55 protein-coding genes and 1 pseudogene (1 of these 56 running past the window's edge) are annotated in these 57,671 nt (G+C 33.1%); 10 read left to right on the top strand and 46 right to left on the bottom strand.

Going from position 1 to position 57,671, the window contains the following annotated elements; translation table 11 throughout:
- The 5 genes in view from NEH75_RS05105 to NEH75_RS05085 are tightly spaced (at most 29 nt apart) and all read right to left on the bottom strand, a layout consistent with a single transcriptional unit that may run on beyond the window.
- On the bottom strand, positions 1-918 hold the 5' portion of the coding sequence (locus NEH75_RS05105; RefSeq protein ID WP_055305418.1) for a nitrogenase component 1. It extends 372 nt beyond the left edge of the window; 918 of the gene's 1,290 nt are visible here — the first part of the coding sequence; the start codon lies at positions 916-918; its stop codon lies beyond the left edge, outside the window.
- Positions 919-928: 10 nt separating this feature from the next.
- Positions 929-1,714, bottom strand: a complete 786-nt coding sequence (locus NEH75_RS05100) for an ABC transporter ATP-binding protein (protein WP_055305419.1) — start codon at positions 1,712-1,714, stop codon at positions 929-931.
- 2 nt (positions 1,715-1,716) lie between these two features.
- Positions 1,717-2,697, bottom strand: a complete 981-nt coding sequence (locus tag NEH75_RS05095; protein ID WP_055305420.1) for a FecCD family ABC transporter permease — start codon at positions 2,695-2,697, stop codon at positions 1,717-1,719.
- Between the two features lie 2 nt (positions 2,698-2,699).
- Entirely contained in the window at positions 2,700-3,623 is a 924-nt protein-coding gene (locus NEH75_RS05090; RefSeq protein ID WP_055305421.1) for an ABC transporter substrate-binding protein, read from the bottom strand.
- Positions 3,624-3,652: 29 nt separating this feature from the next.
- Complete coding sequence (locus tag NEH75_RS05085) at positions 3,653-4,396, bottom strand: AAA family ATPase (RefSeq protein ID WP_055305422.1); 744 nt, start codon at positions 4,394-4,396, stop codon at positions 3,653-3,655.
- Between the two features lie 166 nt (positions 4,397-4,562).
- Between NEH75_RS05085 and NEH75_RS05080 the strand changes: the two genes are divergently transcribed.
- Positions 4,563-5,288 (top strand): helix-turn-helix transcriptional regulator, encoded by a 726-nt coding sequence (locus tag NEH75_RS05080; protein ID WP_055305423.1) that lies wholly within the window; start codon positions 4,563-4,565, stop codon positions 5,286-5,288.
- Positions 5,289-5,314: 26 nt separating this feature from the next.
- Here NEH75_RS05080 and NEH75_RS05075 read toward each other — a convergent pair whose 3' ends face one another.
- A complete protein-coding gene (locus NEH75_RS05075; RefSeq protein WP_055277405.1) occupies positions 5,315-6,127 on the bottom strand; it encodes a DUF4037 domain-containing protein in 813 nt (270 codons plus the stop codon).
- 73 nt (positions 6,128-6,200) lie between these two features.
- Between NEH75_RS05075 and NEH75_RS05070 the strand changes: the two genes are divergently transcribed.
- Complete coding sequence (locus NEH75_RS05070) at positions 6,201-6,761, top strand: 5-formyltetrahydrofolate cyclo-ligase (protein ID WP_055241810.1); 561 nt, start codon at positions 6,201-6,203, stop codon at positions 6,759-6,761.
- A 26-nt stretch (positions 6,762-6,787) separates the two neighbouring features.
- Here the strand turns inward: NEH75_RS05070 and NEH75_RS05065 are convergent, their stop codons facing one another.
- From NEH75_RS05065 to NEH75_RS05040, 6 genes are all read right to left on the bottom strand, one after another.
- Positions 6,788-7,582 carry an aminoglycoside N(3)-acetyltransferase gene (locus NEH75_RS05065; protein ID WP_238581287.1) on the bottom strand — a complete coding sequence of 265 codons (795 nt, stop codon included), beginning with the start codon at positions 7,580-7,582 and terminating at the stop codon, positions 6,788-6,790.
- A gap of 164 nt (positions 7,583-7,746) precedes the next feature.
- A complete protein-coding gene (locus NEH75_RS05060; RefSeq protein ID WP_070099786.1) occupies positions 7,747-8,229 on the bottom strand; it encodes a HugZ family protein in 483 nt (160 codons plus the stop codon).
- 155 nt (positions 8,230-8,384) lie between these two features.
- Positions 8,385-8,723, bottom strand: coding sequence for an RpiB/LacA/LacB family sugar-phosphate isomerase (locus tag NEH75_RS05055; protein ID WP_237252623.1), 339 nt, complete (start codon positions 8,721-8,723; stop codon positions 8,385-8,387).
- A gap of 101 nt (positions 8,724-8,824) precedes the next feature.
- Complete coding sequence (locus NEH75_RS05050; protein ID WP_055241815.1) at positions 8,825-9,205, bottom strand: desulfoferrodoxin family protein; 381 nt, start codon at positions 9,203-9,205, stop codon at positions 8,825-8,827.
- Between the two features lie 286 nt (positions 9,206-9,491).
- Complete coding sequence (locus NEH75_RS05045; RefSeq protein WP_055305425.1) at positions 9,492-10,871, bottom strand: MATE family efflux transporter; 1,380 nt, start codon at positions 10,869-10,871, stop codon at positions 9,492-9,494.
- A 157-nt stretch (positions 10,872-11,028) separates the two neighbouring features.
- Positions 11,029-12,357 (bottom strand): FAD-binding oxidoreductase, encoded by a 1,329-nt coding sequence (locus tag NEH75_RS05040; protein ID WP_262941416.1) that lies wholly within the window; start codon positions 12,355-12,357, stop codon positions 11,029-11,031.
- Between the two features lie 353 nt (positions 12,358-12,710).
- On the opposite strand from NEH75_RS05040, the gene NEH75_RS05035 reads away from it, so the two are divergent.
- Positions 12,711-13,586, top strand: a complete 876-nt coding sequence (locus NEH75_RS05035; RefSeq protein ID WP_262948602.1) for an AraC family transcriptional regulator — start codon at positions 12,711-12,713, stop codon at positions 13,584-13,586.
- 26 nt (positions 13,587-13,612) lie between these two features.
- Here NEH75_RS05035 and NEH75_RS05030 read toward each other — a convergent pair whose 3' ends face one another.
- From NEH75_RS05030 to NEH75_RS04985, 10 genes are all read right to left on the bottom strand, one after another.
- Complete coding sequence (locus NEH75_RS05030) at positions 13,613-15,844, bottom strand: alpha-galactosidase (RefSeq protein ID WP_055277393.1); 2,232 nt, start codon at positions 15,842-15,844, stop codon at positions 13,613-13,615.
- A 390-nt stretch (positions 15,845-16,234) separates the two neighbouring features.
- Positions 16,235-17,026 (bottom strand): HAD family hydrolase, encoded by a 792-nt coding sequence (locus NEH75_RS05025; protein WP_070099787.1) that lies wholly within the window; start codon positions 17,024-17,026, stop codon positions 16,235-16,237.
- A 224-nt stretch (positions 17,027-17,250) separates the two neighbouring features.
- Entirely contained in the window at positions 17,251-19,680 is a 2,430-nt protein-coding gene (locus NEH75_RS05020; protein ID WP_055305428.1) for a glycoside hydrolase family 31 protein, read from the bottom strand.
- Between the two features lie 616 nt (positions 19,681-20,296).
- Positions 20,297-20,743 (bottom strand): Dps family protein, encoded by a 447-nt coding sequence (locus tag NEH75_RS05015; protein WP_055241829.1) that lies wholly within the window; start codon positions 20,741-20,743, stop codon positions 20,297-20,299.
- Positions 20,744-20,927: 184 nt separating this feature from the next.
- Complete coding sequence (locus NEH75_RS05010) at positions 20,928-21,515, bottom strand: hypothetical protein (RefSeq protein ID WP_055241831.1); 588 nt, start codon at positions 21,513-21,515, stop codon at positions 20,928-20,930.
- A 279-nt stretch (positions 21,516-21,794) separates the two neighbouring features.
- Complete coding sequence (locus NEH75_RS05005; protein ID WP_055305429.1) at positions 21,795-22,172, bottom strand: VOC family protein; 378 nt, start codon at positions 22,170-22,172, stop codon at positions 21,795-21,797.
- 71 nt (positions 22,173-22,243) lie between these two features.
- Positions 22,244-23,167: a ribonuclease Z gene (locus NEH75_RS05000; protein WP_055305430.1), complete on the bottom strand. Its 924-nt coding sequence runs from the start codon at positions 23,165-23,167 to the stop codon at positions 22,244-22,246.
- A 352-nt stretch (positions 23,168-23,519) separates the two neighbouring features.
- Positions 23,520-24,782, bottom strand: coding sequence for a tetratricopeptide repeat protein (locus NEH75_RS04995; protein WP_055305431.1), 1,263 nt, complete (start codon positions 24,780-24,782; stop codon positions 23,520-23,522).
- Positions 24,783-24,985: 203 nt separating this feature from the next.
- A complete protein-coding gene (locus NEH75_RS04990) occupies positions 24,986-25,249 on the bottom strand; it encodes a spore coat protein (protein ID WP_055241839.1) in 264 nt (87 codons plus the stop codon).
- Positions 25,250-25,261: 12 nt separating this feature from the next.
- Positions 25,262-25,441, bottom strand: coding sequence for a hypothetical protein (locus NEH75_RS04985; protein ID WP_055277181.1), 180 nt, complete (start codon positions 25,439-25,441; stop codon positions 25,262-25,264).
- 158 nt (positions 25,442-25,599) lie between these two features.
- Between NEH75_RS04985 and NEH75_RS04980 the strand changes: the two genes are divergently transcribed.
- A complete protein-coding gene (locus NEH75_RS04980) occupies positions 25,600-25,860 on the top strand; it encodes a hypothetical protein (RefSeq protein ID WP_055277182.1) in 261 nt (86 codons plus the stop codon).
- A 26-nt stretch (positions 25,861-25,886) separates the two neighbouring features.
- Here NEH75_RS04980 and NEH75_RS04975 read toward each other — a convergent pair whose 3' ends face one another.
- The 5 genes from NEH75_RS04975 to NEH75_RS04955 all read right to left on the bottom strand — a co-directional run bounded on the left by NEH75_RS04975 (position 25,887) and on the right by NEH75_RS04955 (position 29,847).
- A complete protein-coding gene (locus NEH75_RS04975) occupies positions 25,887-26,687 on the bottom strand; it encodes a sugar phosphate isomerase/epimerase family protein (protein WP_055305432.1) in 801 nt (266 codons plus the stop codon).
- Between the two features lie 27 nt (positions 26,688-26,714).
- The gene (locus NEH75_RS04970) at positions 26,715-27,185 is read right to left on the bottom strand and encodes a nucleoside deaminase (protein ID WP_172676269.1); all 471 of its coding nucleotides are present in this window, start codon (positions 27,183-27,185) and stop codon (positions 26,715-26,717) included.
- Between the two features lie 340 nt (positions 27,186-27,525).
- Positions 27,526-27,726: a cold-shock protein gene (locus NEH75_RS04965; RefSeq protein WP_055241847.1), complete on the bottom strand. Its 201-nt coding sequence runs from the start codon at positions 27,724-27,726 to the stop codon at positions 27,526-27,528.
- Between the two features lie 298 nt (positions 27,727-28,024).
- Positions 28,025-29,386 (bottom strand): MATE family efflux transporter, encoded by a 1,362-nt coding sequence (locus tag NEH75_RS04960; protein ID WP_055305433.1) that lies wholly within the window; start codon positions 29,384-29,386, stop codon positions 28,025-28,027.
- 2 nt (positions 29,387-29,388) lie between these two features.
- Positions 29,389-29,847 carry a MarR family winged helix-turn-helix transcriptional regulator gene (locus NEH75_RS04955; protein ID WP_055305434.1) on the bottom strand — a complete coding sequence of 153 codons (459 nt, stop codon included), beginning with the start codon at positions 29,845-29,847 and terminating at the stop codon, positions 29,389-29,391.
- 139 nt (positions 29,848-29,986) lie between these two features.
- Here NEH75_RS04955 and NEH75_RS04950 point away from each other — a divergent pair, with 139 nt between their 5' ends.
- Both NEH75_RS04950 and NEH75_RS04945 read left to right on the top strand, forming a co-directional pair.
- Positions 29,987-30,742 (top strand): threonine/serine exporter ThrE family protein, encoded by a 756-nt coding sequence (locus NEH75_RS04950; RefSeq protein ID WP_055241852.1) that lies wholly within the window; start codon positions 29,987-29,989, stop codon positions 30,740-30,742.
- A gap of 10 nt (positions 30,743-30,752) precedes the next feature.
- On the top strand, positions 30,753-31,208 hold the full coding sequence (locus tag NEH75_RS04945) for a threonine/serine exporter family protein (RefSeq protein WP_055277194.1): 456 nt from the start codon (positions 30,753-30,755) through the stop codon (positions 31,206-31,208).
- 18 nt (positions 31,209-31,226) lie between these two features.
- Here NEH75_RS04945 and NEH75_RS04940 read toward each other — a convergent pair whose 3' ends face one another.
- The 6 genes from NEH75_RS04940 to NEH75_RS04915 all read right to left on the bottom strand — a co-directional run bounded on the left by NEH75_RS04940 (position 31,227) and on the right by NEH75_RS04915 (position 36,432).
- Positions 31,227-31,817, bottom strand: coding sequence for an HD domain-containing protein (locus NEH75_RS04940; RefSeq protein WP_055305435.1), 591 nt, complete (start codon positions 31,815-31,817; stop codon positions 31,227-31,229).
- A 127-nt stretch (positions 31,818-31,944) separates the two neighbouring features.
- Complete coding sequence (locus NEH75_RS04935) at positions 31,945-33,360, bottom strand: sensor histidine kinase (RefSeq protein ID WP_055305436.1); 1,416 nt, start codon at positions 33,358-33,360, stop codon at positions 31,945-31,947.
- Between the two features lie 2 nt (positions 33,361-33,362).
- Positions 33,363-34,061: a response regulator transcription factor gene (locus NEH75_RS04930; protein ID WP_055305437.1), complete on the bottom strand. Its 699-nt coding sequence runs from the start codon at positions 34,059-34,061 to the stop codon at positions 33,363-33,365.
- Between the two features lie 15 nt (positions 34,062-34,076).
- Positions 34,077-34,850 carry an ABC transporter permease gene (locus NEH75_RS04925; protein ID WP_055305438.1) on the bottom strand — a complete coding sequence of 258 codons (774 nt, stop codon included), beginning with the start codon at positions 34,848-34,850 and terminating at the stop codon, positions 34,077-34,079.
- A gap of 12 nt (positions 34,851-34,862) precedes the next feature.
- Complete coding sequence (locus NEH75_RS04920) at positions 34,863-35,687, bottom strand: ABC transporter permease (protein ID WP_055305439.1); 825 nt, start codon at positions 35,685-35,687, stop codon at positions 34,863-34,865.
- A 13-nt stretch (positions 35,688-35,700) separates the two neighbouring features.
- The gene (locus NEH75_RS04915; RefSeq protein WP_055305440.1) at positions 35,701-36,432 is read right to left on the bottom strand and encodes an ABC transporter ATP-binding protein; all 732 of its coding nucleotides are present in this window, start codon (positions 36,430-36,432) and stop codon (positions 35,701-35,703) included.
- Positions 36,433-36,791: 359 nt separating this feature from the next.
- Between NEH75_RS04915 and NEH75_RS04910 the strand changes: the two genes are divergently transcribed.
- Positions 36,792-37,142: a DUF5658 family protein gene (locus NEH75_RS04910; protein WP_055305441.1), complete on the top strand. Its 351-nt coding sequence runs from the start codon at positions 36,792-36,794 to the stop codon at positions 37,140-37,142.
- 44 nt (positions 37,143-37,186) lie between these two features.
- Here NEH75_RS04910 and NEH75_RS04905 read toward each other — a convergent pair whose 3' ends face one another.
- The 13 genes and pseudogenes from NEH75_RS04905 to NEH75_RS04845 all read right to left on the bottom strand — a co-directional run bounded on the left by NEH75_RS04905 (position 37,187) and on the right by NEH75_RS04845 (position 53,891).
- Positions 37,187-37,390 carry a heavy-metal-associated domain-containing protein gene (locus NEH75_RS04905; protein WP_055305442.1) on the bottom strand — a complete coding sequence of 68 codons (204 nt, stop codon included), beginning with the start codon at positions 37,388-37,390 and terminating at the stop codon, positions 37,187-37,189.
- A gap of 20 nt (positions 37,391-37,410) precedes the next feature.
- A complete protein-coding gene (locus tag NEH75_RS04900; protein WP_055305443.1) occupies positions 37,411-39,843 on the bottom strand; it encodes a heavy metal translocating P-type ATPase in 2,433 nt (810 codons plus the stop codon).
- 16 nt (positions 39,844-39,859) lie between these two features.
- On the bottom strand, positions 39,860-40,126 hold the full coding sequence (locus NEH75_RS04895) for a metal-sensing transcriptional repressor (protein ID WP_055305444.1): 267 nt from the start codon (positions 40,124-40,126) through the stop codon (positions 39,860-39,862).
- Between the two features lie 119 nt (positions 40,127-40,245).
- Positions 40,246-41,034 (bottom strand): annotated as a pseudogene (locus tag NEH75_RS04890) (ZIP family metal transporter).
- A 187-nt stretch (positions 41,035-41,221) separates the two neighbouring features.
- Positions 41,222-43,450 (bottom strand): EAL domain-containing protein, encoded by a 2,229-nt coding sequence (locus tag NEH75_RS04885; RefSeq protein ID WP_055305445.1) that lies wholly within the window; start codon positions 43,448-43,450, stop codon positions 41,222-41,224.
- A gap of 58 nt (positions 43,451-43,508) precedes the next feature.
- A complete protein-coding gene (locus NEH75_RS04880) occupies positions 43,509-44,795 on the bottom strand; it encodes an MATE family efflux transporter (protein WP_055305446.1) in 1,287 nt (428 codons plus the stop codon).
- A 74-nt stretch (positions 44,796-44,869) separates the two neighbouring features.
- The gene (locus tag NEH75_RS04875) at positions 44,870-45,661 is read right to left on the bottom strand and encodes a hypothetical protein (RefSeq protein WP_055305447.1); all 792 of its coding nucleotides are present in this window, start codon (positions 45,659-45,661) and stop codon (positions 44,870-44,872) included.
- A gap of 66 nt (positions 45,662-45,727) precedes the next feature.
- On the bottom strand, positions 45,728-46,168 hold the full coding sequence (locus tag NEH75_RS04870) for a DUF2726 domain-containing protein (protein WP_237257989.1): 441 nt from the start codon (positions 46,166-46,168) through the stop codon (positions 45,728-45,730).
- Between the two features lie 310 nt (positions 46,169-46,478).
- Complete coding sequence (locus NEH75_RS04865) at positions 46,479-47,354, bottom strand: ribokinase (protein ID WP_055306003.1); 876 nt, start codon at positions 47,352-47,354, stop codon at positions 46,479-46,481.
- 156 nt (positions 47,355-47,510) lie between these two features.
- Positions 47,511-49,880 carry a sensor histidine kinase gene (locus NEH75_RS04860; RefSeq protein ID WP_055306002.1) on the bottom strand — a complete coding sequence of 790 codons (2,370 nt, stop codon included), beginning with the start codon at positions 49,878-49,880 and terminating at the stop codon, positions 47,511-47,513.
- Positions 49,855-50,553 carry a response regulator transcription factor gene (locus tag NEH75_RS04855; RefSeq protein ID WP_262948601.1) on the bottom strand — a complete coding sequence of 233 codons (699 nt, stop codon included), beginning with the start codon at positions 50,551-50,553 and terminating at the stop codon, positions 49,855-49,857. The genes NEH75_RS04860 and NEH75_RS04855 overlap by 26 nt, the downstream gene beginning before the upstream one ends.
- 189 nt (positions 50,554-50,742) lie before the next feature.
- Positions 50,743-52,956 carry a heavy metal translocating P-type ATPase gene (locus NEH75_RS04850; RefSeq protein WP_055306000.1) on the bottom strand — a complete coding sequence of 738 codons (2,214 nt, stop codon included), beginning with the start codon at positions 52,954-52,956 and terminating at the stop codon, positions 50,743-50,745.
- A 296-nt stretch (positions 52,957-53,252) separates the two neighbouring features.
- Positions 53,253-53,891, bottom strand: coding sequence for a Crp/Fnr family transcriptional regulator (locus tag NEH75_RS04845; RefSeq protein WP_055305999.1), 639 nt, complete (start codon positions 53,889-53,891; stop codon positions 53,253-53,255).
- Positions 53,892-53,985: 94 nt separating this feature from the next.
- Between NEH75_RS04845 and NEH75_RS04840 the strand changes: the two genes are divergently transcribed.
- The 3 genes from NEH75_RS04840 (at position 53,986) to fba (ending at position 57,596) form a co-directional block, all read left to right on the top strand.
- Complete coding sequence (locus tag NEH75_RS04840) at positions 53,986-55,332, top strand: MATE family efflux transporter (protein ID WP_238581314.1); 1,347 nt, start codon at positions 53,986-53,988, stop codon at positions 55,330-55,332.
- A 15-nt stretch (positions 55,333-55,347) separates the two neighbouring features.
- A complete protein-coding gene (locus tag NEH75_RS04835) occupies positions 55,348-56,508 on the top strand; it encodes an AI-2E family transporter (protein WP_055305997.1) in 1,161 nt (386 codons plus the stop codon).
- A 224-nt stretch (positions 56,509-56,732) separates the two neighbouring features.
- The gene (fba, locus tag NEH75_RS04830) at positions 56,733-57,596 is read left to right on the top strand and encodes a class II fructose-1,6-bisphosphate aldolase (RefSeq protein ID WP_055241894.1); all 864 of its coding nucleotides are present in this window, start codon (positions 56,733-56,735) and stop codon (positions 57,594-57,596) included.
- The last annotated feature ends 75 nt before the right edge of the window (positions 57,597-57,671 follow it).

Below are 57,671 nucleotides of genomic sequence, written 5' to 3'. Positions count from 1 at the left end.
TGGTGTATTCCCATAAATTAATTTCTTCCCTGTTAACAGTGTCTGACATCGATTAAACAATTGATGATATTCTAACTTAACCTGCTCTAGATCTTCTTGTAATGAGATTCCAAATAATCCTTCAATTTGTTTATAATTTTCATCAATAATCTTATGATTTAAGTGTTTATCAAAATAAATATAATCAATATTAAAGCGATGCTTCATTTCTTTTGCTAGGTCAAGAGCAATCATATCAGTCACAATATTTAATTTTGCACGAGGTGCTTCTTTAATTTGTTCAATTGTACATTTTGATGGAATAACTGTATTAATCGTGATTCCATGCTTAGTTAATAACTGCACTAACTCTGTTTCATCTACTTTATCTTGTCGATGTCCTAAAATATTGATACTATCATTTTGAGCACATGGCTGCATTGCTTGTGCAAATGATTTGAGCGTTCGCGACATTCCTGGAATATGAGAATTACATTTAAAATGTTCGGTTTGTACAACAAAAATAGGAATATTACCCTCCTGCTCTAAACTGTACTTAACTCCTGTATAATCTTCTCCAATTAATTCTGGAACACACGTTGTTACTAACATAATCGCATCTGGATTTTCAATTTCAATAATTTCTTTAATTGCTTTTTCAACTTGATTTACTGCACCAAATACAACTTCGTTATCGTCAAGAACTAATGAATAAACACTATCCTTTCCCTTTTGGCGATGATAAGCAAAGTTTTTTGTATAATAAGTGCATTCACTTGTTCCTATAACAACGATTATCATATTTTGAATATATGAGGCAGTTAAAGCAACGCCAAATAGTGGACAATGTGTTCCTGGAAAGATTGCATGTGATAAACTTTTAATATCTTGGTCACTTTGAATCTCACTCAGGCGATTTAAAGTTTCTAATGTATACATACCTTACCCCCTATGCACTTTTAATTGTTTGAATTGGGTGAATACGTGGTTTATTCGAAATAGGATCTAAATCAATCTCACATTGAATTTGATAAACTGATTCAATTGTTTGTTGGTCAATAATTTCATTCGGTGCCCCATCTGAAATAATGGTCCCTTGTTTCATAATAATAAGTCGATTACTGTAGCGACTCGCTTGATTTAATTCATGTAAAACCATCACAACTGTAATATTTAATTTTTTATTAATCTCTTGAATGAGTTCCATTAATTCTAATTGATATGAAATATCTAAATAGGTTGTTGGTTCATCTAGTAATAAAATCGTTGGTTTTTGACATAAAGCTTGTGCAATATAGGCACGTTGTCTCTCTCCACCAGATAATGACCCAATCGGTTTATCTTTATATCGTGTTAACCCTGTTTGTTCAATAGCCCAATCAATAAATAATTTATCCTCTTCACTTTTATGTTCATACCATTTTTTGTGTGGTAGACGTCCATAATAAACAAGTTGTTCAACAGTTAAATCATTTGGTGCCTGATTATGTTGAGATAATAAACAAATTTTTTGAGAAATCAATTTATTTTTTAAATATTTTAATTCAGTTCCTTCTAAATACACCTTACCAGATATCGGACTAATCATACGAGATAATGTTTTTAATAGTGTTGATTTTCCACATCCATTAGGACCAATAATCGAAACAATTTCACCTTGTTTAATTGATAAATTTAAGTTATCAATGATAATTCTATCCTCATATCCTACTTTTAAATCCTTTGCACAAAGCATGACTAGTTCCCTCTCTTTCTTAATAAATATAAGAAAAATGGTCCACCTACAATTGATGTAATAACACCAACTGGGATTTCAATCGATCCCCCAATAGTTCTTGCTAATGTATCTGCAATTAATAAAACAATAGCTCCTAGTACCATACTAAAAGGAATTGTGTATTTATGATCACTTCCCATTAGCAGACGTGCAATGTGAGGAACAATTAATCCAATAAAGCTAATAATTCCAACAACAGCTGTTGAAATAGCTGCTAAAAAAACAGCCACTGCAGAAATAACAAGCCTTGTACGACTTACATTAAATCCTAGATTTTTTGCTGATTCATCACCAAGTTGTAAGACGTTCGCACTACGAATCAAAAATAATGAAAGTCCTAGACCAATTAATGAATAGAGAAACAGCATATCTACGTGTGACCATGTTTTAGTTGCAAGACTTCCGTTTAACCATAAAATCGCACTCTGAATTCTGTCACTAAATAGAGTTGATAATAAAGAAATAAATCCACCTAAAATTGTGTTAATCGCAACACCAGCTAAAACAATGCGCTCTGGTCTTAAACCATTTTTCCACGCCATTATAAATACAAGTGCACATGCAATTGCTCCTCCAACGAAGGCGAATAAGGGTAAAGCGCCTGAAAGTTGAGGCATTAATAACAAAATAATAATTGCTGCCACACTAGCTCCACTTGAAACCCCGGTAATTCCAGGGTCAGCAAGTGGATTTTTCATAACAGATTGTAATAAAACACCAGATACGGCTAAATTAGCGCCAATCAAAACCGCTAAAATATTTCGTGGTAGTCGCATTTTGTAGACAATTGTCATGACCATACTATTATCTTGATGAATTAGCGAACTAATAATTTCACCTAAACTTAAGTTGACACTTCCAATAGTTGAAAATAATACCACTAAAATTACTAAAACAAGTGCTGTTCCTCCAATAATAAGATATTTTCTATCTAAACTCATGATTAGTTACCATAAAAAATTTCTCCAAGTGTTTCAATTGCCGTTGTAATTTCTAAATTTGCTGACACATTGAAAATCGTTGGATCTAAATCATAAACTTTTCCACTCTTTACAGCATCTAATTGTTGATAAGCTTCATTACTGTCAAATGCTGCATCAAACATTTTCGCTGTTTCTTCAATGTTTCCGTGTGCAAAACGTAATACATAGTCAGGATTCTCAGCTAAAATTTGTTCTAAGCTAAATTGAACATAGGCTGAACTCATATCTCCTTCAAGTTTTGATGTAATATTTGTTGCACCTAATGTCTTCACTAAATCTCCTAAATATGAAGTATCTGTAGCTAGCATAAAGTTCTCACCTGCTCCAAAAATTACAGCAACTGTTGGCGAGTTATCCCCTTTTTTCTCTAAAGCTTTTGTAACTGATGCTTCAATTCCACTAACTAGCTTTTTAGCCTCATCCTCACGATTAATCTCTACTCCTAATTGTTTAATGCTATTTGTAAAATCAGAATAACTTCCTGTTTCAAAAAAGAAAGTATTTAATCCATATTGTGATAAACTCTCTTCTACACTAGCTTGAAAATTAGAATCCATAACAAATAAATCCGGCTCTAATGAAGCAACTATTTCTAAATCTGGGCTCATTGCTTGACCGACCTCTGGTAAATCAGCATACTGTGCTGGTAAAGGTTGTGATGTAGTTGGTACCCCTACTACCTCAGCATCTAATTCCGCTAACACATTCGTTGCAGATACAGTTGCAGACACAACTTTTATTGCCTCAGCTGGAGTTTCTTCTTGAACTGCTTGATCTGGTTGTGGATTTTCTGTTGATTGATCAACAGCTTGCCCTCCATTTTGACAACCAACTAACATCATCCCTGCTACTAACATCATACTTAATAAATTTTTAACTTTCATTTTCTCTTCCTCCTGTTTTTTTTTCTTAATTAAGCGATTATTTTCTTTGCTAACTCTAAATACACACTTGCCATCTCACAGCTACTCTCTTTTTCAATAACGGTTTTTCCATCATTTTCCGATAACTGTACAACTTTATCACGTGGAATATAGTGATAAATTGTTGAATTTATTTCAGTAGCTAACTTCTGAACAAGCTCATATTCATTCTCCACATTTTTAGCATTTAAAATTAATCCTTTTAAAGAGGCATAACCTCGATTTTTAAATTGGTTAACTGCTGTTGAAATATTACTTGCAGCATACATCGACATCATTTCCCCCGAGGTCACAATATAAACCTCATCAGCATATCCATTACGAATTGGCATCGAGAATCCACCACAAACAACATCACCTAGCACATCATAAATAACGATATCTGGCTGGTAAACTTCAAATGCATTTAATTCAGCTAATTTTTCAAAGGCAGCAATAATTCCTCTTCCTGCACAACCAACCCCTGGAGTAGGTCCGCCAGCTTCAACACATAACACCCCATTAAATCCTTCAAAAACAATATCTTCTAATGTAATGTTATCCCCTTTTTTATTCATTACTTCTAAAACAGTTGGTATAAAATTTCCTCCCATTAAATTTTTAGTTGAATCTGCTTTGGGATCACATCCAATCTGCATAACTTTGAGCCCCAACATAGATAATGCAGCCGATAAGTTAGATGTCGTTGTTGACTTTCCAATCCCACCTTTTCCGTAAATTGCTAATTTTCTCATTGCTTTTCTCCTTTATTTGTAACATAATAGAGTTATCAATTGATAACCATTATCAATGAATATATTATAGTCAATAATGAAACTGAATGCTTAAACTATATATTGTTTTTCTATAACGATATTCGCTTCCTTCACTAAATCTATTTCAATACAGGAGATGAAATTTATGAAATCAATTGAAAATGTATTACTAGATTTTTATACTTGTGTCCACATCCCCGTACAATTTCTCGATCAAACCTTTAACTCTATTTTTAATATTGATATTCAGGAGTCTATAAAAGATTTTATTAACTCAACTTCTTTGTACCACGATCTCAAACAAGGAATAGATGCTTTAACCACACTGACTTATTTTGAAAATATCCATTTTATTGTTCTTCCTTTGCAAAATTATCGCCAACTAACAGGTTATTTTATTGCGGGTCCTTTTCAATCTATTAATCTAGGTAAGGACAATCAATTCGCTTATAAACCTTTTGATTGCCTCTCTTATCTTGGAAAGCTATTTGAAAATATTATGAGGCAACATTTATTTTCAGCCCCTAAATTTAACACCTATGTTCGAGAAGGAATTTACTATATTCATAAAAATTATGACAAAAACATTACACTGACAGATGTATGTAAAGATTTAAACGTAAATAAAAGTTATTTTTGTTGTATTTTTAAAAACGAGACAGGAATGACCTTCTCAAAATTTTTGAATCGACTACGCATCGAAAAAAGTAAGCAATATCTAATTCAAAATAATGAGTCGATTTTATCAATTGCACTTGCTGTTGGATTTAATAACCACAACTACTATACAATGATGTTTAAAAAATTAACGGGATTTACTCCAATTGAATTTCGTCAACAACATCAAATAAAAAAAGAAGCTCTCTCCTAATAGAAGCTTCTTTTTTTGCATCTTCATTACTGTCTATTATCTAACAATTCATTGGGTAACATGTTTTGTAGTTCATCTACTAACTGATTCATTGTCTTTAATACAACTTCATCATTAATTCCTATATTTCTAATTAATTGCTCAATTTGTTTCTGAGCGTCAGGTGGATAAATAGGACAAGAATGCTCAATAATTGACAGTAATCGTTTCTCACCCGGATGCAGCATTTCATTAATTGCGAATATAATATCATAATAGCTAGCTAAAAATGCAGTCACTCGGTGATTCAGACTATTTAAATCTTGTCGCTTAATCGCCTTTTCGACTTGATGATAGTAAGATGAAAAAGCATCTCTTAAAATCGGATAATTCATGTTAATAATATTTTGTTTGAGTTGATGTGGATAGCGTCGATGATACTCTTTTTGTAACTGTTTGAGTAAGCCATTACGATCATATAAAAGCTTAGCATTAACAACATTATGAACAAAACAAGTTGTATACCCTGTACTAGCATGATACTCATTCATCACCGAATGAAGGTTATTCACAATGTCTTCTAAATTAAATAGACAAATATCTATATCAATGTTAAAATCTCTTAAAATATATTCATCAGAACTTCCAAAAAACTCATTTCCAATTTCCATTTGATCAGCAAATTTTAATGCGATGCTACGACGTTTCTCAATTGAAATTGGGCATGTAATAAATAAATCCAGATCAATATCAGATTGCTGATCATTTCGGCCTGCTGCTCGTGAACCAGCTAATGTAATGGCCTCCACTTCATCAAGTTTCTTATATTCTGAAATAATTTCCTTTATTATCTCTTCCATCCTATCCCTCCTACTTACATTATACGAACTGATTGAACATAAAATGAGCATAATCAATTTTTGAGGTGAGAATATGAAAAGTAAAAAGCAACTACGCCAAGAAATTATCTCTCAACGTCTCCAATTAAGTGCAACTGAAATCTTAGAAAAAAGTAAACAAATCCAACAAAAGGTCTGCCATCATCCTTCTTTTTTGAATGCACCAATCGTTTATACTTACATCGATTATCGTCATGAAGTATCCACAAGATTAATCATCGAAACAGCCTGGAAATTGAATAAAATCATTGCTGTCCCTAAAATTATTGAAGGTGAAATGAAATTTTATCAGATTCACACCTTTGATGATTTAGCAACTGGTACATTTGGAATATTAGAGCCTGTGACGAATGAGTGTATCTCTAATAACGAGGGTCTTATGATTATGCCAGGTGTCGTATTTGATATTAATTGTCATCGAATTGGTTATGGAAAAGGTTTTTATGATCGTTATTTAAATCGTTATCCTACTTTAGATAAAATCGCACTAGCATTTGATTTACAAATCGTTGATCAAATAGAAACCGAATCACACGATGTAAATCCGCAATTTGTCATAACAGAATCACAAATTTATTATAAAAAAAAGGAATAAGACATTTCATGTCCTACTCCCTAATTTTAATTTAATTTTAAATAATCCGTAGCAAAGTCTATCAATGATCGATAATCTAGTAAGAAGCAACTTCCTCCACCAACTGAATACTTTTGTACATTAGTTATTTGTTCATAAGCCGCTCCTAGCTCATTAAATTGACTAGAATCTAACGCTAAATCTTCAAACTCTACTAATGCACGTTTTCCATTTTCAAGAATTACTGCTTCATGAGTTGTTTTTGTACGACAATTAGCTAAATATTCAGCTAAATGAAGTGCTGTTAACTGAGTATAATCTACACCTAAACATAAAATTTTGGCATCTTGTGCATATAATTTTTGTAACGGTGAATTTTCCCCAAACATTGATTGTAATTGATGATTAGCCATAAACCAATCTGCTTTTCTTCCTGACGCTAAATAAGAAGCAATTGGATGTTCACTTCGACAAACGTTTCGATTTCTTGCGAAAGTTTCTGAAACATCTCCTGCTAAAATCGGTGACACTTCCGAATCAAAGGCTGGTGTGTGTTTATAAATAGTCGATTTCCATTTCTTTGGTAATGATTCATCAAAGAAAGTTGGACATGTTTGGTTAATTGAATGAGCCGGCATAATAATCGTTGTATGATAACCTGCCACCTCATAGATTGCTTCGATAATGGTTTGTGCTCCACCAATAACGTAATCAAATGATTTTAAATCTGTATAAACAATTAATAACTCTTCACTAGCAAGATTTAATTGTTTTAAAAGCTTTAACCAATCTGCCTTTGTCACTGGCTTTGTTGTTTTACTAATTACGTCTGTCGATTTCATGATGACTCCATCCTTCCCTTGTGATGATATGATTAAAATACCATCACCTTTAATTCTCTTCTCTTCTAAATCTTAATCCATCGATAAGTTTAGCTAATACCCCACTGCTAACTTATTACTGTTATTTTACATAAAAACTTTTTAATTGAAAAGAGTCTAATTACTCACAATTTTTGGAGATGTACTTGATGAGCGGTCCCTTCTCCACCGACTGGACTTAAACTTGGGATACCATTTGAATAATTAATATCAAAAGCTTGTCCAAATCCTTTGACTAATCGCCCTTTTTTTAATGTTAATTTGAAGAATCCAAAATCCATGGTACGAAGACGCTCAATCATTTTATGATCATGGGCTTCTTTAAACCATTCATAAACTTCCTCCTCCTCTTCTACTAAAGTAGCAGAAGCAACAAAAGAGACGCGTTGTCTTGCAAAAATATTTTTTGCCTCATGTTCATCTTCGATAATCATAATAGCGCAGGCTGGATTAGCCACTAGATTATGATAATGTTCTGCTGTTTGACTAATATAGATGTAGATATCATGGCCTCTCATAATATAGGGCGCATAACTAATGAATGGACTGTGATTACTCGTTAATGTACTTAACATTAATGTCTTTTGACGTGCTAATAATTCTTCCATTTAATTATCACCTTTCTTTAGTTCATCACTTCTTATTAGCCTCGCACATGTTTTTGATTAATCTGGATGACTTTCTCCACACGTGTTGTATATTTTTTGATGTTCGATAAATAGTCAGTAGAGAGCTAGGTCTTAACAATCTCGAGAGCAAGGGCCTAGCTAATAAATTTACCATCAAGGCAAATAACGTTGGGATTTGAATGCGAACGTGCCAAGCTCGTACAAAAGGGATCTTGGCAGACAGCTGCAAAAATTCCAGGAAGTTTATTTACAATCATTGCACTTCCATAGCCTAAGCCGTCTACTAAAATTTTACGCTCTACTTGCCCTTCACTAACAGCCACTGAAGCGGGATAAACGTAATCTGGTAAATCACATGATTCTTCATGATTCGTTTCAAAATCAATAACCTCATGTCCTTCATTTTGTAAATAGATTTTAATCTCTTCTTTTAATTCGATACCTGCATGATCACAGGCCATCCCTATCTTCATAAAAACACCTCACTTTAATTTCTGTCTTAGACTTTGTATTTTACAAACTTTTATACAAAAAAAGAGCCGGATTCAATCCGACTCTCATCTATTCATGAAAATTATAATGTGATTGTAGCTTTCCAGATTCCGTGTAAATTACACCAAGCGTAAACTTCAACTTCTCCTTTGAAATCTCCTAATGGGAAGATTGCTTCTGGTTTTTCAGTTGCGTTGATTGAGCGACGTAATACTAAATCTCCAGCTTTAACAGCTACAAATGGGATCCAGTGTTTTTCGATACTTGGGTGTTCAACTTCACCAACACATACTTTTAATACTCCATTTTCAGCTGATAAAACTGGCATGTGTTTTTCAACAGCAGCATTAGTTGAGTTTGGTACTAACTCTTCCATTGGTTTTCCATCACAAGTTAACGGTGCAGGTTGTCCCGCTACTACTTCAACAACTGTTTGACTTTCAGGGCAAATATAAAATTTCATTGTTATTCCTCCATTCAATTTTGAAACTCTAAATATACTTATATTATAACCATTAACTATCTCTTCTTCAAACATAATGCACTTTATTTTCCAATCTAATAGTCAGGGATTCACGAAAGTTTAAATCATGAATATATAAATCATGGTTTATTATTGGAATCACCTGTTTACTTTTATCCATTTAAATAATAAGTCACATCATATTTAGGTTTCCTTTTTTATTATAAACATTTACCTTAGAAAAAATCCAACTTCGAAATAAGAAGCTGGACTTACATCTATTTTATTAACTGTTCTCTAATTTCAATTCTTTTAATTCTATTGATTGTGCGTCATGTTTAGCTTGCAGCTTTGGCATCGTTTTAAAGTATGACCATAGTAACCAAACAGTGGCTCCTATCCATGCGAATGGACTAGCCAAACAAACCCCTTGATAACCTAATAATCCTGGTAAAGTAAAGGCGACTAATGTACGCATAATTAATTCCATGACCCCTGCAAACATTGGAACAACGGTATTCCCAATTCCTTGTAATGTAAAACGATACAAGAATAATAATCCTAAAATTGGGAAGAAAATCGAAACAGTGTTTAAATATTGTTGTGATAATGGGAGGGCATCCATATTTTCAGATGGGATAAATAATTGGACGATATAGCTACCAAATAAAACAACGATTACCCCAGCTAAAGCATTTGTAATTAAGGTAATCCATGTACATTGGCGAACTCCTTGACGAACACGTTCAATTTGTCGTGCTCCTAAGTTTTGCGCTGAATATGTTGCCATTGTCATTCCCAGTGCAATCCCTGGTTGAACAACTAACTGCTCCACTTTACTTGCTGCCGTAAAAGCTGCTACTGTTGTTGATCCAAAACTATTCACAGCAACTTGTAAAATCATTACTCCAATCGCTGTAATCGAGTATTGAAGTGCCATTGGTAATGATACAAACATTAGCTCTTTGACAAGTAATGGATCATATTTAAAGTGTTCTTTTTTCAATGCCAAAATGTCAAATTTCTTTAACATGTAGAGATAGCATAAAAAGCCGGATAGTCCTTGTGAGACAACAGTCGCAATGGCAGCTCCAGCTACTCCCATCTTAAAATTAATAATTAAGATAAGGTCTAAAACAATATTGGTAATTGATGCTAAGATTAAAAAATAAAGCGGCGTTTTACTATCTCCAAATGCACGTAATAATGAAGCTAGTAAGTTATAAACAATCGTCGCTACTAATCCCCCAAAGAAAATGATGACATATAACGAGGCCTCGTCCATAATATCGGCTGGCGTATTCATCAACTGTAAAATAGACTTAGCCCCAAGTACACAAATAATCGTTAAAACAACAGTTGCAATAGCCGATAAATAAATCGACGTTGCTGTTGCTTTTTTTATTCCTTCTTCATCATTCGCTCCATATCGTTGAGAAACAATCACTGAGAATCCATGGGTTAATCCATTAACAAATCCTTGTACTAAAAAAATTAACCCGCCTGTTGATCCAACAGCTGCTAAAGCCTGCACCCCCACAAACTGCCCAACAATCGCTGTATCAACCATACTATAAAGTTGTTGAAATAAGTTCCCAATTAAAATAGGAACCGTAAAAGCAAGAATTAACTTTGTTGCATTTCCTTTAGTCATATCCGTCATCATGACATTTATCTCTCCTTTTTAGCGTTAAAATGATTAAACTTTACACTTCAAAATTCCTTATCATCTTATCAGTCCAAGGGATGAGTGTCAATGTGATTTTGTCTTATTTTAAAACTGTCATTTTGACTCAAAAAAAGCGGATACTTTATCCGCTTTTTTATGGTTTTATGGCTTGTTCAAAGTGAAAAATCCCTTCAGGATCATACTTTCTTTTAACTGCTTTTAAAGCTTCTAAATTATCTCCATAATAGTTCTTTTCATAATCACCCGGTTGCACAATCGGGAAGTTAATGAATGATCCTCGTGTATAGGTTGCTAATACATTAAAACGTTCTAATACCCATTCATTATTAATAGCTCGGTACTTTGGATCTTCCCATACCGATTGGAAACCAAGAATAAAGGAAGCATCACGATAATAAAAAGCTGTCTCATCTTTTTCTATATCAGCAATGGCACCACCTAATCCATAGAACGTAATTGCTGTATATAATGAACCTTGTGCACGTTCATCAATTAAATCTAACATGGTTAATAATTCATCGGCACTATAATCACGATGAATAAAACGTCCACCTGAACGGTACATTTCAAACTCTGGATGGCTATCTTGAATCTCACGATTCGCTTGTAAAACAGTCATATAGTAAAAATCAAAATCAGTAGCATCTTGGAATAAGGATAGCAAGTCTTGAGCTTCTTCTTTTGAACCATAGAAAAGTCCTGTTAACTTTACGCCTTTTCCTTTCGTTTCAGAATTATACATCGCCATCTTTAAATTCAAACGACGATCTAAATTTTTAAAGAATCGTTGATAACGAAGCGCGACATCAACCACTTTGGCAAATCCAACGTGTTCATAATCAATATTGATTAATGTTGCCATTTCTATTTTTTCTGGTAAGCGATACGTTAATGACGTCACCACTCCAAAGTTTCCGCCACCGCTACCGCGAAGCGCCCAAAATAAATCTTCATGTTGATTAGCATTTGCCACGATTAATTGCCCTTCTGCAGTAATAACCTCAGCTTCAATTAATTGGTCACAGCCTAATCCAAATAATCGGCTAGAATATCCCCAGCCTCCACCAAGTGTATAGCCAGCAACTCCTACCGTTGGACACCCACCACCTGGAAAAGGATAACCCGCTCCACAAACAGCCTCATACAATTCACGATTACGAACGCCACCTTGAACTTTAACGGTTGTTTCATTTAACTCAATGCGGTTCATACAACTAACATCAATGACTAATAATTGATCCCCTGTTGAATAACCTTCATAATGATGAGTTCCTGAACGAATTCGAAATGGAACTCCGTATTGCTTTGCCCACTTGATTGCCTGAATAACATCTTGATTCTCTTGGCAGTACACAATAACTAATGGGTGTTTCTCAATCGCACGATTCCAAGATAAACAACATTCTTCATAATTAGGACTTTCCTTAGTGACAACGACTCCACTCAATGCATTAAAATCCATATTTAATACCTCTCTTTAACTATGTTATAAGATTCTAATAATCATTACTCTAATTAACGTAATTAAACTTAAAATCTATATACAAACAAAAATAAAATCTACTTTTACTACGGCAACCTAAATATTTGATAGTTATGCCGTGGGTCACCTAGCGATTTCTGAAAGAAATCTATTCCTCCACTGCTAGGGGGTTAACTTTTTGCAATGTAAAAAACTTAGATGAACTTATATATCTTTGTTAAGCATATCATAATCATATTTTTTTCTCCAATTTTATTGTTATTTTTTATCTATTTACCATCTTTTACGCTATAATCTTAGTAAAGATGTCTTAGTAATTATGAGGGGATTGTATGTCACTAAGTTATTCATTTTTAAAATTTAAGGATCAAACATTTGAAGATTTCTATTTATTATATTGTGGACATCAAGAGTGTCCATCTTCTTATTCTTTTGGACCGGCAGTTCGACCTAATTATCTCATTCATTATGTATTGAAAGGAAAAGGCTATTACTATGTGAATGAGCGTAAGTATACGATTGAGGCAAATCAAGGATTTTTAATTCGACCAAAGGAGTTAACATTTTATCAAGCGGATGAAGAGGAGCCATGGACTTATTTATGGATTGGATTTGATGGTAGTAAAGCTGAAACGTATCTAAAATATAGTGGATTGGACGAAAAGACTTATACTTTCTCTTGCAATGATTCTGATTTGTTAAAGTCTTATCTCGATCAAATGATGAGGCACGATACATTGAGCCACTATAATGAATTTTCCTTACAAGGATTATTATTTTTATTCTTTGCTGCTCTTGCCAAATCAGCTGAAATTCCATACGAAGAAGATGTAGAAATTGATAATCTCTATATTAGTAAAGCCATTGAATACATTCAAAAAAATTATCAGAACCCTATTTTAGTTGCAGATATCGCAAATTATGTTTCACTTAGTCGAACCTATTTAACAACCATTTTTCAACAAACGATGCATCTGTCACCTCAACAATTTCTACTTAAATTTCGTATTACGAAAGCTTCCGAATTATTAATGAATACGACTCTTTCAATTAATACTATTGCTCATTCTTGTGGATACACAGACCCACTTGCTTTTTCAAAAACTTTAAAAAAAGTGACTGGCTTAACGCCAACTCAATATCGGAAATCTAATACCGAAAACTATTATAAACGAGATACAGATCCTCACCAAAAAGAAAAGATGTAGAAAGTAAATCCTTCTACATCTTTTTATTATTCCGCTGTTAAAACGTAGATACGTGATTGGTAGTCTCCATTTGTCCCATCGTATGGATTTTTATTTTCACCACATGAACCATCTGATGTAATTAAACCAGCATTCATTAACTCATCACCGTAGTGAGTTGTCTCATTAATTGAAACATGGTATTTAAAGTCAGGATTTAATCCTTGTAATTTCACACGACGGAATCCAACATTCACTTCATTTAGTGGACGATAATATCCAACTAATGCTGTTTTTTGGTCTGGTGAAACCATCATCCAGCATGTTTCATTACCTTCAAACGGACTTACTAAGCGATAGAATGTTCCATTGAAGATTGTTTCCCGGTATTCTTTAAAGAATTTAATTTGTTCTTTTACTTCTTCTTTTTCTACATCTGTTAACTTATTTAAGTCTAACTCATATCCGAATGTTCCAAAGTAAGCGACATTTGCACGCGTCGATAATGGTGCATGACGATATAATTGGTGGTTCGGAATAGCTGACACGTGTGATCCCATACTGCTGATTGGGTATACCATTGATGTTCCGTATTGGATTTTTAAACGTTCAATCGCATCTGTGTCATCACTTGTCCAAGTTTGTGGTGCATAGTATAACATACCTGGATCAAAACGTGACCCTCCGCTTGCACATGATTCAAATAAAATTTCAGGGAATTTTGTCGTTAAACGATCATATAAATCATATACTCCTAAAATATATTTGTGGAATACTTTCCCTTGATCGGCAGCATTAGCTACTGCTGAGAAACATTCTGTAATGTTACGGTTCATATCCCATTTTACATACGAAATTGGAGCTTCCCCTAATACCTTTGCCATGGCTTCATAGATATAGTCTACAACTTCTTGACGTGAAAAATCTAAAACGTATTGGTTACGTCCATGACAGGCACGACGGTTTGGTGTTGTTAAAATCCAATCTGGATGGGCACGATATAAGTCACTATCTTTATTTACCATTTCTGGCTCAAACCATAATCCGAATTTGATCCCTAATTCAGTGACACGATTTGCAAGTCCCGTGATTCCGTTAGGTAACTTTTCAAAATTTTTAACGTACCAGTCACCTAATCCTACTGTATCATCTTCACGGTTACCAAACCATCCATCATCTAAGACGAATAATTCAATCCCTAAATCTTTTGCATCTTTGGCAATTGACACAATTTTATCTTCATTGAAATCGAAATATGTGGCTTCCCAGTTATTCACTAGAATTGGACGCACACGATCTCGCCAATATCCACGGCATAAACGTGTACGATATAACTCATGATAAGTTTGACTCATTCCATTTAAACCATTTTCACTATATACCATGACAACTTCTGGTGTTTGAAACTCTTCACCTTGACTTAGTACCCAGTTAAAACGATTTGGATGTAATCCCATCATTACACGAGTTGTGCCATATGTATGAACTTCTGCTTGTGCTAAGAAGTTTCCACTATAAACTAAGCTAAACCCATAAACTTCTCCATCAAATTCAGTTGTATGTGGACGTTTTAAGGCTAGAAATGGATTATAGTTTGAACTACTAGCTCCACGCATACTATACACAGCTTGGATTCCATGTTCTAATTTACGATTTTTAACATAACGCTCTCTTGACCATGCCCCTGTTAATTCAATCATTTCATAATCATAGTCTGGTAAATCAACAGATGCGCTCATCGCACTTGTTAATGTGATTTGCTCTTCTCCTAAATGTTTGAAGCGGGCATTACGAGTAATAACCGGACGTGTTTCGTAAATAGTATAAGTTAATACTAATTTAGTTTGAATTAGTTCATCTTTTAATGTAACTTCTACTGTTGTTGCTTCTTCATCAACTTCAACATATGTTGCAGGTAATTTATCTGAAAGTCTTGGTTTTCCATTATAAATACAGTGTGAAACATATTCAAAGTTTGTAATGTCACTTCCGTTTTGTTGTAAGATTTCATAGGCAGGATATTTGAAATCACCTGTTCCATAGCAAGGATACTCTTGTTTAATATGCTCCATTGAGAAGCTCATATTTCCTTCGAACGCACAGGCTGATAATGGACGTGGACGTTCTTCTAATAAATGTGCAAATGAGTCATTATGACGAATTTTTTTACCGTAGTATAATTGCCCTAATTGGTGATTTGGTAAGATATTCATGATATAGCTTACTTCATCATTGTATAAATGAAACTCTTTCGTTTGCTCGTTAAATAAAATCGGCATGGTTCCCTCTCCTTATTCTTCATTCATCTAATCTTTCAGATTGTCCTGAACATGCCTTCATTATAAACGAGGAACCGTTTTCTTACCATGTTTAGATGTTATAGATATATGGTTAAATGTATGGTCTTTTATAGTAAAATTTACTTTTTTACACAATTCCAAGCCAATATCTTTAAGAACAAAAAAAGATCCAGTTACAAAAGGTAACCGGATCAAGTTTTTGAGGTTATTAATAATTATTTGAGGGGGTAATTATTAAATACTCTTGAGGGGATAAATTACTGTTTAAAAAAAGTCTTGGCAAGGACTTTATTGTATTGTTTTACAGTTGTCTCTCTGAGACATTTTCATTATCTCACACGACTTTTTTTTAGACAAATAATATGCTTTTTATTTTTTTAAAAAATGTTCTATTGTCGTAATCACTCCAAATTCATCATTGGATGGGGCATTGAAATTACAAATAGCTTTTAAATCTTCATGGGCATTTTCCATAGCATAACTATAATAACAAGTTTGCATCATCTCATAATCATTTAAGTAATCTCCAAAAGCCATTGTCTCATCATAAGAGATATTATATTTCTTTTGGATTAGACGCATGGCTTCACCTTTATTAACCGTCGGATTCATAATATCTACCCATTGATGTCCTGATAGCGAAACTTTAAAGCTATCATTCAAATGTTTAACATGCATGTAAGTATTTATTTGCGCATCCTCTGTATCAAAAATAGCTATTTTACAAATTCTATCTCTCTTTGCAGCTTCAAGTAAATCATCCACACGTTCACAACGAGCATAATACATATCTGCATTTTCATTAAATTCTTCATGAGTATCCTCAATATAAGCTGATTCTACTCCACATAGAATTGGATAAGCATTTTTGATTTGACGAATCATTTCAATCAATTTCACAATATCTTCATATGCCATTGCATCACAGAAAATATTTTCTCCTTTATCAAAGACAAGCGCTCCATTCTCACAAATAAATGTTACTTCATCTTTTACAGACTCGAAATCTTTTAATAACGTATAGTATTGACGTCCACTAGCTACCGCAAATTTAATCTCACGTTCATGTAACTGATCAATTATATTAAACATATGTGGAGGAAACTTCTTTTCACTTGTTAATAATGTTCCATCCATGTCTGTCGCAATTAATTTAATCATTCTTATTCTCTCCTTTTTTATGAATCCTTCTCAATCAAACTGTATATCCTTTCTCTTTATACCATTTTTTTATAACGAATTGTCAATATAAATGCGACAGTTTTTACGATATTTATACATGAAATTAAAGTCTCATGCTATTTTAGAGGGAAAAACACCACAATTTAATCGTGAAATCAAAAAACCTTAGAAATGAATTTCACTTCATCTCTAAGGTTTTAATCTTATTTTTCGTCATCCATTTTTGCTTTCAATAAGATAGATAGTACAGCTTGTTTGACTTCTTCATGAATTGGCATAGCTAGTGTACGTATCATTCGTTCATTGATCGTCAAGTTCTCATCTAAAATTCCGTAGAAATATGGTTCAAACTTTTGTTTATCCGTCATTGGGATCGTTGAATCTTGAACTAGCTCAATAATTGCTTCATTCACATCATGATGATAACCATATAAATCTTCACTTGTGATGAAAACTTCAACTACATCCGTATACGAATAATTTGGTAACTCTACACTTAGTGTTGAAGTGACTTTATCGTAAGAGGCTTCTGCCTTGATGATTTCATCATTGATCTTAACGACAATATCTGCCTCTTGACTCACACCTCTAAATTTTAAACAATATTCACGCTGTGTTGGTAAAACGGATACGTCTCCCGCTACCGGTAAGATGTTAAATGTTAAATCATTTCCTTTTGCATCCACAGCAAACGTTGTAATTGCATAAGCCCCTTGTTCGTATTGACGACTTTCTCCATCATCTTCATATAAGTTAAATGAATTTTGAATTTTTCCAAAAATTAAGATATCCATCTTAGCTGGATTTTCAATGGAATTATCATCATGTTTTGCTAAAGGAATAATCGCTCCTGCTTTCGCAAATACAGGCATCTCCTCTAATTTCCCATACATCGGATAAACATTATTTCCTTTATAAGGCTCTCCTGTAAAGAAGTTAAAGTAATCTCCACTTGGTAACCAAACTTCTGTATAACTACGATTTGTCACATTTGAGCGTTTTGTTAAGTGTGGAGCCACTAATAATTCACTACCAAAGTAATACTCATTTTTATAATCATATGCTTTTTGTTCATGTGGGTGATCGTAATAAAGTGGTGTAACTAATGGAAGACCTTCCTGTTCATTTCGCCAAGCCATTGAATAAAGATACGGCACTAATTGATGACGTAGATTTAAATACTGTTTAGCCGTCTTGAATGCTTCATGAGAATGTTTCCATGGTTCACGGCGATTGAAAATCCCACTTGACGTATGCAGGCGATTAATTGGACTAAAGACTCCATATTGAACCCAACGCGCATAAAGTTCAGAATCATCTAACCCTTGCATATGTCCACCAATATCATGACTCCACCAACCGTAACCTACATTAGCAGCGGTTGCTGTAAAGTATGGCTGATATTGAAGAGATTCCCATGTTACAATCGTATCGCCTGAAAATCCAATGGGATAACGGTGTCCACCAAGACCTGGCCAACGTGAAAAAGTAAAGCCACGTTTAGATTGGTCACGTCCTAAGTCAAGATAATGTAAATGATTTAAAAAGAACAGTGGATCTAACCCTTTCATACTTGAATTTTGACCTTGTTGCCAATCTATCCACCAAAAATCTACCCCATCAGCTTCCATTGGTTGATGAACTTTATCAAAGTAAGCTTTCATAAACTTTGGACTTGAAATATCAAACTGAACGGCTTGTTCTTCCTCAACATTCACGCCCATAAATTCAGCCACATCTTTATAACAATCTTCATGGCCTCGAATTCCATCAGCTGGATGTAAATTAAGAGACGTTTTTAACTTTTTATCATGTAATTGTTTTAAAAATTGCGTTGGGTTTTTAAATAAGTCACGATTCCATGAATAACCGGTCCAGCCACTTCCGTATTTCGGATCAATGGCAACTTGATGCCAATCCATGTCAATAATACAAACCGACAATGGAATTTCCTCCGTTTCAAAGCGAGTCATTAATTTTAATAACTCTTCATCAGAATAACGCCAATAACGACTCCACCAGTTTCCAAGTGCAAAACGTGGAATTAAAGGCGTTTTTCCTGAAACTTTGGCATAATCTTTTAGACATCCTTTAAAATCTGTTCCGTATCCAAAGAAATAACAATCAACTCCTGATGCGGTGCGTGGCTGTAGCCAACCTGATTCGTTAAAAACAAGTGATTTTGAATCATCAATAATAACATAACCATCTCTTGACATTAACCCTTTTTCAAGTTGTAACATCCCGTTCACTTCATCTAATGTTCGAGCCGTTCCTTTTAAATTTTGACCTTCTTCCGTTCCATAACGCCAAATTTTACATGAATATTTTAACTCAATTGATAAAGTATCCACGCTAAAAGGTTGATTTTTCACATATCGTAAACGTAAATGTTCAGTTGATGCTTCAATGATATCTTCTGTTTCTTTAATCTTTAATGCTGGTACCTCTTGTTCACGATACCAAAACGCTTGACTGGCATGATCTTCAAAACATCCATTCTCCTCATATTCTAATCGAATTAAACGCGAGGTTAAAAAAGAAATTCGATATCGCTCTCCTTCGATGACCGCCCCTGAATTTGCCATCGGTTTAAACGTCACTTTAAACTGCTCACTAATGTACTGTTCCATTTTTACTCTCCATTCTTCATATTCAATCTCTCTCATTTAACGGCTAATACCGCCATCCCTCAAATAAATCGTTGTAGTAATAAGTCGTCACATCATCTATTTTTTATCGTTCATTAACTAATCGAATTGCAATATTTTTCTTCAATATTCCATAAAGATATTTATCAATGATGATGATTATATCAACGACTTAAGATAATAAATCCTTCTTTAAATCTTAATTTATTTATCCCCTCCGATTTCATCCTAATTAAAGTTTAATACTATACCTAATAATACCAGTTAGATCAACTTTTGAAAATAGCGCTTTCCAAAAAAATTTCCACTTAACATCTAACTTATATTATTGAGTTACAGTAGCTTTAAAAGTATTTTCTAACAATAAAAAGACATGGATGCTCGCCCTCATTCATTATCAACTAAATGAAAGGGGGGAACATCCATGTCTTAACCTCATCTTAACTTATGAAAGATAGATACAATTACTCATAAAAAATAAAATAATAATAAACTGCTTTAGGAAACTATCAACTAAAACAACTGTAAAAAGTAACGCGATGAGATGCTTTGAGTTCAATGAGTTCGTTTACAATAAATTAACATATAAAACTAAAGCTTATTTTTCTAGAGAGCTTCTTAAGAAATATAGAACTTTATCATAGTAAACCACCTGTGCAGTAAAAACATCAACAATATCCCAATATTTATTTTCATCGGCATAAGTAATAATATTATTTGTAAATGCTTTTAAATACTCAAGATTCGAAATTGTAATAGTAATCGCTTCTTGGCTAGAATAAGTACGCTTTGAGTCAATGCTATTTAAACGAGTATGGGAAGTAGCCTCTTGTAATGTTCCTTCGGGCAATGCTTCTTGAAAACGGATTTGTTCAGCGGTAATATCAATATACTCAAAAATTTGATTATAAACATCGCCCAAATAAGGATGTAAATAGATAAAACCTTCAGCAATTAAGTTCCAGTGAAGAATATGAACATTTCGCTCTGCCACAGTTAAATCTTGTAACAGTTGATTCAGTGCACGATAAAGATTTTGATCCATTTTAAATCCCTCCATCTAATCAATTAAATAACCCAATTTATCTTATGTTTAAAAGTAAATTTGGTGATTCTCAATACATTTACCCAGTTAAATGAGGGGGTTTTTTATGTGTTACACTTAATATTACAATCTGTCTTATAAAAAAAGCTATTTTGATTGTTATAATCAAAATAGCTTTCTATTTCTACTGAACTTCACGAAGTAGATGTTCGAATGTAATCTCATCAGATTGATATCCCATAACCGCTTTAAAAAAAGCTTCATTATCCTCTAGTACCCAAATTCCGTCTTGTTTATGAAGTGTTAGCTCAATATCTTGGCTGACATATTCTTTTTTAATCGATGGATCATCAATTAAATTAACTAATAAACTAATCTCAAAGTCGTCAATCTGTGCAGTTGACTGTAAATTTTGATCTTGCACAGGTTTCAATGTTTGTTTAACTAAACTAGCTTGATAATCATTAAGCATATGATCCAAATTAATATTACTTATTTGTAGAGAAACGATTGCTGTATCTCCATCAATATGACTCTCTAAAATTTTATAGTTCATGTTTGGTAACACTTTATTTAAAAGAACTGTTTCGACTGATGAATCAGTAGATAATCTAATCGCAACATTTTCTGAATCATAATGTAATGATTTATAATTATCCAATAACTCCATTACATTTCTTTGTGGAAGATAATTTTGATAAGTAGTAGTAAATAAAACAAACAATACTGCTGGTACAATAATAGCACTAATAAGTCGCACTTTTTTTTCCATATAATCTACCTCCTCAAACGGTACCTTATTAGAATTACCAACTTATCTACTTATATTCCAAATACTAAAAATATGTTATGCTTTTCCCCCTAACAAATTCTAAGAAAAATAAAAAAAGACTAGCACCCTTTAAGATAACTATATACAAACAGAAATGTTTTCTACGTTTAATACAGCAACCGAAATATGGGATGATCATGCCGTTCAAGGCAGACTATAGTCCAGCTAAAAGTTTTTACGATGTAAAAAACTTATCTGGACTTATATAGTCTATATAAATTATTTATCTTCACGAAGTAAATAAGCATTCCCATCTTGATCTTTAAATGAGAACATTTTACCATATGGCATGACTTGTAATTCGCCAACTTCTACTCCATTTTCTTTCATTTGATCATAAGCTTTTTCAATCTCTTGAGTGCTTAAAATAACATTTGGATGTCCTACATTAGCAGTTGGGTTTTGTTTTTGCATTAATTCTTTTTCATAAATAATGAATGATGTAACTGCTCCTTCGTTTGGACGAACTTCCATCCATTTAAAATTAGGTCCCATTGGTTGTTCATGACAAACGAATCCCATTTTCTCTGTCCAAAATTGCTTTGCTTCTTCTTGATTGCTTACATAGATTGTAACTTTTCCAATACAATTAATCATTATACTAACCTCCATCATTTGGAATATCTATTATTTTACCACATCCTTTTTAGAAATCCCAAACATGTGTTCTAGTCTTTGAAATTTAATTGTATCGAGTAGTGATCTTCTCCTATAATGGTTTGTTCAAAAATTGAAGTCGCATTTTCTTTGTAATCCGCCGGATCAGTCATAGCAGCGCCAAAGTGTGTCAGTAATAGTTGATCAACTTCCGCTTTTTTAGCTAAAGTTGCCGCTTCTTCAAAAGTCATATGCTTATTTTTAATGGCTTTATCAATATCTGTTAAACTTCCATATGTTCCTTCACAAATGAATAAGTCACTTTTTTGGATAAAAGGAATAATTTGATTAATTGGACGAGTATCAGTAACTACTGTCACTTGAATGCCTTTTCGTTGTTTACCTAGCACCATCTCTTTAACGTAGGTTACTCCCTCATATTCAATTATATCTTCGCCCTGTTGAAGTCGATTCCATAATAAACGAGGGACTTGATTCATTATTGCTTTCTCCACATCAAACTTTGGCCGTCTTTTAATATGAATTTTATATGCTAAGCATGGGGAAGAATGCTCCACCTCTAACGTTTCAATGACAACTTGTCCCTTCAATTCATCAGTTAATCCTTCAATAAGAGTTCGAGGATTCTCAATCACGATGATTTCATAAGGTAAATATTTAGCAATAACTCTCGCTGCTGCAACAGCTTCTTTAATTCCCTCTGGTCCAATAATATATAATAGTTGTTGACGACCACTATTTCCAATCGTACCCAATATCCCAGGAAGACCAATTATATGATCACCATGAATATGCGTAATACAAATAATATCTATTGATTTAAAACCACTATTAATTTCTCGCATTGATACTTGTGTACCTTCTCCACAGTCAATTAAAATCTTTCTTCCTTTATATTGAAGCAATATTGCTGATAAATATCGAGTTGGTAAAGGCATTCCTCCTCCACAGCCTAACAGTGTCACCTCAAGCATAGTCGCCCTCCAAAATCAATCTAAAAGTTGTTAATCATATATAGTTTCTCCTTTAAAATAAAAAAAATCCGTTTAATTCCCACATTAAACGGATTTTTAGATTCAACCAACGTACCCCTACGATGATTTAAATTTTATAAAAAGAATGAGAACAATCTCTACCCATATATAACTTATTTAAAATTCCCACCTTTTAAATAAGTCTACTTATCTAAGCTATTTACTCCCAAATTAAATAACTCAGAATTAGTCCCTGTGTACATTACCCTTTGTACATGTCTATAATACTATATAACTATAGTAAAAGAAACAAAAAAAATATCACATAAGTATGTGATATTTTGTGATATTTTTAAGAGGCAAAGAAATTATATAAAAAAAGATATTCTTCTCTTCGAAGGGATGATAACCCTTCAAATCTTTTATACATACTTGTCTTTAGCTCATATAACATTGATTCTGGAAACTTATCAATATCTACTAAGGACTTTAACTCAATAAACAATTCTTTAACTTGATGGATTTGATTTAGTTTGCAATATAAATCTAATTGTTCATCTATCCATAATAGCTTCGTACGAAGACTTTCTGACATCAGAATAGTCTCTTTCGTTTCACTATAATATTTTTGTGCTTCTTCATACTGACCTATTTCAAAGTAAATACGACCAATTAATAAAGTTGTTATGGCCTTATCTAATTGTTTAGGCCGCAACGGTAATGCTTTTTGCAAAGCCTCCAATGCTTTCTCATATTTTTGAGACTCAAGATAATTCCATCCTAAACTATGATACACATAATGAGAGAAACTAGGAAATTGATTTAGTATATCAGAATCTAATAACTCATATAAGTATTTTCTTGATTTTTCTGCACCTTCTAAACGTCTCATACATAACTCTTTAACAATCAAAGTTCCTACATATCGACCTTCTTTTAAATTATCTTTATTCTTCAATAACTCATTAACAACTTCAAGTCCTAATCGATACTCTTTCATACGATGATATGTTAGCGCTAAATAAATTTGTGCATCGCAAACTAACAGAGAATCAGGCGATAATTCTTTAGCTACTAAGAAGGCTAAACTTAAGACCAATACAGCTTCGTCATATTTTCCAATCTTTCTTAGACGCCTTCCAAATTCAAAATATAAAGACGATGGATTTAATTTAAACTTCCTCGAATTACCAATGGCACGACGATAATGATATGCCATCATTGAATAATCTTGGGCTTTAAAATAATATTCACCCATTCGCTCATCAATAAATATCATATACTCGCCTAATGAATATTTTTCAACAATTAGCATAAGTTCTTCATACCTTTGGGGTAATGTTTCTGAATTCAATTGTTGATCTAACCAACGGCTAACTTGTAGTTCAATAGGTAAACAAAATTCTTCAAAGGTATAAAAAGATTCTATTTCACCGTTCGTTAAATTGATGAAAGCATCATAGATATCCCTTAGCGTCTGCTCTGGTGCTTGACGCTTATTTGTTTCAATCATGCTCAAATAATGTTGCGTAATCCCAAAATTACGAAAGCTCCCCTGTTTCAAATTAAATTGTTGTCTAGCTTGACGTATTTTTTCTCCAACTGTTAAGAACAACGAATTCACTCCTAAACTATTTAATTTTTCACTAGGTCGTTTCTATATCATTAATAAAAATAACATACTTTCTAAATTTTTACCAACAATTATTCTTATATTTCCCCTTTATTAGACCATATAATCATTAAAATTAAAAACTATAATAATTACTATTTACTCTTTATAAAAAAGATTCATCATTTTAAGATGAATCTTTTTGGTTAGTTTTGACCCTGTCCAGCAGCTTGAGCATATTTTTGTTTAACTTGATCAATTTGTTGTTGCTCAGCAGATTGTGTCGGATACCAACCCTTTTGTGCCATTAAGTTATAAATTTCATTTTGCATACATAATGTATCATTTAAAACTTTTTCGAATGTTGAATGAACATTTAATGTTGATGACTCAATTGTTCCGTGTAAATAAAGGTCAGCTGCACCCTTTACGACTAAAAGTACATCTTCCATTAAATCACGATCGTTCATACTAATCCCTCCTTACTGATTTAATAGTTGATAAAATTGATCAAAGATCATTTTATGTTTATTAGCTAAACGCTCTACTACTACTTTTAACTCTTCATCTTGAATTTGAGTCGCACATTGACGACATTTTTTCTCCATATGCTGAGCATGTCCTAACGCATCTTGAATATATAAAAGTTCTTTTGGACTCATTGTTTCACCTCCTCATGGATTATCTTTAGTATTTATCAAATAACTCTAGTTATACGCGATAAAATCATTGTCTTTCAATAACACCTTAGATTCTCCTCGCATAACATAAAATATAAGTATCTTTAATTTTTAACAATCGTAATAAGGAGGAAATTTATATGTTATCGTCTGATCAATCAAATCACAATCAAGCAATTAATAATTTGATTGCCTCTATCGCTTTACAAGAATCCTTTTTTTCAGATGTCATTTACAATGAATCACAACGATTAAATAATATCGTTAATTCCCAGGGGATAACCCCAGATGAGTTATACAATGCAAAACTTTGCTTAGATGAGATTTCTCAAGCAATTTCGGGACTTGAACGAATTTTACAAGCTAAAATCGAATTTTTTGAATCAGAATTTTCACAATGAAAAAAACCTCCAATATGGAGGTTTTATTATTTAAAAATATGCTTTTCTTTTAACTTCGCCACTGAATGAATTAATGACTCTTTTGTCTTAACCTCGATTAAAACACTTGCCTGATTTTCACTCGCTATTTGTAATTTTTCATTTAAATCAACTTCTCCTGTATAAAGTTCTAAGTGATCATTTCTCTCTTTTGCGTCATGAAGATGAATATGCTTAATAGATGAACGATGATTTAACATAAATTCTCGATCCGCGTGTGATGAAATATAATCATGACCCACATCCCATGTTAAACAAAAACGCCCGCTTTTAAGCAATTGATTGACAGCTGTTTGAATGTGAGGCCGATGTAACAAACCGGTATTCTCAATTGAGATATGAACGCCTGTTCCCCCTAGCCAAATATCAATCAATTCTAGACTAGATTTAATATTTGATAAATATTGCTGTTGATATTTACCGTATAACTCAATTTTTTCTGTTGGAAGTGTAAAATGAACGCCTGGATTCATATGAATATTTAAAATTTTACATCCTAAGCGATCAGCAACCCCAATCGCCTCCTCTAAAACTTTCAAATGGGCTTCACGGACATGACGATTAAAATGTCCTAAGTCTAAATCTTCAGGTAAATGCAAAGTAAACTTGATCCCATACTGATCTTTCAATAAGTTTAGATAATGAACATTCATCGTTTCAGGTTGGCACGATGGTAAATTACAATTTAACTCAATAAAATCAAGCCCCAACTGTGAGCAAAGTCGAACATTTTCTTCAACCGAGTTTAACTCGATGAGTTGGGGCATACCATAACTCACCCTTTGCATAAGATAGCTCCCCTCCTTTATACCTCCTTAATAGGGTACTTTATCTTCTTTTTGATACCAAATTTTAAAAGCTTCTAGCGCTTCATCTCTTAATAATTCTTCAAGAATAATAGGTGGTTCAGTTAGTGATTTATTTTTTAAATAATGATAAATAAATTCATCTGCGAATCCTATTTCTTTCGCGTCATGAACATTACATCCGTAATAGACCTTTTTAATTCCTGCCCACATAATAGCAGATAAACACATCGGACAGGGCTCTGATGAGGTCACTAAAATACAATCACTTAAATCAAATCTTTGTAGTTTTTGTGAAGCTTGACGAATCGCATTGATTTCAGCATGTGCCGTTGGATCATTTGTTGTTATGACCGTATTATGAGCGACTGCTATCAGTTCGCCATCTTTTAAAATAACGGCACCAAATGGACCTCCTTCACCTTTATTAACGCCGTTCACCGCCTCTTGAATACATAATCTCATAATATTTTTCATCATTTTCTCTGTTCCTTTGATACATAGACATCTATATTTATCGAAAGTTGTCACTAGTAGCCCTTTAAAAGTTAACGATTCACTTATTCAGCTCATTTAAAAGAGTTTATTTCCCTTTCGTCAATCATCAAGGAACAGCCCCTCCCCTCTCTTTGTTATCTTATATAATGAAAATAAAGCTCCATTATTTTCAATCCCATCAAATCTTCCAATATCTATCACTGTATTTATTGCCCTATATTAAATATATACACATAACTCCAATTTTAGACTAACCAAATCAAATAAAAAAAGGCTGTGAATAGATTCTCTATTCACAGCCTTTAAGCTAATGAGTTAAAAATTATAATTTAACGATGTTAGCTGCTTGAGGTCCACGGTCACCTTCAACGATTTCGAAAGAAACTTTTTGACCTTCTTCTAAAGTTTTGAATCCTTCACCTTGGATAGCTGAGAAGTGAGCGAATACATCGTTTCCACCTTCAACAGTGATGAATCCGAAACCTTTTTCTGAGTTAAACCATTTTACTGTACCTGTAGTCATAGTCAAGTACCTCCTGAGATATTTTATTTCTTAATGCCATATTTCAAAAAATTTCAATCAATGTTCGAGTTCAACACTACCACAGTGGTTCAAATTTAAATAAAAAAAGACTATTAAGTTAAATTAATTGTATCATACACAGAAAAAATAAGCAATCTAAAAAGATTTCCTCAACAATAAAGCGACCGTCATTTTTCGACAACGGTCGCTTTTAATTAATCTCTTATCCACTTTATATATTCTATATATTATATGTCCATTCAACTGATTGGTACCTATAACACTCACAAGCTTAATCTTAAGATTGCCCTGATTCTTGTTGATCTAACTCTTTAAACGTTGCTCTTAAAAGAATAGTTGACATCAGTAAAGTAATTAGATCACTAATAGGTTGAGCAAAGAAAATCCCTTCTACTCCAAAGAAAATTGGTAATATAATAATAAATGGAACTAAAGCAATCACTTGTCTTACAAGCGTTAAAATAATAGAAGGTTTAGCTTTTCCAATCGCTTGGAAAAAGGTGATGCATAAGAGCACAAATCCCACAATCGGAATCAAACTAAAGTTCACTCTCAAGGCTGTTACCCCTAAAGACATTAAATCTTCATTTTGTCCACCACCAAATAAATAAACAAGCTGAGATGGGAACAGTTGAACCAGTATCCAAATAATCGTTGTAATAACGATGGAAATTAAGCACCCTGTTTTCATCATATATTTGACACGAGGATATAATTTAGCTCCATAACAACATCCTAGAATCGGTTGCATCCCTTGACTTAGTCCACTCGCTGGCATAAGAACGAAAGTCATAATACTTGAGATAATCGCGTAAACAGAAATGGCTAAATCTCCGCCATACTTTCCAAGATACACATTATAAATTAAACTAATGAATCCAAAGGCAAACTGTGCAATGAATAAAGCAACCCCTAATTTCGTAATTTCTTGAATGATTGACGGATCTAATTTAAAATCATTTTTTTTCGGCTTTAAAATCGTCTTTCTTCCAAAGATGACCCATAATCCAATTAAAGTCGAGATAACTTGTCCAATGACCGTTGCTAATGCAGCGCCTTGAACACCCCATCCAAAACCAATAACGAAAATCGCATCTAGAATAATATTAACAATCGCGCCACTTCCAGTAATCAATAAGGCTAAAAAAACTTTTCCTGAAACACGAGTAAAATCATTCAATACAAATGTTAATCCTTGAAAAACAGACCCAAAGACAACAATGTCATAGTATTGTTTAGCCATTGGGTACACAACATCACTTGCACCAAGTAGTCGTAAAAATTTTTGACCTATTAAAAGTAATAAAACAGTCACAACTAATTCTAAGATTAACACATAGCTAAAGGCATTTCCAAATGCTCGATTTGCCCCTTCCATATCTTTTTCTCCAAGTTTTAAAGCAAACAATGTTCCACCACCGGCACTTGCTAAAAGTCCAATTCCAATCATAATAAAAGTTATCGGAAAACAAACTGATAAGGCGGCTAAACCTAAATCTCCAACATAATTTCCAACAAACATTCGATCGACAATGTTATAAATCGCACTAATCAATAATGCAATAATAGCTGGTGTAGAATAAGTCATAATAAGAGGAAATGCTTTACTTTCCTCCATCGGATTATTCATTACCTTCATTTTTATTTCTCCCCAAATTTAATTGAAGCTTGCTTCATTTCTTTTGATATTTCCTTCATGGTTTCAATCGTTAATTGACAACGTTCAGCTCCAACCTTCTCAATCAATTGATCCAAGTGCTGATGATAATTCATCACATAATGTGTCAATGTCTCCTTCCCTCTTTCCGTTAAGTCAACTTGAACAATACGTTTGTCTTTTAGAGATGGACATTTAGTTACCATGTTCATTTCCTGAAGCTCATTCACCAATTTCGTAATATTAGGTGAACTAATCTTTAATCGCTTACTTATATCAGTTACTTTGACTTCCTCCTGAGTGACTTTTAACTTTTCAATCATTTGTAAAACTTGCAAATGACTTTTTCGAAGAGTTCCTGGTAACGTTGGTAAATACTCAACAATTTTTTTAGCTTCGAAAAACATATCAACTAAATCACTGATTAACTGTTCATTTCTCATCAAGTTTCTCCTATTTTATTTAATCTAAATATATATGTAACATATATATTTTATATAATTAATTACTAGATTTGTCAATTTCAAAGATTTTTGTCATTATTTCGTTTGCTTGTGTTATACTTTCCGTGAGGTGTTAAATATGGATTTTAATAAATTATTAAATGTAAGTACTCAATTAGGAAAAATGCTTCTTGAAAATGGAGCTGAAATATATCGCGTCGAAGAATCGATTCAACGGATGGGACTAGCTTACGGTGCTAAAGAGGTCGATGTCTACGCTGTCCCAACGACCATTATTATCACGATTACAACGCCAGAAAATATTAATATTACAAAGACAAAAAGGATTCATGATCGCTCAACTAACTTAGATAAAGTTGAACGATTAAACAATTTATGTCGACAAATCTGTCAAACAACACCAGAGTTGAAATTAGTTAAAGAAGAATTAGAGGTCATTGCAAATCGTCCTATTTATAGCTTCAGAGTTCAATTATTAGCCTACGCCATCACGTGCTCAACTTTTACCCTCTTTTTCGGTGGAACACTTCTGGACGCTTGTTGTGCACTTTTAATTGGACCGCTCATTAAGATTGTTTCATCTCATCTGAGTCGATTCCGAACAAATCCATTTTTCATTACCATCTTGTGTAGTTTAATGTGCGCTTTTTTAACAACATTTGCTTGTGATCTTGGAATAGGACAACAAGTGGATAAGATTATTATCGGTCTTGTCATGACATTAGTTCCGGGAGTAGCGATTACTAATTCAGTTCGTGACGTCATTGCAGGTGACTTTATTGCTGGCCAAACAAAAATGACAGAAGCGTTACTAACAGCTACCTCTATTGCACTCGGAACTGGGATCGCTTTATCTTTAGCATCATACTTCTAGGAGGAATTCGATGAAAATCTTGCTATCTTGTTTATATTCATTCGTAGCTACGATTGGTTTTTGTGTCATCTTTAATATTCGTGGAAAAATGGTCTTCTTTGCCTCATTTGGTGCAGCTTTAGGGTGGCTTGCGTTTGAGCTATCAGCATTTTTTGGAACTGATTTAAGTCAATATTTCATCGCAACCGTTGTAATTGCTCTTTATGCTGAAATTATGGCTCGTCTGCATAAAGTACCTGTCACAGTTTACTTAATTGCTGCTTTAATTCCTCTCGTTCCTGGTAGCGGAATTTATTATACAATGGAACACTTTATTGATGGAAACATTGACGCCTTTTTATCCACATTTGTCCACACGATTGCTATTGCAGGATGTTTAGCCTTTGGTATTCTACTCGTATCATCACTCGTTCGTCTAACTAATCGAATCAAATTAGATAAAAACAAAAGAAAAGTCGCTCGTTAATTTAACGGCGACTTTTTTCTATTTAATATAACCTTTAGCTACACACTCTTCAACAACATGATGAATTAAATCTTTAAAGGCTTGTGGTCCTTTTTCAAGCGTAATTTGATTTCTTTTATAAACTTGCTCCACAGAAATTTCATGCTGTGCCCAAGTTCCACCCTCATTCACATAATTCATAATTAATGGCTGTAGTCGATCAAGCATAGCTGCATATTCAGCTTCAGGTGTTTCACATGCTTCAAACTCTTCCCATAAAATACGCAACTCTTGACCTTGATCAGTTTCTAATAAACCAAAAATTTTATCTGCTGATGCTTGTTCACGTGCTTCTTTATCCTGCATTCCCTCTTCATCGAAGCAAAAGGTATCACCTGCGTAAATTTCAACTAAATCGTGAATTAACACCATCTTTATCACTTTTAAAAGGTCAACATTTTCATCCACATACTCTACAAATAAAAATGCCATGATTGCTAAGCTCCATGAATGTTCTGCGTCATTTTCACGACGAGATCCGTCTGCAATCGAAGTCATACGTAAAATATTTTTAACCTTATCAATCTCCAAAAAGAAATCTAACTGCTTCTTAAAACGGTCGGTCATCATATAAATCCTCCTTTTATTTTAATTATTATAACACAATAATTACTGAAGCTATTGAGAGAATTTACAATCTGTTATTTGCTTTATTGATAAGAACTAAAGCTAAAACAATTGATTCCAATTAAATAATTCAAATAGGTAACGTAATTATAACCCGTGCTCCACCTGTTAGCGTATTAGTTAATTTCATCGATCCATCATGTAAATCAATAATGCGTTTACTAATATATAGTCCTAATCCACTACCTCCATCTTTAGTTCGTGCTTTATTTCCTCGGTAAAACTTGTTGATCCCATATTTTAAATCATAATCAGAGAACCCCTCTCCTTCATCAATTACTTCAACATACAAATTATAATCATCTGAATCAAGATGAATTGTAATAGTAGATGAATGTGGAGCATATCTAAAAGCATTCATCACAAGATTATCAAGGACACGTGCTATTTGATTTCGATCTATTTCTACTTGTAAACAAGGATTAATATCTTTTAAATTGAGCGTTAAATTTATATTCCGCTGTTTAGCTAATCCTTCATATAAGCTTACTTGACTTAAGAAAAAGTCTTTCACTAGGACACCTTCTTTTGTCAATTTAAAGTCAACTTGTTCAACTTGAGATAATAGATTTAAATCTTCCACTAACAGTATCGCCCGAGATGTAGCTCCTTCTAACACATTTAAATATTTAACACATCGATCTTCATAACGATAAGCTCCGTCTTGAAGCATTTCAACATGACCTTTTATGACCGTTAATGGACTTCTTAAATCATGAGCTAAAGAACTAATTAACTCCTTTTGTTGTTGCTCAATCTTCCATTGTTCATTTAATGACTCTTTTAATGTTTGGCGCATTTGTTCAAATGAAACAATAACATCTTGGAATTCATTTCGATAGTCATAAGAAAGCTCAAACTCTAAATTATTATTGTTAATGTTTTTAGCGGCCCATGTAAGCTTTCGTATAGGAACTAAAATATTGATTCTAAGTTTACGACCAAATAACCACATATAAAAGCCTAAGAACAAAAATGGAAGAGATAAGAAACATAAAGAAAAGAAACTATAAATCAATGAGTTATTTTGGATTGAAATCATTCGGATTGGATACGTGATGATGATGCATCCACCTAGCTCGTCCGTACTTGTTAACAATGGAATATAGTGCTTCGTATTATTATAAAAATCAATGTCACGAGTATTTATTTTTAAAAGTAATTGTTGTTTTGTCCATTCCTTAACTTCACTATTTCCATAACTTTCATTCTTTTCAAAATTAATAACCTGATATGTCACATCTTCAAAGTCGAGCAATTGATTTAACTCTTCTTCTCCATGTCCATTTAACAATTCACTCGAATGATGATTTACATAATCAATCCATTTAGGAAGTTGCTGATCATAATAGTTCGCTGGGTAAAGAAAATGAAGTGCAATAACAAAAATAATAAACCAACCAGCAATAGTACTAATAAATGTACAGCTAATAATGGCAAGAAAGCTTAAATTAATTTGTTTTGATAACGAATATTTTTTAAACAATATTAAAACTTCCCTTCTTGATCCTCACTCCACTTATAGCCAATTCCCCATACCGTTTTTAAATAATTAAAGTGTTGGTCTACTTTTAAAAATTTAGCTCTTATTTTTTTAACGTGTTCCGCAATCGTTTGTGAATCCCCTTCTGCCTCTAATCCCCAAATTTTCTCATAAATTTTTTCTTTTGAAAAAACTTGGTTTCGATTAAGTGCTAATAATTCGATAATTTCATATTCTCGCTTTGTAAATGAAATCAACTCTTCCTTATATAAAATTTCTTTACTTTTTAAATTAATTTTAATATCTTGAAACATTAAATAGCTTGGTTCAACTTCTGAACGACGATTCACTTGACGAAGATGAGCAGTAATTCTTGCTTTTAATTCTCTTAAACTAAATGGCTTCTTAATGTAGTCATCTCCTCCTATCGCTAACCCTTCAATCAAATCTGATTCTAAAACTTTAGCCGTTAAAAATAAAATAGGACATGTCACAGAGTCTCGAATAGCTTTGCATAACTCAAACCCATTCTGTCCAGGCATCATGACATCTAAAATGATTAAATCAGGATGCTGTTTTAATTGCTTGATAGCTTCGCTACTATTTTGAGCTCGATAAACAAGATAGCCCTCATCACTTAAAGCATCATATAACATCTGTAAAATTTCTAAATCATCATCAACGACTAATAGCTTTTGACTCATTGTTCTCCCTCTTTCCTAAGATAAATAATCGTTTCGTTTAAACATGACATATGAACTTCCCATGCCTAGTCCTAAAATAACTATTAAACTTAGTATAACATGACCTCCTGCTTCTATGCCTAATAACAAATCAAAAATTGAACGTGTCGAAGTTGCTAAAAATTCAAATGGTACTATTGAAAACCCTATTCCATACAATAAGAAAATAGATGCTACATAACTTAATAACGGACTTGATAACAATAAACTAATGCTACTAATCACACTAATTATTGCAAGCAACATAAAATATTCGACTAAATAAAACTTGAAATTAAAAAAGATAGCTTCAGACATCGTATACGAAACCTCTGGGTTAAAAAAGGAAGTAGCCGGAGTCTGTGGCAATAATACACCTCCTAAAATCATCGCTAAGATCCATAGTATGAACATTAAGATTCCCATGATGATGGCTAAACTAATGATCTTTGCACTATAAAACTGTGTTCTTGAGTAAGGGCGAATCATGACTATTCGATATTCACCACTTGTACGCTCGCGATTAAATGATTCAACGACTAACAATGGACAAAGGACTAACACGAGATAAAAATGATAATCTCTTAGAACAAAGGGGGCAAAATTTAATGCATCTAATTTTGCCGTTTGGTTAGGATCATAAAATCCAATCCCAAAGGAACTATTAAAAAAGGCTAAAAATAAAAAGGCTAAAACACTTAAAATTAAAATAATAATTGTTCGTCGCCTCATAACTAAACGCGACAATTCACTTTGTATTAATATTTTCAAACTATCACCTCATTAAATAAATTGATCTTGCTTTCCTGTTAAGTAATAACTTAATCCTAAAAAAACACTTAAATAAACACTTAAAACGATGACACTCTCACGTAACATCTCTTGATGTCCGGTAATCATTGAGTAAATTCCTTTTAATTGCATCATAGGTAGTGACCACAAACTAAATAGACTGACGTCTAAACTGAATAGATAAGGTTGTATCACTTGAAGAATTAAATAAAACCCAAAGCCACCTAAAATAAATAACATTCCAAACACGGTCGTTGTCACAACAGAACAAACCATTATCGCTAGCAAGGAGATTCCCAATGTAAAAACCGATAAAATCAGTAAAACCGCTATATAATATTTAACCGTTAATAATAAACATTGAGTTGGATTTAATGCTTCATGACTTAAAAAACTAATGATCTGATTTTCTTTAGGAAACATGATAAAACCAATAATATAAGAACAAATCAGATAAGCTACAATGAAAAGAAATAAGCTAAGTAGGAGAATCAAAAGCTTAACCAAATATACTTGTCTCGTACTATATCCTCTAATTAAAATCATCCGAATTTCACTATTTTCATACTCAGAAGCAATACTCATTCCCGTCATAATAACAGGAATTGCAAATAGATAAAACGTAAAAATCTTATGTAACGGCATATATAAAGCAAATGTATGAAAGGTTGCGACTTTTTCAACTGAGACTATTTCATTTGCCTTTACTGCTTGTGACACCATGAGTGCTACCATTAAAGGGATGGATAAATATAAGCCCCATAATGACTTCTTTTTAAAATAGCGCATGGCTTCATTTTTTATGAGTAATTTCATCTTTCGTCCCTCCTCATTGAATGAGCTGAATAAATACTTCCTCTAGTGAGGCACCTTCTTGACCTAAGTTTAAAAAATCCTCTTTTGTTCCTTTCCAAGCAATCTCACCCTTTTTAATAATGACGAGTCGATTACAAATTTTCTGAAGTTCATCTAGAAGGTGACTTGAAATAAAGAAAGTAATGTTATGTTCCTGATTTAATTTCAAAATTAACTCTCTTAACTGAACTATTCCGATTGGATCCAATCCATTAGCCGGTTCATCTAAAATAATAACTGTTGGATCATTTAGTAACGCCTGTGCAATACCTAAACGTTGCTTCATTCCAAGAGAATACGTTGAAATCTTATCTTTTTTTCGTTCACTTAACCCTACAATCTCAAGTACTTCAGATACTTTTTGCTGACGCTTTACTTTAGATTGATTGGGAATCAATAATGCTAAATTCATTAAAGCTTCTTCTCCACTCATATGAGAAAAGAAAATAGGGGACTCTACAATGGCACCTAAATGCTTTAGTGCTTCTTTTCGATTTTTTATCACATCGTATCCATTTAAACAAATCTCTCCTGATGTTGGTTTCACAAGCGACGTCAGCATTCGAATGATCGTTGTTTTCCCAGCTCCATTTGGTCCGATAAATCCACAAATATCTCCTTTAGATACTTGAAAATTAACATCCTTAATAATCTCACGTCGTCTAATCTTTTTACTTAAGTCTTGAACAACTAACACTTCATTCATTAATAATCACTCCTTTAACTTCTTAACTGAGCGGATCTTATAATAAAATTTTAAAGATTTTATAAAGAAACTTTCACATAAAAAAGATGTAACTTTACTATGAACCGTAAAGTTACATCTTTTTTATGGTTTATATAAGAAGCAGTCATTATTTAACATAACACAATACTAAATAGAGAATCTAATCGTTTCCAAATAGTTAAATCAAATGGTTATCTAAATTTAAAAAAGGTGAATTTATTCAAAGGTAAATCATATATACACTTACTTCAAATTATTATAAATAACTTATCTCCCAGAATAATATACTGATTTATAACCCAAAACAAAGAAAATAGTAAAAAAATAGGTGATTAATCATGTTTAACTTTATTCGGCGATACCAACTCCCAAATTTAAAAATCAAACTCCTAATTCTGTATCTTCTGAATATTAGTGATATTAGCTTAACAATTATCTTGGTTAATACCGGGCTCATTATTGAAGCTAATCCACTAATGGCAAATATTATTACCAATTCTATAGCCACATTTTTTATTAAGGTTCTTTTACCTGCGGTCCTATTTGTATATCTTTATATTCGTTTAAAAACAGCAACAGTAAAAATGATTAAACTTACTAACTACTGTCTCATTGGCTTACTTGGATTTTATCTCATTATTAATGTTCTTCATTTAGTTTGGTTTCTAATGTTACCTTTCTTTGGATAAAAAAGAAAGCTATCTCATTCGAGATAGCTCATCAGTTTCTTCTATTAGTCAATTCCAAGTACTGTATATCCAGCTTCATCAATGGCTTGTCTGATTAATTCATCAGTTACCCCTGTCTCAACTAAAACAGATTGAGTTCCTAAATCAACTTGGATATCTGTTGTATTTTCTAATGCTTCTAAAACCTCTTTAACATGTGCGACACAATGCCCACAACTCATACCTTCTAATTGAATTTTCTTTTTCATTTGAATACCTCCTTTTAAGTTTATGCTTTAAATCGTCGTAATCGTAAAGCATTTAATAAAACAGAAACTGAGCTTAAGCTCATGGCAGCTGCTGCAATCATTGGATTTAATAATGGGCCACCAAGTAAGTGTAATAATCCCATCGCAACTGGAATTCCTAATACATTATAAGCAAATGCCCAGAATAAATTCTCTTTAATATTACGAATGGTTGCTTTACTTAACTTAATAGCTGTTGACACATCCATTAAATCACTCTTCATTAAAACAATATCAGCTGATTCAATCGCAACATCTGTTCCACTACCAATGGCGATTCCAATATCAGCTTGTGCTAAGGCTGGCGCATCGTTAATTCCATCTCCAACCATTCCGACTTTCACACCAGTTTCTTGTAACTTTTTCACTTCATTTGCTTTATCAGCGGGTAAAACTTCTGCTAAAACTAAATCTATTCCAACTTGACGTGCAATAGCATCTGCTGTTTTTTGATTATCACCAGTAATCATGGCAACTTTAATTCCCATTTGATGTAACGTTTCAATTGCTTTTTTACTGCTCTCTTTTACCGTATCTGCCACTGCAATAATTCCTGCTAACTGACCATCAATTGCCATATACATTGGTGTTTTCCCATCATAAGCAAGCTGATCCGATGTTTCACTTAATGAGGATACATCAATAGTCTTTTCAATCATTAACTTTTTATTACCAAGTAACATCTGTTTACCTTGGATACCCACTTCAATCCCATGTCCAGGGATTGCATTAAATGATTGTAATTCACATAGTTGATATCCACGATCAATAGCTGCACGTACAATCGCTTCTCCAAGTGGATGTTCAGAACCCTTTTCAGCACTCGCCGCATAAATTAATAACTGTTCTTCTGAAAGATTTGTGGTCACGATATCTGTTACCTTCGGTTTCCCTTCTGTGATCGTGCCTGTTTTATCAAAAATGAGTGTTGATAATTTATGAGTCGTTTCTAACGCTTCTCCACCTTTAATTAAAACACCATATTCAGCACCTTTTCCTGTCCCAACCATAATGGCTGTAGGGGTTGCTAATCCTAATGCACATGGACAAGCAATGACTAATACCGAAATAAAAATCGATAAGGCAAAGACACCTGTTTCACCAGCTAATAACCATGCAACTGATGAAAGAATCGCTAATCCAATAACAATCGGTACAAAGTAAGCTGAAATAATATCAGCCATTTTTGCAATCGGTGCTTTTGACCCTTGAGCATCTTCTACTAACTTGACGATTTGTGATAAAGCTGTATCACGTCCCACTTTAGTCGCTTTATATTTAATAAATCCAGTTTTATTAATACTTGCTCCAATAACTAAGCTACCAACTGTTTTCTCAACTGGAATGCTTTCTCCTGTTAACATTGATTCATCAATCGCTGTACTTCCTTCAATAACTTCACCATCAACCGGTAACTTTTCACCTGGTTTCACTAAAACAAGATCCCCAACCACCACTTCTTCAATTGGAACTTCTAACTCACGGCCATTTCGCTCAATCGTGGCTGTTTTTGGTGCTAATCCCATTAGAGCTTTAATGGCCTGTGAAGTTTTACCTTTTGAGACCGCCTCTAAGTATTTTCCTAGTGTGATTAAGGTAAGAATAACAGCAGCTGATTCAAAGTATAAATGCATCGCATAGCTTGCATCACCTTGTGTAATCTTATAAATTCCAAACACACTGTAGAAAAAGGCAGTTAGTGTTCCAATCGCAATTAACGAATCCATATTTGGACTTAGTTGAATTAAATTTTTAATTCCAACTTGATAAAACTTATAGCCTGCCATAACAACTGGTAAAGTTAAAATCAATTGCACTATCCCAAAGTTAAATGGATTCATCATTGGATCAATCAAATGAGGAAGTGGCATTCCGACCATATGTCCCATCGAAATAATTAAAAGTGGTACAGCAAAAATTAATGAAATGATAAAGCGTATTAGTAACTTTGAAGCTTCATCATGCTTTTTCTCTTCTCCTTTAATCGTATCTTCTTCTGAAACTAATTGAAAGCCAGCCTTTTCAACTGCTGCTTTCACTTGCCCATAACTCGCTACATCTGCATCTAACTTAATGGTTAATTTTTCAGTCGCAAAATTAACAACAGCTAATTCAACACCCTCAATTTTTTGTGTCACTCTCTCCACTCGATTAGCACAAGCTGAACAGGTCATTCCTTCAACTTTGAAGGTATAATCTTTTATATTTTTCTTCACTTTAAAACCTGCTTTTTCAATAGCCGCCTCTACTTGTCCTAACTCAACCGCTGATTCATCATATTCAAGGGCTAACGTTTCTGCCGCAAAGTTCACTGCGCCTTTTTCGACTCCATCAAGCTTATTAACGATACGCTCAATGCGGTTCGCACAAGCAGAACAGCTCATTCCTTCGATTTTCATCGACACTTTCTTCATTCTAAAACCTCCCTTTCTATTTACTCATTGCTTTTTCTAAAATTGCCATAATCTCATCAATCTTCTCTTCACTTCCACCATTTAAACAAGCCTGTGTAACGCAATGATTTAAATGCTGCTTTAAAATTAATAAATTCGCACGTTTTAAAAGAGCTTGTGAAGCTACAATTTGATTTGAAATATCCATACAATATCGTTCATCTTCTATCATTTTTACAATCCCATCAATTTGTCCTCTGGCTGTTTTTAATGATTGTAATGCTTTTTTTCGTTCTTCATTCATATAGTCATACCTCCTACCCCCCGGGGGGGTGTATAAGAATATTATAATCATAATTTTAGTGTTGTCAATTATCCTCTTTTTTACAAATTAAAAAAACTTGATTTATTCAATCAAGTTTTCTAACCTAAAGCAATATCTAAAATCATCATAATGAGGAAGCCTATCATAACTCCTAATGTTCCTGAATCTGAGTGTTCTCCTAATTGGGCTTCTGGAATTAATTCCTCAACTACAACATAAATCATTGCACCTGCGGCAAAAGCTAAGAACCATGGCATAATACTAATAATTGATTTAACTAAAATAGTACCTAATATACCTTAAATCGGTTCCACAATTCCTGATAAGGCACCAAAAGCAAAGGCTTTTTGAGTACTAACCCCTTGTTTGCGTAATGGCAAAGAAATAGCAGCTCCTTCAGGTAGATTCTGTAATCCAATTCCAATCGCCAAAACAAGTGCCGCACTTAAACTAAGTGAGCCTCCCTCTCTGGCAGCTAAAGCAAATGACAGACCAACAGCCAATCCCTCCGGAATATTATGTAAGGTCACAGCTAAAAATAATAGCGTCGATTTCTTTAATTGAGTCGAGGGACCTTCTGTTAATCCACTCATTAGATGCAAATGAGGTAACATTTTATCTAATATATATAAAAATAACCCACCTAAAATAAAACCACCCGCTGCAGGAATCCATCCAATCTTTCCCTGTTCTTCAGCCATTTCAATCGCAGGAATCAAAAGTGACCATACTGAAGCAGCAATCATCACCCCAGCAGCAAAACCTAAACAAATTCGTTGATAAAACGGACTAATTCCATTTCTAAAAAAGAAAACAAAAGCTGAACCTATTACTGTAGCTAAGAATGTAATCATTGTCCCTATAAAAGCTAATAAGATAGGATTCATTTTCTTATCTCCCTCCTCTTCAACTACAGTTCGCATATACTAGCTACTTATTTTTATCATAGCAGATGATTATTAGATCCACAACCGCAATAGGAATAAAACGGTAACTATTACTTTAAAAAATCCTTAGAAAAGTAAGCAGCATTAACTTACCTCTCTAAGGATTAGTAATTATAAACGTTGATTCTTAAAGAAAATCATCTCGTTGGATTTTATCTTCAAATTCTGATCTTGGCATTGGCTTTGCATAAACATATCCTTGAATGAGGTCACAACGCATTTCTTTGAGAATCTTAACTTGCTCTTGAACTTCTACTCCCTCACAGACAACAGCAACACCAATTCGCTTAGCTAAATCAATGATTCCATGAACCAATTCCTTACTTTTAAAGTTCGTCTCAATATCACATAAAAATGATCGATCAATTTTTAAAATATCAATATCAACCTGCTTTAGGTTACTAAACGTTGAACTTCCAGTTCCAAAGTCATCCATTGATACTTTCATACCAAGTTCATGAATAGCTTTAATTTTTTCATTAATTAATTCTACATCATTTAATGCAGTTGTTTCTGTAATTTCAACTTCAATTAAACATGGATCGATTTGATAACGAGAAATGACTGATTTTAAAAATAAAATTAAATCCGACTGATATAACTCGACACGAGATAAATTAATTGAAATAGGAATACTCTCAATACCTTTTTGCTTTTGTTCAGCTAACATCGAGCACACTTCATTAAACACCCATCTTCCAACAGTAATAATATCTCCCGATTTTTCAGCAATAGGAATAAACAATGCTGGACTAATAAATCCCCGATCTGGATGGAACCAACGAACTAGTGCTTCAGCACCTACGATTTCCTCTGTACAAGGATTTACTTTAGGTTGATAAAATACTTGGAAATGTTTAGAAATTAATGAAGGTTTTATCTCTTGCTCAATTAATTTTAAATCCATTTTATTTTTAAATAATTTATCATCAAATAAGTAGTAACGCTTAGATAAATTTTTCTTAGCATGTAAACGTGCCATATCTGCATGGTCAATTGCACGCTGGATATTTAATTCACTATTATCAAAATAATACATCCCTATACTTGCATTCAATGGATTCTCTATAATCTGTTGACTTGCTAAATTAACAATACTTTGAATTGTAGCTGGAATTAATTTCTCTTCATATTTAATTCTTGTATCAAGCATTAAAATAAAAACATCATTAGATAATCGTCCAAAAATAGTTGATGGATGAAATTCCGCCTTTAACCGAAAAGCAATTTCTTTTAAAAGTTGATCCCCTTTACTATAGCCATAAATTTCATTGATTAATTTAAAAGATTCTAAATCAAACACCACTAATGAATAATACGTTTGGTTTGAACGCTTTAGCACAGATTCAACTTTCTTCATAAACCCATTGTTATTTAATAATCCTGTCACTGAATCATAAAATGCTAACCGTTTAATATACTCTAAGTTATCTTTCTTGATCTTTATAACATAATAATAAATACACAAAAATAATATATTAATTAAAATGACGACACACCATGTCAGTTGTTTCATGTGTTGAATCTTAGTAGCCAATACTTCTGGATTAGCCGTCGTTAAAATATACCAATCACTTACATTATCAATTTTCTGATAATTAATATAGCTAGTGTTTCCATAATTATCTTCCCACTCAATACTTTGACTATGATTAGTCGACAGAATATACTGTGAATTACTAGGAGCAGGTAAATTAATATAATAGTCATTAAAGGAATTTACAACAAAATTATTATTATAATTATTAGAAAGAATAACTTCACCGTTATCACCCACAACATAAACGTCCGTACTTGATCCATACATTTGACTTAAAATAATTTTATTTAATTCTTCAACTGTATTTCTTCCACATAAAACTCCAATGACTTGATTATCTTTTTGAATAGGAACGGCATAGACAATGATTCGCTTACTGTCAAATTGACTAGTAATTGGGTTTGAAATATTACTTCTTCCACTCATTGCAAGTCGGAAAAAGCTTCGATCACCGTAATTTCTCTCTATTCCATCCGTTGATCGAACAGTTCCATCAGCCTTAGCTAAATATAAAGCATTAAATATTTCTGAACTTAAATCTTGATTTAAAATATCAAACTCAAATGTTGAATCATCTCCAACCTTTTCAACTACAACACCTGCTAAAAACTCTAGCTCTTTTATCTTCGAAGTTAAATGTTCGTCAATTGCCTTTGCCATATGACTTGAAACTTCAAGGCTTTCTTTTCGATAATCACTAACTAGCATCTCTTCAAAATATCGCTCAATGGTTGCTCCTATTAAGCTAATTATCGTCATTACAAGAATAACAACAATGATAAAATTTTTCTTTACTGATTTATAACTCTGACCCACTTCTTATCATCCACCTAGCTACCAAAATCAAAAACCTTCATACCTGGTTCCTATTTTACTATAAACATGGTGGAATTTGGAGATATTTGTCTAGATTTATTTTAAGTTTTAGTTTCATGATCCTTGATAATATAAAATAAATCATAGCAAGGATCACGTAAACAATCCATAAAGATTTATACAATTGAGCAAACAAATAGATAAGTAGATATCCTATACTATAAATAAGTAATGTAGTTTTTAAAATCCACTTCTGTTCTCCTAAAGTCTGAAGTGTATATTGATAAATTGTTAACATATTATTAAAAATAAAAAGAATAATAACCATTGGAAAGTACTTACAAAAATACTCTAATAATAATTTTTGATTAGTAATTAAATTAATAATAAAATTCTGATTTAAAACAAGAAAAACTGAAATTAAAGCATATAATCGAATGGACCTAGTAATCGCTTGCTGATGAATTGGAACAATGCATTTTGGATTCTCACTGACAATCGTCAAGGTTGCCTGTGCATAAGCATACATTGGCATCCATGAAATCTGTAATAAATTATTAATTAGTTGATAAACCGAGACCTCAAGAAGCCCAATACGTGAGATTAACGCTCCTAATACTACAATTAAAATGGTATTTTCTAAAAATTCTTGAACCATCATTGGAAAGGCATATTGAAGATTTTCTTTAATTAAAGAAAATCTAAATAATGGTACCTCCCATCTGATTTCACATTTCAATAAAACAAGGTATATAATAAGATTTAAAATGAGTGCTAAAACAGATCCAACTGCATTTCCAATCATCCCCAAACCTAAACCATAAACAAAGAGCAAATCAAGAATAACATTACTGATTGTGGCAACTGTATTCCCAATTAAAATATATTTAGTTCGATTTATTATTTTTAAATAGCTTGAACAAGTGAATAATAACAGATTTAATCCAATAGAACTACTGAATATATACGCATAGTTCAATGATTCTTCTAGTACTTGCGCATTTAATTGATAAATCTGTTGAAAGATAAACTTTCCACCAAAGGTTATAAATCCAAAACCTAGTAGTCCTATTAATAAACTTAATATGACCTGAGTTTCAAGATATTTTCGAAACAATGATTGATTCTGATAAACTCGTGCTCCTAAAATATTGAAGCTAATTGAAGTTGCACCTAATACCCCTGTCACACTATTAATAAATCCAGCTACAATTCCAACTGCAGCAAAACTTGTTATTGATAAATGGCCCATAACAGCTTGATCACAAAGACTAATAACTAGTGATACAACATTACTTAAGATTAATGGTAAAGCTAATTGATTTAATTGATCTTTCTTAAACATATAAGTCCCCTTCTTTTCAATTTTCTAGAAAAGAAGGGTTAATTCATCCAGCAAATTCATTTTAATCCGCCTCCTTAATGATCTTTACTGTACTCCAGAAAACTTCGACTCATTTCAATGACTAAACTAACAACAGAGATAACGATTAACACTCGACTCGATACATACCAATCGATTGTCCAGTTTGAATGACTAAAAGAAAATAACGTTGTAAAGAATCGTTCATTAAATAGCGTTTGATTTAACATCATCATACAAAATAAGAAACAGGCTGACACTTTATACACTAATTGAAATATAAGCAGTTTGAATGACCATCGTCCTAACATTAACTTACACCAATAATAAAGTAGACCAAATCCATAAATAATAAAAATTAACGGGTGATAGCCCCTTAAAACAGAGACATTGAATAATGGCTCCATTATTTGTAGCTGTCCATTCAAAACATGATAACTCGCAATCCATTGAGGTTGAAAACAGATGAGCCAAATCAAAAAGACAATTCCAATCATGTTAAAAAGACAATCACTTTTAGAAATATATCCATGATTTTTATCCCTTTTTAGGACGAGATTTTCTAATGAATCAATATCAATTCCATCAATCGGAAACGAGCAGATCTTCAGCAAAAAGAAAACAACAGTTACCCAAATAAATGAGATGATAAGCGCATGAATTAAAGTTATTAATATATGAATACATAGACCTATGATTTGAGAGAAAATCCCTTCCAATCCAAACTCAAAATGAGCTAATTGAACAAAAAAAGTAATCGTCATCAGTACAGTCGGTACTATCGTTAATACAAGCTTCAAAATCACTTTATACAAACGATACAACTGCTCTCCTAAGAACCCCTTCATTTAAAGTATCCCCCTTCATCGTATGATGACTTCATTTAATACTATATGAAGAGATTTATTTAATTATTATAAGAAAGGTTCTGTTTGTTTACAACGAGGATAATTTACACAACCATAAAACTTTTGTCCTTGATTCATTCCTCTTCTAGTTTCACGAACTACCATCTCTATTTGGCACTTCGGACAAACTGGAACACGCTCATTAACCTTTGATACCTTTTTAGACTCATCTGCTTGATTAAGATATTTTTTTAATTCATCCTGTAATGTTGAAACAATATAGGACTGACTCACCTTAATATGTATAAGTGGTAATTTTGCTGCTGTGAAAATCTGATTGACAAACTCATCTCTCAGTTGTCGATTTTCTCGTGCATGTGTCGAATCATCTAATTCAATTGCTACAATTGGTTTTAGTGTATCGCGATCACAAATTAAGAAATCAACATGCTTACGATTAATTTTATTCCAATATTTCGTTCTTTCTTTATAATCTCTAATATTCAAAAAAACAAATCCCCTAAAGATACCTTTGTAAAAACTGTAACTGATTCATTCTCTAAAACTAACATAAGTACTTTATAAAATGATAATTCTGTAGATGATAAAAAATCGTCCCTTAACCGATAAGGTAGCTTTATCTCACTTGCCTACCTCATTTGCGGACTAACCTCTTTAGACAAGATCCCAAATATCCGTAGTATACTTCCTAAACATCCTATATTTTGATTCATCACATATCTCCCCTCTTCTTGAATATAATTTTACTTTTTTTTACATATCATTGCAATAAAAAATAAAAGACCATCATGGTCTTTTATTTTTCAACTTCCTCTCTTGTCGGAATTGATGATGAGGATCCTTTACGAGTAACTGTAATCGATGAGGCACGAGAAGCTAACTTTAAAGTCTCTTCCATATCTAATCCACGAACGAGCCCTGAAATAAAATACCCGATAAATGTATCGCCAGCTGCCGTTGTATCAACTGCCTCCACCTTATATGCTGGTTGCTCAATCATTACATCCTGATAAGTATATAAAACACCTTTACTCCCTCGAGTTAATAAGATATGGGTATTTGGATAATTTACTTTTAAGGCCTCTAACACTTTGAAATCATTTGTCTCTTTTGTTAAATCTTGTCCTTCAATCTCATTTAAAATTAAATAATCTACAAGGTGTAATGGAATATCTTTAATTTGTTCATTAAATGGTGCTGGATTAATAGCGATTTGAAGTCCACGTTCATAAGCTTTCTTCACAATTAACGGCATCTCATTAACTTCATTTTGAAGTAATAATAAATCTCCTGATTCAAAGTGGTTTAAAATTTCATCAATTCGTGTTTCATTAAACTGATGGTTCGCACCTGGATAAACAAGAATACAGTTTTCTCCATGAGCATCAATTTGTATAATCGCATGACCACTTGGTCCTTCTACTTCGTATAAATAATCGGTCTTAGCTCCATGTATTTCTAAGGCCTGACGAAGAATCATCCCATCTTTTCCAATTAATCCTGCATGATAAACTTCCACGCCTGCTTTAGCTAAGGAAATCGATTGGTTTAATCCTTTTCCACCACTAACGATTTCTAAATTATGAACCGTTTGGGTTTCACCAGGTCGCACCATGTGATCCACCTCATAGATATAATCAATATTACATGAACCAATATTTAAAACTTTCATTTTTTCACTTCCTATATTAGCGACATATTCGTTTCATTGTAGCAGTTGAAACAATACTCCATCATATCAATTATAAAGGCCTCATCGTTTATTAATCAATAACTTTTACCAACTATTATGCACGTAAAAAGCACTGATTTTTCAGTGCTTTTTAGATTATTTATTAAACGTTAAAATGACTTTAAATAAGTCTCCATCAATGTGAATATCTAATGTTCCACCTTGAAGTTCAACAAAGCTTTTTGCAATCGCAAGACCAAGTCCTGAACCTTCCGTATGACGGGCTTGATCACCGCGTACAAAGCGTTCTGTTAACTCATCAACGTCTACATTGATTTCATTGGCCGACATGTTTCTAAATATAATTTGAACCGATTGTTCTAAATCAACAATATCAATATAGGCACGTGTATGTGGCATTGCATATTTTGTCATATTTAAAATCAAATTATCAAAAACGCGGAACGTACGCTCGCTATCAAGCATCAATAGTACTTTATGCTCTGGGAAGTTGCGACGAATCATTAAGTTAGCTGCATCAATTTTATCTTCGAGTTCAAGTAAAGTTTGTTTCATTAAAGAAATTACTTCTACTTCTTGAAGATTCATTGTAATGTTCCCGCTACTTGCTTTACTCATCTCAAATAAATCTTCAATTAATATTTTTAAACGTTGCGCTTTTTGATCAAGTGTTTCTAAATATTGTGCTCGCTTTTCTTTGTCTAAATCTTCATCTTTTAATAAATCGGTGTATGTGATAATAGACGTTAAAGGTGTTTTCAAATCATGCGAAACGTTCGCGATTAAATCTGTTTTCATTCGCTGACTGCGCACTTCAGCCTCAACTGCCTTTTTGAATCCACCTTGAATATGCATCACTTCCTCTTTAAACGCATTGAAGATTCCAAGATCTTCATCAATTTCAACCTCAAGATTTCCCTCTGCTAATTGTTCAGTCATTTCAAATAATTGTACATAATCTTTTTGCGTCTTCATGAGGTATTTGCGAAGTAGCACATATAAAACAATACTGTAAATAAATACTCCTATAATTCCGAAGAACCACCCTAAACAGAATAATGATAGTAGGATACATTGAATGCCTACTAAGAAGAATAATTTCTTTGTATTTTTCTCTTTCAAATCGACTTTTAAGAACTTTCTTAATTTTCTAAATAAGAAGCGGCATCCACGGTACGTCCAACAGCTTTCTGTAAACGTCACTTTCCATCCTTGTTTAAATAAGTTTTTAACATATAAGCAAAGAACGTAAATCCAAGCTAATGCTAAGAACCAAACAAAAATATTCAATATCATCATACTGATATCAACCATGTCATAAGTCATATAAATATGTAAGAGATCTGTAAATTCTGAGTTTAGTGTACTAAATACTAGACTTGGTAACATTTCAATAAAAATTGCAAACGGAAGGGTTGCGGTTAGTAATAGTGTCTCAACTGGCCAGCTTAAAATACAATTAACTAATTTACTTTTGCTAATTACTTTGACTGGAATAAAACAACTAAAGATAAAAACCAATCCAATTACCATTAAACTTATTGGTATTAATGCCTCCTGTATCCCCCAGTAAGAATAATACTCCTGTGAACGTGAAATCTCATCATAGTGCAATAAGACTTTAGGCACAGCATAAACAATTGTCATATTTTTAATCGGATGAACTGGAATATTATCGTAGTTTTGTAATAGTTTTATGTCTTCTAAATAGCCTTTAACTTCTTGTTTAGGATCAATGACAAGTGAATCGTATTTTGAATGTTTCATAAAATCAGCACCAGACAACTGATTAACTTTTAAGTTCCCCACCGCATCGTATTCTAAAATAACATAGTATTGATATTGCTCTTCAACTTGACTATTTGTTGAAGACATTAGCAAGGATTCTAATGATTCATCGCCTATTTTTTCCTTCGTCTCATGCACCATCGCAAAATAATATAAGTTTGGTAAATTATAATCCACATAATTGTGCACAAAAATATTTTTTAGATTTTCTAAACCTTTATTTAAAACCGGGTTAATGATAGCTAATTGCTCATTTTCTGATAAATTAGTGAATTGTTGTTTGGTCATTTGTTCAATCTTAGAAGTAGATGGGCAAATAGGTTGTGTATTTGTAGAAACCGACTCTTTAAATAAGTTAGACGTCTCCGTCTCTCCATCGTCTACCTGACACGTATTATATTCATCATAAATATAACCAGGAGCTTGTAAAATTTGAAAGATTTCCAATCGATCTTCAACAGATTCTAATGGAAAAATATCTTCTAATGCCAAGCTTTTCCCATCTTTACTTTGTACTAATTGTTCAAAATAAAGTTGATAATTTCGCGCATTCATCTTTTCATAAAAATCATAATCTTCAAAATAGCTATAACTTCTTAGCTTAGAAATATCATTAATATTATGATAATTGACATAGACTCCAACTGATAAAAATAATAAAAATAAACAGGAAATCACTGAAATAAAAATTTTACTGTTTTTCAATTTTGTAGCCAACGCCCCACACCACCTTTAAATATTTTGGATTTTTTGGATTAATTTCAATTTTTTCTCGAATGTTACGAATATGAACCATGATCGTGTCTGTATTCACCGCATTTTCATTCCAAATGCGTTCATAAATCTCCTCAGCAGGAAAGACCCTTCCCGGATGCTTCATAAGTAAATTTAAAATTTTGTACTCGATTGGTGTTAATTTTACTGGTATTTCATCTACTGTAAATTCTTTTGTTTCAGTATTCATCTCAAGTCCCCCAATTGTCATAAGATGATGATTTTCTTCTTGTTTAATTGTAGAAAATCTTTTATAGCGTCTAAGCTGAGAGTTAATGCGTGCTAATAATTCAAGTGGACGAAAAGGTTTAGTGACATAATCATCAGCTCCCATATTTAACCCCATAATCTGATCCACCTCTTCTGATTTAGCAGATAACATAATGACTGGGAAGTGATAATTCTCTCTTAATTTCATTGTAAATGTAATCCCATCCATCTTCGGCATCATCACATCGACAATCGCTAAATCAATAACAGTTGATTCAACAATCTCTAATGCTTCAATACCATTTCCCGCAATACTTACTTTATACCCCTGATTACTTAAATACGCTTCAATGGCAACTGCGATATCTCTTTCATCTTCAACGATTAAAATATGTGATTGATTCATAACATCCATCTCCCTAAGCTGATATTTTCTACTATTATACCATTTAGGAACAACTCACCCCACTCTCTTTGTTTTCATGACACTATCTTAACCATAACACCTAAAGAAATAGTCTAAATAAAACTTAAGATTTTCTAAAGAAATGAAAAAGGATATCTTCATAAACTGAAGACATCCTTTTAACATTTTTTATTTTTTAGATTTTAAAGCACGCGTACTATTCATAACCGCTAGAATTGTCACACCAACATCGGCAAAAACTGCCGCCCACATGGTTGCTAGTCCACAAGCAACTAAAATCATGACTAAGATTTTAACGCCTAAGGCAAAGATAATATTTTGATATAAAATCATACTTGTTTGTTTGGCTTTGTTAATCGCTTTAACTAATGCCATTGGATCATCTTCCATTAAAACGACATCAGCTGCTTCAATCGCTGCATCTGAGCCGATACCACCCATGGCAACACCAATATCAGCACGGGCAAGAACGGGTGCATCATTCATTCCATCCCCAACAAAGACTATATTTTTATCTTTTGTTTTATGTGCTAATATCTCTTCGACATGTTCAACTTTTTGATGAGGTAATAAACCAGCATAAACTTCATCTACACCAAGCTCTGCTGCCACTTTTTTAGCAACGCCTTCGTGATCACCCGTCAACATCACCACTTTTGAAACACCAAGTTGTTTTAATTTTGCAATGGCTGCTTTTGAATTTTCTTTGATTTCATCTGCAATCACCATATAACCAACATAAATTTGATCAACAGCCATATGAATAATCGTTCCGACAGCATCAACATTAGCTGTACCTATATTCGCACGTTGCATCAGTTTTGCATTTCCGATAAGTACTTCTTTATCGCCAACAAATACTTTTACCCCATGTCCTGCTATTTCTTCATATTGTGATAAAACCGTTGTATCTATCACTTGAGTATAAGCATCGACAATTGATTTTGCAATTGGGTGCGTTGACTGACTCTCTGCATAAGCTGCTAATTCAATGAACTCTGCTTCATTCATATTCACAGGTTTGATTTGGCTTACTTTAAATACCCCTTTTGTTAATGTTCCTGTTTTATCAAATACCACCGTTTCAACATGATTTAAAGCTTCTAAGTAGTTTCCACCTTTAACTAACACCCCTTGTTTGGATGCGCCACCAAGACCAGCAAAGAATCCAAGTGGAATAGAAACAACTAAAGCACAAGGACAAGACACGACTAAGAAACTAAGCGAGCGATATAGCCAAGTTGAGAAATTCACTTGGAATACGAATGGAGGGATGATGGCAATAAGCACCGCTAATAAAACAACAATCGGTGTATAGACACGAGCGAATTTCGTAATAAATTTTTCAGTTTGTGCTTTCTTAGATGAAGCATTTTCGACTAATTCTAGAATACGCGCGACTGTTGACTCTCCCGCTACTTTAGTGACACGAACTTTAACTAACGCATTCGTATTAATACATCCGGCTAAAATTTCTTCTCCTACAGAAATAAGACGTGGTATTGATTCACCTGTTAACGCTGATGTATCTAAATAACATTCTCCTTCAATGATTTCCCCATCAAGTGGAACACGTTCACCAGGTTTAATCACAATCAAATCACCAATTGAAACAGCTTCTGGGGCAACTTCTTTTGTTCCTGATTCAGTGACTAAGTTCGCATGATCGGCACGAATATCAAGTAGACTACTAATAGATTTACGTGAACGATTAACGGCATAACTTTGGAATAGTTCACCGATTTCATAAAATAACATCACGGCAATTGCCTCTGGATACTCACCAATGGCGAATGCTCCCACTGTTGCCACCATCATTAAAAAGTTTTCATCAAAGATTTCACCACGCGTAATGTTACGAAAGGCGGTTAATAATACTTTTCCACCAATCAATAAATAGCTGACTCCATATAAAACAACTTCTAATATCCCTACTGGTTTAAAGGTATGAATAGCTAAGAAAATAATGACACCAAGTAATAACCAAGCATTTTCTTTAATAAAACTAAACACTTTCGATGAAGATTCATTATCTAACGTTTTATGAGAATGTTCATGACTATGTCCTGCTTGACCATGATGAGACTCTGTATGTGAAGAACAACTTCCTCCACAACAGCTACTTTTATGAACGACCTGTGTTGAGACACGTTCTTCAACAACAACATGTGGCTCTAATTGCTTCACAATACGCTTAATTTCAGTGATGACATCTGTTTTAAGCGCTGATTCTTTTATTAATACTGTTAACTGACTCGTTGAAAAATTGAGATTAGCTTCTTCAACTAATTCTAGACGATTGACACGATCTTCAATTTTATTGGCACAATTGGCACAATCTAAACCAGATAAAGTTAATTTAAATGTTCTATCGTTCCCCATAAGGTTCGCCTCCCATCTATCATATGAATGATTATTCATATATTCATATTATCAGTATATGCTTGAGGGGAATAATTGTCAACTCAATTGCCTACTTAAAATACTACTTTCTTCCTGTCTATATATACAAAGTAAAAAGTACTCTATCTATCTCAATTCACCCTTAATTCTTAAAATACTTTGATAGTGGGTTCCCTACGCTAAATAGTGAGTTTACGAACTCTTAGCTATCCTCCACTGGTAGGGTAAGGCCAAATAGAGTCACGATAAATTTTCTCTCTAGAAATTTATCGTGACTAACATAATTCGTACTGACTCATCATCGTCAAGACTAAATTAAGATCTTCAATTTTTATCTTACCACTGAGATTAATAATAATTCCTTCTTCAGCTAATTGTTTTAAAATGCGATTAATACTTCGGATATTTGATCCTAATTCCTCAACAATTAATACTTTTGGAATACAGTTATTCTTATATTGGCTAACATATTTCCAAATATAAAGTAAGACTTGGTATTTTAATGGATAACTAACTGCCGATCGCATCTTAATACCTGTATTAATCAATTTTTCAGCTAATTGTCTGACAATATATAATGAAATATTGAAGTCATGTTCCATCCATTTCAAAAAATGCTCACGTTTAATCACATACATTTCCCCATCTTCCATCGCTTCTACAAAACAAATCACTACACTATCAGTGAACACTTCAACATCACCAAGCAATCCTCCTGCTTCGTAAATTCGCATTAAATGTTTTGCCCCATTTTCTGATAAGGAATAGGTCTTCAGCTTTCCGCTCTTTAAAATAATAATCGAATCTAGCCGATCCTCTGCATTTAAAATAATCTCCTCTTTTCGAAATGATTTCACTTCATACTTACCTCTTAAAAATGAACTCGTTTCGAGTTCTTTCATCAATAATGACACGTCCTGCCTCCTTCTTAAACTAAACTGGACAAATGTCCTCGCTCCTTAAGATTTATTTTGTTATTATAGTCTACAATATTAATCTAAACAAGGAGTGTTAATTTTGAACGATTCATTACAAACATCCCCTATTCACAAATTATTACTAAAATATTGTATCCCAGCCATCGTCAGCATGATGACTGTTTCACTCTACAATACGGTTGATCGTGTTTTCATTGGTCACATTCCTGATATTGGGTCACTCGCTTTAACCAGCCTCGGAACAGTGATGCCATTTATTACGATTATTTTAGCTTGTGAGCTTTTAATTACTTATGGAGCCATTGCTAATCTTTCAATTAAACTAGGAGAGAAAAATCAACTAATGGCAGAAAAAATATTAAATCAAGTCCCTGGTCTTGGAGTAATGATAAGTTTACTTCTCATGATTATCTTCTTTATCTTTAAAACACCACTTCTAGAACTCTTTGGAGCAAATAAAATCATCTTACCACTAGCATCAGAATATTTAAATGTGATGATTCTCGGAATCCCATTCTATATTATTGGTTTTTCTTTAATGGCTACGATTCGATCAGAGGGTAACCCAAAAAGAGCAGCTCTCATTCTAATAATGAGTTGTGTCATTAACATTGTTCTAGATCCTATCTTTATCTTTGGGCTAGGATTAGGAATTAAGGGGGCTGCTATTGCTACCGTCCTCTCCTATCTTGCTGTTTTTATTTATGTCTTTTACTACTATAGTATTGGAAAGTCAAATTTAAAGTTAAAATGGACTTACTTAAAACCTGAATTATCACTTATCAAGCCTATCTTACTATTTGGGTTATCTACTTCTCTTGTTCAGTTAATAACAGCTTTAATTCAAGTTTTATTTAATCGTTCATTAGCCTATTACGGTACACCTTTATCGATCGGTGCGTTTACGACGGTAACAACGATTACAAATTTAGCCCTAATGCCTGCTGTTGGAATTAATCAAGGGTCAGTTCCTATTATCGGTTATAACTACGGTCAGAAACGTTATGATCGTGTAAAATTAACATTTATTCAAGGAACTTTAGCAGCAACTGTTATTTTTACGATTGGATTTATTTTAATTCAACTAATTCCAGACATTTTAATTCGTTTCTTTAATTCAGATGACTCACTGCTACCCTCTACAACTGAGGGACTTAAACTTTACTTATTTAGTCTGCCCCTTTGTGCGTTAACAACAACCGCACCAAACTTCTTTCAAGCAATTGGACAATCTAAACTTTCGATTTGGCTTGTTATTCTTAGACAGATTATCTTACTAATTCCACTAATTTTAATTTTACCCAAATTTATAGGGTTAAATGGGGTCTGGTTAGCACAACCTATTACTGATTTAATGATTGCCATCATTTCTTTCTATCTAATTAGAAAGGAGTTTAAGCGATACTCAAGTGTTTAAGGAGTGACCCTTTGAATGTTCGATAAATTAAAAATCAATAAAAAATATCTTAATATAGGTCTAATTACGCTAATGATTGGAGTCCTTTTACTGTTCGTTTATCAAGTCTCCCGTCATTCAGTCGATATCTTTCTATTTTTTAAAAATTTATTTTTTAATTTTTTAGCTGTCATTTCTCCAATTATATACGCCTTTATTATTTCTTATATTTTATATCGTCCCCTATTATTTATCGAACATTACTTTAAAAAACTATGGGATAGATGGACAAAGGTTAGCTTATCATCTAAGACCTATCGCTTAATCAGCCTTCTTATCCTTGTCATTATAGTATTTGGAACAATTACTTTATTGATAAAATCTATCGTACCACCATTATTCCAAAATCTCCTGACTATTGGAGAAGATATTCCAAATTTTCAAACAATTTTAACAGAATGGCTTTCAAAGTTAGTACCTTACTTTAAATTGATTCATATTACAGAGAATCAAATTCATCAATTAACGACTTATATTACGGGCTTTTTGAGTGGATTTTTAACTAAAATTTTTGCCTCAGGAACAGGGATGGTCACAAATGTTGCTACCTTTTTTATTAATCTTTTTGCGACACTCATCTTAACTTTTTATTTTCTAAAAGATAAGGAGTCCATTTTTATCGCCATTGATAAAATTGCAACTGTGACTCTTTCAATCAATACCAAACTTAAAATAAAGAGATTTCTGAAGGATGTCCATGAAATATTTGGCGGCTTTATTTTAGGTCAACTATTAGATGCTCTGATTGTTGGTATTGCTTCAACGATTCTTCTTTTAATTATTGGGCATCCATTTGCTTTATTAATTGGATTCATCGCTGGTATTACAAACGTGATTCCGTATATTGGTCCTATTATTGGTGCTGTTTTAGCCTTCATCTTAGGATTATTTACAAGTGTTAAGCTGGGACTTTTAGGTGCTCTGTTATTAATTATCTACCAACAGATTGATGGAAACTTTGTACAACCTAAAATTCTTGGGGAAAGCGTCGGACTAGCGCCAGTATGGATTTTCATGGCGATTTTAATTGGAGGAAATTACTTAGGTGCTTTTGGGATGATTTTAGCAGTTCCGATTGTCGCCTTACTAAAACTTTACATTGAAAGACGTCTTGTTAAACTTCAGGGTAAGAATTAAATTCCCTATCAAAAAGGCTACCAAATGGCAGCCTTTTCATTTAAATAATCTGAAATATATGACTTTAAGACAATTGTTTCTCTTCATTCGTCAATTGGAAAATGAAACATTTTTATTTATTTTTTTCACAAATTCCGTTATAATTACTGTGAGGAAGAGAAGACTAAGCAAGAATTTGCAGAGTTCTCAATCCAATAATTTAATAATACAATGGAGGTAACAACATGTTAGTTTCTGCTAAAGATATGTTACAAAAAGCCTATGAAGGTAAATACGCTGTTGGTCAATTCAACATCAACAACTTAGAGTGGACTAAAGCTATCTTATTAACTGCTCAAGAAAACAACTCACCAGTTATCTTAGGTGTTTCTGAAGGTGCTGCAAAATATATGTGCGGTTACGAAACAATCGTAGGTATGGTTAACGGAATGATGAAAGAATTAAACATCACTGTTCCTGTTGCATTACACTTAGACCACGGAAGCTACCAAGGTGCTTTAGACGCTATGGCAGCTGGATTCTCTTCAATCATGTTCGATGGTTCTCACTATGCAATCGAAGAGAACATCGCTAAAACAACTGAAATGGTTAAATTAACTGCTGAAAAAGGATTATCTTTAGAAGCTGAAGTTGGATCAATCGGTGGAGAAGAAGACGGTGTAGTTGGTAAAGGTGAAGTTGCTGACCCAGCTGAATGTAAACAAATCGCTGACTTAGGAGTAACTATGTTAGCTGCTGGTATCGGAAATATCCACGGTAAATACCCAGAAAACTGGGCTGGATTAGCATTCGATGCTTTAGAAGCAATCAACGCTTCAACTGGAAATACTCCATTAGTATTACACGGTGGAACAGGAATCCCAGAAGAAATGATCAAAAAAGCAATCTCTTTAGGTGTTGCTAAAATCAACGTTAACACTGAATGCCAATTAGCATTCCAAGAAGCTACTCGTAAATACATCGAAGCTGGAAAAGATTTAGAAGGTAAAGGATTCGACCCTCGTAAATTATTAAACCCAGGATTCGAAGCGATCAAAGCTACAGTTAAAGAAAAAATGGAATTATTCGGATCAATTAACAAAGCTTAATTATCTGTTCCATCTTAAAAACGTCTACGAAAGGTAGACGTTTTTTTATTTATTCGGTTCTATAATATTTGGTGT

Origin of the sequence: Turicibacter sp. T129 (assembly GCF_025594975.1) — a bacterium.
Taxonomy (GTDB): domain Bacteria; phylum Bacillota_I; class Bacilli_A; order MOL361; family Turicibacteraceae; genus Turicibacter; species Turicibacter bilis.
Note: the sequence above shows the minus strand (reverse complement) of the source record. Positions and strands in the feature narration are given on the sequence as shown.

Coding starts and splice junctions, on each gene's coding strand:
- NEH75_RS05100 (WP_055305419.1), bottom strand. CDS start 1,714: ATGCTTTGTGCAAAGGATTTAAAAGTAGGATATGAGGATAGAATTATC.
- NEH75_RS05095 (WP_055305420.1), bottom strand. CDS start 2,697: ATGAGTTTAGATAGAAAATATCTTATTATTGGAGGAACAGCACTTGTT.
- NEH75_RS05090 (WP_055305421.1), bottom strand. CDS start 3,623: ATGAAAGTTAAAAATTTATTAAGTATGATGTTAGTAGCAGGGATGATG.
- NEH75_RS05085 (WP_055305422.1), bottom strand. CDS start 4,396: ATGAGAAAATTAGCAATTTACGGAAAAGGTGGGATTGGAAAGTCAACA.
- NEH75_RS05080 (WP_055305423.1), top strand. CDS start 4,563: ATGAAATCAATTGAAAATGTATTACTAGATTTTTATACTTGTGTCCAC.
- NEH75_RS05075 (WP_055277405.1), bottom strand. CDS start 6,127: ATGGAAGAGATAATAAAGGAAATTATTTCAGAATATAAGAAACTTGAT.
- NEH75_RS05070 (WP_055241810.1), top strand. CDS start 6,201: ATGAAAAGTAAAAAGCAACTACGCCAAGAAATTATCTCTCAACGTCTC.
- NEH75_RS05065 (WP_238581287.1), bottom strand. CDS start 7,582: ATGAAATCGACAGACGTAATTAGTAAAACAACAAAGCCAGTGACAAAG.
- NEH75_RS05060 (WP_070099786.1), bottom strand. CDS start 8,229: ATGGAAGAATTATTAGCACGTCAAAAGACATTAATGTTAAGTACATTA.
- NEH75_RS05055 (WP_237252623.1), bottom strand. CDS start 8,723: ATGAAGATAGGGATGGCCTGTGATCATGCAGGTATCGAATTAAAAGAA.
- NEH75_RS05050 (WP_055241815.1), bottom strand. CDS start 9,205: ATGAAATTTTATATTTGCCCTGAAAGTCAAACAGTTGTTGAAGTAGTA.
- NEH75_RS05045 (WP_055305425.1), bottom strand. CDS start 10,871: ATGATGACGGATATGACTAAAGGAAATGCAACAAAGTTAATTCTTGCT.
- NEH75_RS05040 (WP_262941416.1), bottom strand. CDS start 12,357: ATGGATTTTAATGCATTGAGTGGAGTCGTTGTCACTAAGGAAAGTCCT.
- NEH75_RS05035 (WP_262948602.1), top strand. CDS start 12,711: ATGTCACTAAGTTATTCATTTTTAAAATTTAAGGATCAAACATTTGAA.
- NEH75_RS05030 (WP_055277393.1), bottom strand. CDS start 15,844: ATGCCGATTTTATTTAACGAGCAAACGAAAGAGTTTCATTTATACAAT.
- NEH75_RS05025 (WP_070099787.1), bottom strand. CDS start 17,026: ATGATTAAATTAATTGCGACAGACATGGATGGAACATTATTAACAAGT.
- NEH75_RS05020 (WP_055305428.1), bottom strand. CDS start 19,680: ATGGAACAGTACATTAGTGAGCAGTTTAAAGTGACGTTTAAACCGATG.
- NEH75_RS05015 (WP_055241829.1), bottom strand. CDS start 20,743: ATGGATCAAAATCTTTATCGTGCACTGAATCAACTGTTACAAGATTTA.
- NEH75_RS05010 (WP_055241831.1), bottom strand. CDS start 21,515: ATGGAAAAAAAAGTGCGACTTATTAGTGCTATTATTGTACCAGCAGTA.
- NEH75_RS05005 (WP_055305429.1), bottom strand. CDS start 22,172: ATGATTAATTGTATTGGAAAAGTTACAATCTATGTAAGCAATCAAGAA.
- NEH75_RS05000 (WP_055305430.1), bottom strand. CDS start 23,167: ATGCTTGAGGTGACACTGTTAGGCTGTGGAGGAGGAATGCCTTTACCA.
- NEH75_RS04990 (WP_055241839.1), bottom strand. CDS start 25,249: ATGAACGATCGTGATTTAATGGAAGATGTACTTTTAGTCGTAAAGGGT.
- NEH75_RS04985 (WP_055277181.1), bottom strand. CDS start 25,441: ATGAGTCCAAAAGAACTTTTATATATTCAAGATGCGTTAGGACATGCT.
- NEH75_RS04980 (WP_055277182.1), top strand. CDS start 25,600: ATGTTATCGTCTGATCAATCAAATCACAATCAAGCAATTAATAATTTG.
- NEH75_RS04975 (WP_055305432.1), bottom strand. CDS start 26,687: ATGCAAAGGGTGAGTTATGGTATGCCCCAACTCATCGAGTTAAACTCG.
- NEH75_RS04970 (WP_172676269.1), bottom strand. CDS start 27,185: ATGATGAAAAATATTATGAGATTATGTATTCAAGAGGCGGTGAACGGC.
- NEH75_RS04965 (WP_055241847.1), bottom strand. CDS start 27,726: ATGACTACAGGTACAGTAAAATGGTTTAACTCAGAAAAAGGTTTCGGA.
- NEH75_RS04960 (WP_055305433.1), bottom strand. CDS start 29,386: ATGAAGGTAATGAATAATCCGATGGAGGAAAGTAAAGCATTTCCTCTT.
- NEH75_RS04955 (WP_055305434.1), bottom strand. CDS start 29,847: ATGAGAAATGAACAGTTAATCAGTGATTTAGTTGATATGTTTTTCGAA.
- NEH75_RS04950 (WP_055241852.1), top strand. CDS start 29,987: ATGGATTTTAATAAATTATTAAATGTAAGTACTCAATTAGGAAAAATG.
- NEH75_RS04945 (WP_055277194.1), top strand. CDS start 30,753: ATGAAAATCTTGCTATCTTGTTTATATTCATTCGTAGCTACGATTGGT.
- NEH75_RS04940 (WP_055305435.1), bottom strand. CDS start 31,817: ATGATGACCGACCGTTTTAAGAAGCAGTTAGATTTCTTTTTGGAGATT.
- NEH75_RS04930 (WP_055305437.1), bottom strand. CDS start 34,061: ATGAGTCAAAAGCTATTAGTCGTTGATGATGATTTAGAAATTTTACAG.
- NEH75_RS04920 (WP_055305439.1), bottom strand. CDS start 35,687: ATGAAATTACTCATAAAAAATGAAGCCATGCGCTATTTTAAAAAGAAG.
- NEH75_RS04915 (WP_055305440.1), bottom strand. CDS start 36,432: ATGAATGAAGTGTTAGTTGTTCAAGACTTAAGTAAAAAGATTAGACGA.
- NEH75_RS04910 (WP_055305441.1), top strand. CDS start 36,792: ATGTTTAACTTTATTCGGCGATACCAACTCCCAAATTTAAAAATCAAA.
- NEH75_RS04905 (WP_055305442.1), bottom strand. CDS start 37,390: ATGAAAAAGAAAATTCAATTAGAAGGTATGAGTTGTGGGCATTGTGTC.
- NEH75_RS04900 (WP_055305443.1), bottom strand. CDS start 39,843: ATGAAGAAAGTGTCGATGAAAATCGAAGGAATGAGCTGTTCTGCTTGT.
- NEH75_RS04895 (WP_055305444.1), bottom strand. CDS start 40,126: ATGAATGAAGAACGAAAAAAAGCATTACAATCATTAAAAACAGCCAGA.
- NEH75_RS04880 (WP_055305446.1), bottom strand. CDS start 44,795: ATGTTTAAGAAAGATCAATTAAATCAATTAGCTTTACCATTAATCTTA.
- NEH75_RS04875 (WP_055305447.1), bottom strand. CDS start 45,661: ATGAAGGGGTTCTTAGGAGAGCAGTTGTATCGTTTGTATAAAGTGATT.
- NEH75_RS04865 (WP_055306003.1), bottom strand. CDS start 47,354: ATGAAAGTTTTAAATATTGGTTCATGTAATATTGATTATATCTATGAG.
- NEH75_RS04855 (WP_262948601.1), bottom strand. CDS start 50,553: ATGAATCAATCACATATTTTAATCGTTGAAGATGAAAGAGATATCGCA.
- NEH75_RS04850 (WP_055306000.1), bottom strand. CDS start 52,956: ATGGGGAACGATAGAACATTTAAATTAACTTTATCTGGTTTAGATTGT.
- NEH75_RS04835 (WP_055305997.1), top strand. CDS start 55,348: ATGTTCGATAAATTAAAAATCAATAAAAAATATCTTAATATAGGTCTA.
- fba (WP_055241894.1), top strand. CDS start 56,733: ATGTTAGTTTCTGCTAAAGATATGTTACAAAAAGCCTATGAAGGTAAA.